The 57,671-nt window shown below is 33.0% G+C and carries 59 protein-coding genes (1 of these 59 only partly in view); 23 read left to right on the forward strand and 36 right to left on the reverse strand.

Going from position 1 to position 57,671, the window contains the following annotated elements:
* From ACFSTE_RS04305 to ACFSTE_RS04340, 8 genes are all read left to right on the forward strand, one after another.
* A protein-coding gene (locus tag ACFSTE_RS04305; RefSeq protein WP_176029560.1) for an RDD family protein crosses the window boundary here: on the forward strand, positions 1–390 show its 3' portion. Its footprint begins 327 nt before the window's first position; the window shows 390 of its 717 coding nt (coding positions 328–717); its start codon lies off the left edge, out of view; the stop codon is at positions 388–390.
* A gap of 314 nt (positions 391–704) precedes the next feature.
* Positions 705–2,894: a tetratricopeptide repeat protein gene (locus ACFSTE_RS04310; protein WP_378255892.1), complete on the forward strand. Its 2,190-nt coding sequence runs from the start codon at positions 705–707 to the stop codon at positions 2,892–2,894.
* A 347-nt stretch (positions 2,895–3,241) separates the two neighbouring features.
* Positions 3,242–3,451, forward strand: coding sequence for a hypothetical protein (locus ACFSTE_RS04315; RefSeq protein WP_176029562.1), 210 nt, complete (start codon positions 3,242–3,244; stop codon positions 3,449–3,451).
* A 207-nt stretch (positions 3,452–3,658) separates the two neighbouring features.
* A complete protein-coding gene (locus ACFSTE_RS04320) occupies positions 3,659–5,653 on the forward strand; it encodes a hypothetical protein (RefSeq protein WP_378255890.1) in 1,995 nt (664 codons plus the stop codon).
* 172 nt (positions 5,654–5,825) lie between these two features.
* The gene (locus ACFSTE_RS04325; RefSeq protein ID WP_378297979.1) at positions 5,826–7,031 is read left to right on the forward strand and encodes a hypothetical protein; all 1,206 of its coding nucleotides are present in this window, start codon (positions 5,826–5,828) and stop codon (positions 7,029–7,031) included.
* Positions 7,032–7,034: 3 nt separating this feature from the next.
* On the forward strand, positions 7,035–8,123 hold the full coding sequence (locus ACFSTE_RS04330; RefSeq protein ID WP_378255886.1) for a trypsin-like peptidase domain-containing protein: 1,089 nt from the start codon (positions 7,035–7,037) through the stop codon (positions 8,121–8,123).
* Positions 8,124–8,133: 10 nt separating this feature from the next.
* On the forward strand, positions 8,134–8,460 hold the full coding sequence (locus ACFSTE_RS04335; protein ID WP_176029566.1) for a hypothetical protein: 327 nt from the start codon (positions 8,134–8,136) through the stop codon (positions 8,458–8,460).
* A 5-nt stretch (positions 8,461–8,465) separates the two neighbouring features.
* Positions 8,466–8,984 carry a hypothetical protein gene (locus ACFSTE_RS04340; protein WP_176029567.1) on the forward strand — a complete coding sequence of 173 codons (519 nt, stop codon included), beginning with the start codon at positions 8,466–8,468 and terminating at the stop codon, positions 8,982–8,984.
* A 49-nt stretch (positions 8,985–9,033) separates the two neighbouring features.
* Here the strand turns inward: ACFSTE_RS04340 and ACFSTE_RS04345 are convergent, their stop codons facing one another.
* Entirely contained in the window at positions 9,034–9,774 is a 741-nt protein-coding gene (locus ACFSTE_RS04345; protein WP_378255884.1) for a peptidylprolyl isomerase, read from the reverse strand.
* Between ACFSTE_RS04345 and ACFSTE_RS04350 the strand changes: the two genes are divergently transcribed.
* From ACFSTE_RS04350 to ACFSTE_RS04375, 6 genes are all read left to right on the forward strand, one after another.
* A complete protein-coding gene (locus ACFSTE_RS04350; RefSeq protein WP_176029569.1) occupies positions 9,768–10,409 on the forward strand; it encodes an NUDIX hydrolase in 642 nt (213 codons plus the stop codon). The two genes, ACFSTE_RS04345 and ACFSTE_RS04350, sit on opposite strands and share 7 nt — an antisense overlap.
* 44 nt (positions 10,410–10,453) lie before the next feature.
* Positions 10,454–11,257: a lysophospholipid acyltransferase family protein gene (locus ACFSTE_RS04355; protein WP_176029570.1), complete on the forward strand. Its 804-nt coding sequence runs from the start codon at positions 10,454–10,456 to the stop codon at positions 11,255–11,257.
* A 195-nt stretch (positions 11,258–11,452) separates the two neighbouring features.
* Positions 11,453–11,917, forward strand: a complete 465-nt coding sequence (locus ACFSTE_RS04360; RefSeq protein ID WP_378255881.1) for a hypothetical protein — start codon at positions 11,453–11,455, stop codon at positions 11,915–11,917.
* A gap of 137 nt (positions 11,918–12,054) precedes the next feature.
* The gene (locus ACFSTE_RS04365; protein WP_176029572.1) at positions 12,055–12,906 is read left to right on the forward strand and encodes an alpha/beta hydrolase family protein; all 852 of its coding nucleotides are present in this window, start codon (positions 12,055–12,057) and stop codon (positions 12,904–12,906) included.
* A gap of 166 nt (positions 12,907–13,072) precedes the next feature.
* Positions 13,073–13,381 (forward strand): hypothetical protein, encoded by a 309-nt coding sequence (locus ACFSTE_RS04370; RefSeq protein WP_378297981.1) that lies wholly within the window; start codon positions 13,073–13,075, stop codon positions 13,379–13,381.
* Between the two features lie 296 nt (positions 13,382–13,677).
* Entirely contained in the window at positions 13,678–14,463 is a 786-nt protein-coding gene (locus ACFSTE_RS04375) for a carbonic anhydrase (protein ID WP_378255877.1), read from the forward strand.
* A gap of 172 nt (positions 14,464–14,635) precedes the next feature.
* On the opposite strand, the gene ACFSTE_RS04380 is transcribed toward ACFSTE_RS04375, so the two are convergent.
* The 6 genes from ACFSTE_RS04380 to ACFSTE_RS04405 all read right to left on the reverse strand — a co-directional run bounded on the left by ACFSTE_RS04380 (position 14,636) and on the right by ACFSTE_RS04405 (position 20,967).
* On the reverse strand, positions 14,636–15,904 hold the full coding sequence (locus ACFSTE_RS04380; protein WP_378255875.1) for an alpha/beta hydrolase-fold protein: 1,269 nt from the start codon (positions 15,902–15,904) through the stop codon (positions 14,636–14,638).
* A gap of 146 nt (positions 15,905–16,050) precedes the next feature.
* Entirely contained in the window at positions 16,051–16,479 is a 429-nt protein-coding gene (locus ACFSTE_RS04385) for a DUF1801 domain-containing protein (protein WP_176029576.1), read from the reverse strand.
* Positions 16,480–16,813: 334 nt separating this feature from the next.
* Positions 16,814–17,647 carry a CPBP family intramembrane glutamic endopeptidase gene (locus tag ACFSTE_RS04390; RefSeq protein WP_176029577.1) on the reverse strand — a complete coding sequence of 278 codons (834 nt, stop codon included), beginning with the start codon at positions 17,645–17,647 and terminating at the stop codon, positions 16,814–16,816.
* Positions 17,648–17,732: 85 nt separating this feature from the next.
* On the reverse strand, positions 17,733–18,845 hold the full coding sequence (locus tag ACFSTE_RS04395; protein ID WP_378255871.1) for a helix-turn-helix domain-containing protein: 1,113 nt from the start codon (positions 18,843–18,845) through the stop codon (positions 17,733–17,735).
* Between the two features lie 25 nt (positions 18,846–18,870).
* Positions 18,871–19,617 (reverse strand): DUF6882 domain-containing protein, encoded by a 747-nt coding sequence (locus tag ACFSTE_RS04400; protein ID WP_378255869.1) that lies wholly within the window; start codon positions 19,615–19,617, stop codon positions 18,871–18,873.
* A 501-nt stretch (positions 19,618–20,118) separates the two neighbouring features.
* Positions 20,119–20,967 (reverse strand): helix-turn-helix domain-containing protein, encoded by an 849-nt coding sequence (locus ACFSTE_RS04405; RefSeq protein ID WP_378255867.1) that lies wholly within the window; start codon positions 20,965–20,967, stop codon positions 20,119–20,121.
* 452 nt (positions 20,968–21,419) lie between these two features.
* Here ACFSTE_RS04405 and ACFSTE_RS04410 point away from each other — a divergent pair, with 452 nt between their 5' ends.
* Positions 21,420–23,120 (forward strand): LytR/AlgR family response regulator transcription factor, encoded by a 1,701-nt coding sequence (locus tag ACFSTE_RS04410; protein ID WP_378255865.1) that lies wholly within the window; start codon positions 21,420–21,422, stop codon positions 23,118–23,120.
* Positions 23,121–23,254: 134 nt separating this feature from the next.
* Complete coding sequence (locus tag ACFSTE_RS04415) at positions 23,255–24,061, forward strand: hypothetical protein (RefSeq protein WP_378255863.1); 807 nt, start codon at positions 23,255–23,257, stop codon at positions 24,059–24,061.
* Positions 24,062–24,141: 80 nt separating this feature from the next.
* Here the strand turns inward: ACFSTE_RS04415 and ACFSTE_RS04420 are convergent, their stop codons facing one another.
* On the reverse strand, positions 24,142–25,026 hold the full coding sequence (locus ACFSTE_RS04420) for a M90 family metallopeptidase (RefSeq protein ID WP_378255861.1): 885 nt from the start codon (positions 25,024–25,026) through the stop codon (positions 24,142–24,144).
* Positions 25,027–25,363: 337 nt separating this feature from the next.
* On the opposite strand from ACFSTE_RS04420, the gene ACFSTE_RS04425 reads away from it, so the two are divergent.
* The 6 genes from ACFSTE_RS04425 to ACFSTE_RS04450 all read left to right on the forward strand — a co-directional run bounded on the left by ACFSTE_RS04425 (position 25,364) and on the right by ACFSTE_RS04450 (position 29,641).
* Positions 25,364–25,579 carry a hypothetical protein gene (locus ACFSTE_RS04425; RefSeq protein WP_378255859.1) on the forward strand — a complete coding sequence of 72 codons (216 nt, stop codon included), beginning with the start codon at positions 25,364–25,366 and terminating at the stop codon, positions 25,577–25,579.
* A 9-nt stretch (positions 25,580–25,588) separates the two neighbouring features.
* The gene (locus ACFSTE_RS04430) at positions 25,589–26,302 is read left to right on the forward strand and encodes a hypothetical protein (RefSeq protein ID WP_378255857.1); all 714 of its coding nucleotides are present in this window, start codon (positions 25,589–25,591) and stop codon (positions 26,300–26,302) included.
* A 90-nt stretch (positions 26,303–26,392) separates the two neighbouring features.
* Positions 26,393–26,908 carry a transposase gene (locus ACFSTE_RS04435; protein WP_378297983.1) on the forward strand — a complete coding sequence of 172 codons (516 nt, stop codon included), beginning with the start codon at positions 26,393–26,395 and terminating at the stop codon, positions 26,906–26,908.
* 14 nt (positions 26,909–26,922) lie between these two features.
* Complete coding sequence (locus ACFSTE_RS04440) at positions 26,923–27,711, forward strand: transposase (RefSeq protein WP_378255854.1); 789 nt, start codon at positions 26,923–26,925, stop codon at positions 27,709–27,711.
* Positions 27,712–27,817: 106 nt separating this feature from the next.
* Positions 27,818–28,300, forward strand: a complete 483-nt coding sequence (locus tag ACFSTE_RS04445) for a hypothetical protein (protein WP_378297985.1) — start codon at positions 27,818–27,820, stop codon at positions 28,298–28,300.
* A gap of 72 nt (positions 28,301–28,372) precedes the next feature.
* The gene (locus tag ACFSTE_RS04450; RefSeq protein ID WP_378255850.1) at positions 28,373–29,641 is read left to right on the forward strand and encodes a toxin-antitoxin system YwqK family antitoxin; all 1,269 of its coding nucleotides are present in this window, start codon (positions 28,373–28,375) and stop codon (positions 29,639–29,641) included.
* 99 nt (positions 29,642–29,740) lie between these two features.
* Here ACFSTE_RS04450 and ACFSTE_RS04455 read toward each other — a convergent pair whose 3' ends face one another.
* The 12 genes from ACFSTE_RS04455 to ACFSTE_RS04510 form a co-directional block, all read right to left on the reverse strand.
* Positions 29,741–30,166, reverse strand: a complete 426-nt coding sequence (locus ACFSTE_RS04455) for a group II intron maturase-specific domain-containing protein (protein ID WP_378255848.1) — start codon at positions 30,164–30,166, stop codon at positions 29,741–29,743.
* Positions 30,167–30,198: 32 nt separating this feature from the next.
* On the reverse strand, positions 30,199–30,921 hold the full coding sequence (locus ACFSTE_RS04460) for a carbon-nitrogen hydrolase family protein (RefSeq protein WP_378255847.1): 723 nt from the start codon (positions 30,919–30,921) through the stop codon (positions 30,199–30,201).
* 67 nt (positions 30,922–30,988) lie between these two features.
* Positions 30,989–32,665, reverse strand: a complete 1,677-nt coding sequence (locus ACFSTE_RS04465) for a serine hydrolase domain-containing protein (protein ID WP_378255845.1) — start codon at positions 32,663–32,665, stop codon at positions 30,989–30,991.
* A gap of 105 nt (positions 32,666–32,770) precedes the next feature.
* The gene (locus tag ACFSTE_RS04470) at positions 32,771–33,307 is read right to left on the reverse strand and encodes a helix-turn-helix domain-containing protein (RefSeq protein WP_378255843.1); all 537 of its coding nucleotides are present in this window, start codon (positions 33,305–33,307) and stop codon (positions 32,771–32,773) included.
* 119 nt (positions 33,308–33,426) lie between these two features.
* The gene (locus ACFSTE_RS04475; RefSeq protein ID WP_378255841.1) at positions 33,427–34,008 is read right to left on the reverse strand and encodes a hypothetical protein; all 582 of its coding nucleotides are present in this window, start codon (positions 34,006–34,008) and stop codon (positions 33,427–33,429) included.
* 219 nt (positions 34,009–34,227) lie between these two features.
* The gene (locus ACFSTE_RS04480) at positions 34,228–34,974 is read right to left on the reverse strand and encodes an ion transporter (RefSeq protein ID WP_176029587.1); all 747 of its coding nucleotides are present in this window, start codon (positions 34,972–34,974) and stop codon (positions 34,228–34,230) included.
* A gap of 24 nt (positions 34,975–34,998) precedes the next feature.
* The gene (locus tag ACFSTE_RS04485; protein ID WP_378255839.1) at positions 34,999–35,880 is read right to left on the reverse strand and encodes a pirin family protein; all 882 of its coding nucleotides are present in this window, start codon (positions 35,878–35,880) and stop codon (positions 34,999–35,001) included.
* Between the two features lie 201 nt (positions 35,881–36,081).
* Entirely contained in the window at positions 36,082–36,519 is a 438-nt protein-coding gene (locus tag ACFSTE_RS04490; protein ID WP_176029589.1) for a cupin domain-containing protein, read from the reverse strand.
* Positions 36,520–36,667: 148 nt separating this feature from the next.
* Positions 36,668–37,156, reverse strand: a complete 489-nt coding sequence (locus tag ACFSTE_RS04495; protein WP_378255837.1) for a DUF7000 family protein — start codon at positions 37,154–37,156, stop codon at positions 36,668–36,670.
* Between the two features lie 98 nt (positions 37,157–37,254).
* The gene (locus ACFSTE_RS04500; protein ID WP_378255835.1) at positions 37,255–38,373 is read right to left on the reverse strand and encodes an aminotransferase class I/II-fold pyridoxal phosphate-dependent enzyme; all 1,119 of its coding nucleotides are present in this window, start codon (positions 38,371–38,373) and stop codon (positions 37,255–37,257) included.
* Position 38,374: 1 nt separating this feature from the next.
* Complete coding sequence (locus tag ACFSTE_RS04505; protein WP_378255833.1) at positions 38,375–39,340, reverse strand: hypothetical protein; 966 nt, start codon at positions 39,338–39,340, stop codon at positions 38,375–38,377.
* Positions 39,341–39,621: 281 nt separating this feature from the next.
* On the reverse strand, positions 39,622–40,401 hold the full coding sequence (locus ACFSTE_RS04510) for a tetratricopeptide repeat protein (RefSeq protein WP_176029593.1): 780 nt from the start codon (positions 40,399–40,401) through the stop codon (positions 39,622–39,624).
* A 217-nt stretch (positions 40,402–40,618) separates the two neighbouring features.
* Here ACFSTE_RS04510 and ACFSTE_RS04515 point away from each other — a divergent pair, with 217 nt between their 5' ends.
* The gene (locus tag ACFSTE_RS04515; RefSeq protein WP_378255831.1) at positions 40,619–41,293 is read left to right on the forward strand and encodes a class I SAM-dependent methyltransferase; all 675 of its coding nucleotides are present in this window, start codon (positions 40,619–40,621) and stop codon (positions 41,291–41,293) included.
* 245 nt (positions 41,294–41,538) lie between these two features.
* Here ACFSTE_RS04515 and ACFSTE_RS04520 read toward each other — a convergent pair whose 3' ends face one another.
* From ACFSTE_RS04520 to ACFSTE_RS04595, 16 genes are all read right to left on the reverse strand, one after another.
* Entirely contained in the window at positions 41,539–42,456 is a 918-nt protein-coding gene (locus tag ACFSTE_RS04520) for an AraC family transcriptional regulator (protein WP_378255829.1), read from the reverse strand.
* Between the two features lie 51 nt (positions 42,457–42,507).
* Positions 42,508–43,281, reverse strand: coding sequence for an arylamine N-acetyltransferase family protein (locus ACFSTE_RS04525; protein ID WP_378255827.1), 774 nt, complete (start codon positions 43,279–43,281; stop codon positions 42,508–42,510).
* A 214-nt stretch (positions 43,282–43,495) separates the two neighbouring features.
* Entirely contained in the window at positions 43,496–43,930 is a 435-nt protein-coding gene (locus ACFSTE_RS04530) for a hypothetical protein (protein ID WP_378255826.1), read from the reverse strand.
* A 110-nt stretch (positions 43,931–44,040) separates the two neighbouring features.
* Positions 44,041–44,682 (reverse strand): Crp/Fnr family transcriptional regulator, encoded by a 642-nt coding sequence (locus ACFSTE_RS04535; RefSeq protein ID WP_378297987.1) that lies wholly within the window; start codon positions 44,680–44,682, stop codon positions 44,041–44,043.
* A 271-nt stretch (positions 44,683–44,953) separates the two neighbouring features.
* Positions 44,954–46,267 carry a hypothetical protein gene (locus tag ACFSTE_RS04540; RefSeq protein ID WP_378255822.1) on the reverse strand — a complete coding sequence of 438 codons (1,314 nt, stop codon included), beginning with the start codon at positions 46,265–46,267 and terminating at the stop codon, positions 44,954–44,956.
* Between the two features lie 323 nt (positions 46,268–46,590).
* Positions 46,591–47,016: a DUF3995 domain-containing protein gene (locus ACFSTE_RS04545; protein ID WP_378255820.1), complete on the reverse strand. Its 426-nt coding sequence runs from the start codon at positions 47,014–47,016 to the stop codon at positions 46,591–46,593.
* Positions 47,013–48,146, reverse strand: coding sequence for an FAD-dependent monooxygenase (locus ACFSTE_RS04550; RefSeq protein WP_378255818.1), 1,134 nt, complete (start codon positions 48,144–48,146; stop codon positions 47,013–47,015). Before ACFSTE_RS04550 ends, ACFSTE_RS04545 begins: the two co-directional genes overlap by 4 nt.
* Positions 48,147–48,397: 251 nt before the next feature.
* Positions 48,398–49,234, reverse strand: coding sequence for a tetratricopeptide repeat protein (locus tag ACFSTE_RS04555; protein ID WP_378297989.1), 837 nt, complete (start codon positions 49,232–49,234; stop codon positions 48,398–48,400).
* 328 nt (positions 49,235–49,562) lie between these two features.
* On the reverse strand, positions 49,563–50,108 hold the full coding sequence (locus ACFSTE_RS04560; RefSeq protein WP_378255814.1) for a GNAT family N-acetyltransferase: 546 nt from the start codon (positions 50,106–50,108) through the stop codon (positions 49,563–49,565).
* Between the two features lie 348 nt (positions 50,109–50,456).
* A complete protein-coding gene (locus ACFSTE_RS04565) occupies positions 50,457–51,506 on the reverse strand; it encodes an alpha/beta fold hydrolase (RefSeq protein ID WP_176029602.1) in 1,050 nt (349 codons plus the stop codon).
* Positions 51,507–51,510: 4 nt separating this feature from the next.
* Positions 51,511–52,122, reverse strand: a complete 612-nt coding sequence (locus tag ACFSTE_RS04570; RefSeq protein WP_176029603.1) for a hypothetical protein — start codon at positions 52,120–52,122, stop codon at positions 51,511–51,513.
* A gap of 490 nt (positions 52,123–52,612) precedes the next feature.
* Entirely contained in the window at positions 52,613–53,740 is a 1,128-nt protein-coding gene (locus tag ACFSTE_RS04575) for a serine hydrolase domain-containing protein (RefSeq protein ID WP_176029604.1), read from the reverse strand.
* 104 nt (positions 53,741–53,844) lie between these two features.
* Positions 53,845–54,675 (reverse strand): helix-turn-helix domain-containing protein, encoded by an 831-nt coding sequence (locus ACFSTE_RS04580; RefSeq protein ID WP_378255811.1) that lies wholly within the window; start codon positions 54,673–54,675, stop codon positions 53,845–53,847.
* A 469-nt stretch (positions 54,676–55,144) separates the two neighbouring features.
* A complete protein-coding gene (locus tag ACFSTE_RS04585; RefSeq protein WP_176029605.1) occupies positions 55,145–55,699 on the reverse strand; it encodes a hypothetical protein in 555 nt (184 codons plus the stop codon).
* Positions 55,700–55,888: 189 nt separating this feature from the next.
* Entirely contained in the window at positions 55,889–56,422 is a 534-nt protein-coding gene (locus ACFSTE_RS04590; RefSeq protein WP_378255806.1) for a helix-turn-helix domain-containing protein, read from the reverse strand.
* A 94-nt stretch (positions 56,423–56,516) separates the two neighbouring features.
* Positions 56,517–57,410: a 3-hydroxyacyl-CoA dehydrogenase gene (locus ACFSTE_RS04595; RefSeq protein WP_378255804.1), complete on the reverse strand. Its 894-nt coding sequence runs from the start codon at positions 57,408–57,410 to the stop codon at positions 56,517–56,519.
* Between the last annotated feature and the right edge of the window lie 261 nt (positions 57,411–57,671).

Here is a 57,671-nt window from a genome sequence, read left to right on the forward strand (position 1 = left end):
TTATTGCGCTTGGTCGATATTTCTATAAGCTCTGGAGGCGTTGCAATTTGCGTCATATTATTACGGGGAAAAGGACAACGATTAGGTGATATGGCGGCTAATACTACTGTAATTGATGAAAAAAAACGAGTATCTTTTAAAGATACCATTTTAGTGGAAGTAGCGGACGACTACCTTCCTGTTTATCCTCAGGTAACTGTTTTTGATGATGCTCAAATCAGAAAAATTAAAGCAGTTTATACAGCAGCAAAACGAGATGGAAAACACAATGTAATTTTGCAATTATCAGAAAAAGTGAGTTCCCTGATGGAGGTTAGTCCAGAAGAAAAACCGTTGCAATTCATAGATAGAGTATTATCAGATTATAACTACTATACACAGCAGCTTTAAAATTAGTAGAGAAAATTAAGTTTATAATTTTAGATGTAAATAATAGTTTTCTACTGCTATTGGTGTTAAGTGTGTTTTTGATATGGTGAATAAGAGCAGAAATTACTAGCTTTTAAGACATACCTGTTATATTGAACTGTAGAGCAAAAACGTTGTTTTCTTTTTGAAATAAATAGAACGGTCTCTAATACTATTGTATCTTTGTTTAGAGAAGTTAAGGACTTTTCCGTTTTGAATTCAGATGTTAATTTTCCTCGTTTTCAGGAAATAAAAAAGGATTCAATCACCTCTGCAAGCAACAGTAAATTCGTTTTATGAATTCTATTAAATATATTTTCATAACATTTGTTTTTTTTCTTTTCTCAGAAGACATACAAGCTCAGAATAACAAGATTGACAGTCTAAAAAATGAATTAGAAAAACATAAAACAAATGATACGATTCGAGTAAATTTATTATATGATTTAGCATCTTCGTATCTTCGAAAAGATGTGAATTCTACCAAATTATACTTGGAGAAAGCTGAAAAATTAAGTAATGCGTTAAACTATACAAAAGGAAAAGCAAAAGTAGCATACTTAAACGGAGTTGTTTTTTCCACCCGATCAAAGTTTGATCAAGCTATTAAAAGCTTTCATGAAGCCATTCTATTATATGAAATTATTAATTTAAAAGAAGGACTATCAAAATGCTATACCGGTTTAGGAATTACTGCATATTATAATCATGAGTATAGAAAATCTATAGGATATCATCAACAATCTATACAAATTAATAAAGAGATTAAAAATGAAAAAAATATTGCTGTAAGTTTAAAATACATTGCTTATGCTCATTCCGATATGAGTAATTATGATGAGGCGCTAAATTGTTTAAATAAAGCATTAGCCATTAATAGGAAATATAATAATGAGGTTGAAATTTCGAGTTGCTTAAATAATATAGGTATTTTATATCATGAAAAAGGAAACAACCCTCTTGCTTTAGAGTTTTACAATAAATCATTATTTATTGCAAAAAAAATAAAAGACACTTCAGCTATCTCAAAGGCTTTAAATAATATAGGGATTATTTATAAAATGAATCAGCAATATGAAAAAGCGATACAAAATTATAAAGAGTCTTTAAAAATAGAGGAAAAAGTAGGAAATAAACGATATATCAGTAATGCTTTAAATAACTTAGGAATAGTTTATAATAGAAAAGGTGATAGTGAAAATGCCCTCATTTTTTTAAACAAGGCTTTAGAAATAAGTAGGGAGATATTATATAAAGATCAGATTTCTACTTGTTTAAATAATATTGGTGATGTCTATTTATTTTTACTAAAAGACAACAAAAAAGCACTTAAAAGTTATACAGAAGCCAAAACGATTAATCTAGAGATTGAAGATAATTTAGGGTTATGTAATTCTTATTTGGGTATAGCCACTGTTTATGCAAATCAAAAAAAATATGATAAAGCATTATCTAATGTTTTAAAAAGTAAAGAGCTCTCTGAACAACACGATCTTTTAGATTTCAAAAAAGATGCTTACGAATTACTTTCAAATATTTATAAGAATACAGGCAATTTTAAAGAAGCATTTTTTAGCCATCAAAAATTCAAAGTGATAAGTGATAGCCTTCTAAATAAAAAGGGGATTGAGCGAATGACGGCATTAGAATATGAGTACAAATACAAAAATGAATTAGAGTCTGCAGAAAAAAGAGAATTAAGATTAACAAAAACTGTAAAAAAAACCTCTCAGGATTTAGCAAAATCACAACGTGATTTATTACTGGGTATAATTGCTTTTTTAGTTATAATATTACTTTTGGGAGCCATCATTTTCTTTTTAAAACTGAGAAATGAAAAATCCAAAACTCAACATATTGTAATCGAACAAAAACTGTTACGTTCACAAATGACTCCTCATTTTATATTTAATTCACTTTCTGTTTTGCAAGGAATGATATTAAATAAAGAAGAAAAAAAGTCAGTTTCATATTTATCCAAATTTTCAAAGTTACTTCGTATTATATTAGAAAATTCAAGAGATAAAACCGTTCTATTATCCCAAGAATTAAAAGCAGTAAGAAATTACCTGGCGCTTCAAACTTTAGAGAGTAAATCGTGTAAGTATACTGTTTTTGTAGAAGATGCCATAGATGAAACCTTATTTAGAATATCGCCCATGCTTATTCAACCCTTTGTTGAAAACGCTATAGAACATGCTTTTATTAATCAAGAAGAAGAGAAAATCATTGAGATACACTTATCATATCTGAATAATGATTTGATTTGTAAGATTTCAGATAATGGCGTTGGGATTGACTCTTTGAAGAAGAAGAAAAATCAAGAAAAGAAATCATTGTCCACTATCATAACCTCAGAGCGATTAGAGATCTTATCAAAAGACTTTAAAACGAGGGGATCGGTTGTCGTTGAAGATCGAAAAAAATATAATGAAAAAGGGACAGTAGTTACCTTAGTAATCCCTTATATTTTACAAAAAAACTAATACCTTCTTTACTATAAAATGTTTGGTATATAAAATAAAGAATATCTCAGATAAAGCATACGTAATGCAGTATTACTCATCGTTACTAAAATTGGATAGGTATAGTGTTTTTAGAGATATTGCGTTGGTAATCAGTTTTTTTTTGTTTTTGTAAAGGGGAACAAAATATGTTTTTTTCTATATAAAAAGAACTGTTTTTAAATGCATTGTTAACATAGTATAACGACTCTTTTGCGAATATTTTTTTAAGTATCACGTTTATTTATTCTAAAGCTTCAGAAATAGATTATCTATTTCTTTCTCTGCTTATACCATATACTTTTATCATCAACAATCAACAAAAGCATATGGAAAACATTAAAACAAAGTTAGGTCAAGGAGGATTATTACTGGCAGCAATGGGTATCATGTCTATTGTACTCTCCATTTTTAATTACAATATCAGAGTGCTCTCTTGGGTAGATCTGTGGGGGAATACCATCGGTTGGGTGATTAGATTTCTTCTCATACTTGTAGGAGTTGTATTGTTTATCCTTTTTGGAAGAAATGAAGAATAAACCAATGGAAGGCTATACTCCTAAATAGACACCTATATACCTGAAAGGAGTACCTCTCACTTCTCAAAAACTCTACTAACACATATAACAATAGATTGTAGTTACAACAACCCTAACATCTTGTAGAAGAAACAGCTTTCTGTTTCTCTATAAGGTAACAGGAGATCTTATCAATCTAAACTACCAAAAAATAAAAGTTAAATAAACATGAAAAGAACATTGAAATTTTCCCCTTTATTACTAATTATATTGTTACTTAATTTTAGTTGTAGCAAAGATGATGATATTCAAATAAATCTTAAAGATTTGAAAGTAACGGTCGATGAAAACCCTGCAAATGGGCAGGTTCTCGGTCAAGTTCAAACAGATAACAACAGCTCCTTGAGTTTTAGTATAACTACGCAAACACCAGCAGGAGCATTGGCTATAGAGAAAAAAACAGGAAAACTAACCGTTGCCGATGCCATCTTGTTCGATTTCGAAACAAACCCTACAATTACGGCAACTGTTTCTGCTGAGGGGGCTCAAAATACAGCAAAAATAACCATTAACTTAAATAATCTAAAAGAGTTAACTACGGAAGATTTTAGTGTTACGATAGATGAAAATCCGATAAATGGAGATACTATTGGTATAGTTCAGGCTACCAGTGATGGAACGGTAAGTTACAGCTTACTATCTCAAACACCAGAAGGAGCATTAAACATTAATACCAGTACAGGAGAATTAACAGTAGCTGATGCTACATTATTTGATTTTGAAGTGAATCCTGTAATCACGGCAATTATTTCGGTTGATAATTCTGGAAATACGCAAAATGTGACAGCCACCATCAATCTTACCGATGTAAATGAAGTAAGTCTTCAGGATTTTACAACTACCATAGATGAAAATCCAGTCAATGGGCAATCATTAGGTGTTGTTCAAGTTACCGGAGGTGAAGCATTAATTTTTAATATAACTTCTCAAACACCCAATGGAGCTTTAAGCATAAATGCGAACACAGGAGAGTTGACAGTCGTTGATGCTACTTTGTTTGATTTTGAAATTAATCCGGTAATTACAGCTACTATCTCGGTTGATAATTCAGGGAGTATGCAACACTTGACAGCCACCATCAATCTTACTAATATAAATGAAGTAAGTATTCAGGATTTTACCGCTACTATAGATGAAAACCCAGCCAATGGGCAGTCGCTTGGTATAGTGCAAGCTACTGGTGATGGAACATTAAGTTTTAGTATTACCTCTCAAACACCAGGAGGAGCATTAAGTATAAATGCTAGTACGGGAGAGTTAACCGTTGCTGATGCTACCTTGTTTGATTATGAAACAAACCCTGCGATTACGGCAACTGTCACTGTTGATAATGCTGGAAATACTGAGAGTGCAGATGTGACAATTAACCTTACTAATGTAAATGAATTAAGTATCCAGCAATTCAATACAACTATTGATGAAAACTCAACCAATGGATCTGTCCTTGGTACCGTTCAGACCAATGGTATAGGAATCTTAAGTTTTAGTATTGCTTCTCAAACACCTGCTGGGGCGTTAAGTATAAATGCCAGTACTGGAGAATTAACAATTGCCGATGCTACCTTGTTCGATTTTGAAACCAACCCTACAATTACAGCAAATATTTCTGTAAGTAATTCAGAAGGTATCGAAACAGCTATAGCTACAGTTAATCTTAATGATGTAAATGAAATTGGTGAGTTTAAATATGGAGGTGTTATTTTTTGGCTAGATCCTTCAGATATTAGTCATGGTTTGGTATGTACTGTTAGTGACTTTCCAATAATTGGGGGATGGGGTTGTCAAGGCACAAATATAGCTGGGGCTATTGGAACAGAGATAGGACAAGGTCAAGCTAATACAACTGCCATTTTAGCTGAGTGCGCTACAGCTGGTATTGCAGCAGATATTGCATCAAACAGTACCTCTGGAGGATATTCCGATTGGTTTTTACCCAGTAAAGATGCGTTACAGGAAATGCATACCCACAGAGCAACAATAAATAATACTGCAGTTTTAAATGGAGGATCAAATTTAGCTTCTGGTGTTTTTTATTGGAGTTCATCACAAAATGATAGTAATACGGCTTGGTTAATTTATTTCGACAACAATGGAGCGGCATTTTTCCTAAATAAAGGAACAGCAGGGAGCAACATAAAAATGCGAGCAGTAAGAGCTTTCTAAAACTTTTGATTCAAAAAAGCAAACCATCTTTACAACAAGGTGGTTTGCTTACTCCTAAGAAGTACTTATTTGGTATCATGTTCTTAAAAAGGCTGAACATTAGAGTCAGATTTGGTACTGAATGAGGTTCTCTATTAAGAAAATATTAGATCCATCAATTAACTATGGTAAAATGAATAAAAACAACACCTATTTTCCGCCAATACAAGCAAAAAAAGTAGCTACCAGACAAGAAGAAAAGTGGGATGAAGCAATAGCTTTGTTTAATAGTAAACAATACAATAAAGTTTTACCCACGATATTGGATTATGTGGGTAGTCATTTACAAAACAAAAAAAATGGCAATACTTATGAAATAGCACATGGGTCTGTAGTCATCACTATTACACAAACAGTAGATGAACTGGTGATAAAATGTCCTTTTCTAAACATAGCGAATGCTAAAAGAGTACCGCTAATGCGCAGATTAGCAGAAATACGTATGTCTCCGCTTAATCTTACCAATGTCGCATTGGAGAATGAGTTGGTTTACTTTTCTTTTTCTTGCCCTATAAATGTATGCGAACCCTATAAAATCTACGGGGTACTTAGAGAAATTTGTTATTATGCAGATAGTTACGACGATGAGTTTATAGAAAAGTTTAATGCAGCACATCTTCAAGAACCAAATATAACACCTTTATCAGATGATATAAAGAAAGCAGCATATGCTAATTATCAAAAAATTATAGAAGAAGGTTTACAGCGTTTTGATCATTATATGGAAAATCGCCATGAAAACAATGCCTGGTATACGTTAAATATCACTTTAAAAAAGATTGAATTTTATGCAGAGCCGCAGGGGTATTTACGTACTGTATTAGAGAATGCTATAGATGATATTTTTGACAGAAATACTCCTTTTCAGAATCGGTTGCTACAGGGAAAAGCAAGTTTAAAAAAGTTGCAAAACTATTCTATAGATAAGTTTTCAGCAGATCTATATCAGGTAGAAACATTTATACCTTATAAGTATAGTGGTAAAAAGGAAAATATTAGAGAAAACTGGGCAGATAGTTATACTGATGTGCAAGAAATGATAGCCAATGCCAGGTTTGAAGATGCTTCGAATGTATTACAATCCTGTTTTTACGGATTGTTCTACTATAATCTGGTTGACGAAAGCATTGGTGAACCCATTATAAATGCTTTAGCTCAAGCTGATGGACAGAATTGGAACCAGGCAGCACCGGTTTTAATGAAAGGAATGGAAGCCATTATGGAGGACTTTCTATTTGATAATGATTTTGGTATGGATTTATCAAAAATAATGGGAGAACAAATGAAACAATCAATGGCAGCAATCCGGCAAATGATGACTAATTTTAAAGTAAGCTAATCTATGAATATCATTAAAAATATAGAAAAATCTGTGTATAGAATCAATACGGCAAATGGATCTGGAACAGGATTTTATAGCCTGAAAGATCATGTTGTTATAACTAATTATCACGTAGTATCTGGCTGTTTATCAGTAAGTGTAGAAGGGCAGGACAGGAATAGATATTTAGCAAAGGTTGTGTATATAAATCAAGGAAAAGACATTGCTTTTTTACAAGTAGAAAACTTACCAAAACCTGTCGAAACCATACGGATCAAGCACAATAACGAAACCATTTCCAGAGATAAAGTGTTGGTGTTGGGATATCCATATGGTATGCCATTTACTGTTACAGAAGGGATTGTGTCTAATCCCAGACAGGTTATTGACGGCAGGAACTTTATACAAACAGATGCTGCGATTAATCCGGGAAATAGTGGTGGTCCCGTAATTAATGAAAAAGGGGAATTAGTAGGTATTGTAACCTCTAAGTTTTCAGATGCGGATAATATGGGATTTGCTATCCCGATGGAAACGCTCCGTGAAGAATTGGAAATTGTTAGTGAGTTATCTGGTAAGTTTACTTTAGGCTGTCCTAGTTGTAATGGCTTAATTGAAGAAAAAACAGAATATTGCCCTAATTGTGGAAACGATATTGATGAAAAACTATTTGAAGAAAATCCGCTTTCAGATTTTAGTTTAAAAGTAGAAGAAGCCATTACCAAATTAGATTTAGATCCCGTTTTGACAAGATCAGGCCGGGAACGTTGGTATTTTCATCAAGGGAGTGCAGAAATACGAATGTTTGTGTATGATAATAATTATTTATTTGCGACCTCTCCATTAAATGATTTACCCCGAAAAAATTTAGCAGAAGTATATGAATATATTTTAACGGCTGATATAGGAAAGCATAGATTATCCATTTCTAACAATCAGATATTTCTTTCCTACCGCATTCATATAAGTGATTTGTATTCAGAGAACAAAGAAGAATTTCTCGAAGATATCGCTCAACTGGCTTTAAAGGCAGATGATTTAGATGATATGTTCGTAACTAATTTCGGTGCAAAAATGACACAGTATAGTAAACAACTACAGAACTTTTAAAACAAAAATCATGTGGTTTATATTCCCATCAGTTATACTATTGATAGGTTCACTAGGGCTTTACCTTACTATAAAAGCTTATAAAAAAGGACAAACTATTAGTTTGAAAAAACTCATAGTCACAGTAATGCTCATTTTTTTAGGTGGAGGTGTTTTTCTACAAAAAATGAGAATAGTTGATAATGAACATTTAGAACAATTATTACTTGCTTTTGATAAGGAAGCAAGAGAAGAAATAGAAAAGGAAAGCAAAAGAAAGAAAAATGAAGCAGAAGAAAAGCGAAAAGAAATGTTTAAGAGAATCGGTAGAGAAACGAAGAAACTAAATAAAAATTAAAACTTATGAAAATTAGCAAAACCATACAATACATAGGAGGGGGTATAGCAGTAGTCCTGTTTTTTCTTTTTCAAAACGGAGGAGATGTATTTCAAGGATCTGGAGAGAAAGGAAAAATTATAACTATTGAAACCTATAAAGAGTTAAGAAAGAAAACATCGAGTGATGGTAAGCGTATTGCACTTATAGGCAGAGCATCTGTTTCAAATGCTAATATTACAAGAAGAATTGGAGCACCTCTCAACCTAATATTCAGCGCTCCAGATGGTACTTTTATAGAGCATCTTCCTTTTCATTTTGGAAAAGAAGATAAAAATTCATGTTATCTACCAAATTCATTTACTCCACAAGATTTAGTTCTATATGATAATGAAGGTGTCTTACATAAATATGATGAAAATGTCATGGTGTCATTCACATTAGAGCGGATAACAAATGCTATCCCAGAGAAAAACCCTAAGACGAATGAATATGTATGGAGGTTTAAGCAATTAAGAATTGATCCGATAGAACATGATGAATAGGTTACATCCAGGAAAATAAAAGTGCTTACATAGCGATTTAAGAAGAATACTATTTAATTACAGTGGCTTTAATAAAAATATTTTCTATTGGCCATTCACTGCCGTCAACTGGAACATTAGAGATTTTATCCACCACAGACATCCCCTTGATAACTTTCCCAAAGATGGTATGCTCTCCATCAAGATGAGGAGCTCCTTTTCTGGCAGCTACGATAAAAAATTCAAATGGGGTAGAACGGTTTGACGGGTTATCAACCCATTGTTTAGACAGGGCTACAGCACCGCGAACATGTTTTAATTGTTTAATAGGCTCCTGAGGTAAGGTATAATCCCCAATTTCAAAGCGTCTTTGAGCCATTTGTTGACGGTCACTGTTCCCACCTTGGATAACAAATCCTTTAGCTACTCGGTAAAAAAAGGTTTCATCAAAATATTTTTCCTTGACCAGATAGATAAAGTTAGCTCTGTGTAGTGGGGTTTCTTTGTAGAGTTTTATATGGATATCTCCAAACTTAGTTGTCACCTTCACCAGTGATTCTGGATGCTTTTTACCGTAATCTTCAAAAAAAGCATGGAGGTTGTCATTAGATAGCCTGAAAGCTTCGATGTCTTCTTTCTTTTCTTCTTTAGGAGTAGAAGAGGCCGTATCAGTTGCAGATTTAGAAGAAGTGGTAGTTTTTTTTATATTTTTAATAGGAGGTATTTTCTGTTTAGATTGTTTATCTTCACAACTAGACAAGAAGAATACAGTTGCACAGCTAATTATATAAAAGATTCTAACGAATGACATTTGATACATTTAATAAGTTAGTCCCAAAAATACAGAAAATGTCAGTGCCGGGAGAAGTTTCTCACAGACTTATGACCCCAGGAGACAGAGAAAGAGCATTAAAAAGTATCCATATAGAAAGTAAGAATCCTAGAAATGCAGCGGTTATGATGTTGCTATACCCCAAAAATAACCATATGCATTTAGTTTTGATTTTACGTCCCACATATGAAGGAGTACATTCCGGGCAGATCGCACTGCCGGGAGGCAAGGCAGAATTGGGTGACAAGGATTATCTAGCGACAGCGCTACGGGAAACTAATGAAGAAGTAGGAGTACATACGGCAGGTGTTCGTATGCTAAAAAAAATGACCAAAGTATATATCCCGCCGTCTAATTTCTGGGTGCATCCTTATATGGGAACAATCGATCATCGCCCAGACTTTATTGCTCAGGAAGAAGAAGTAGAAGAGATTATCGAGGTACCACTGACAGAATTACTCGACGAAAAAAATGTAAACAGTAAAAAATTAACTACTTCTTATGCTACGAATATAGAAGTACCGATCTTTGAATTAAACAGTTATGATGTCTGGGGAGCAACTGCAATGATGTTGAGTGAGCTTAAAATGCTTTTAAAGCGGGCTATAGTATAATGATTTTGTATCTTTGACCGATTTTTATAAGACCCACTAGATTTATGAAATTCTTTAAAAGAAATCGTTTTGGACATATTTTGTTTCTAAAGAAATGGCTGATCCGCATAATGGGAACGATAACGCACAGACGTTATCGGGGGTTTAACGAACTACAAATAGAAGGAAGCGAAGTGATTAAAAACCTTCGTGATAATAATGTATTGTTTGTGTCGAACCATCAAACCTATTTTGCAGATGTAGTAGCGATGTTTCATGTTTTTAATGCAAGTTTAAGCGGACGTGTAGACTCTATTAAAAATGTAGGATATCTTTGGCAACCCAAACTAAACCTGTATTATGTAGCAGCAAAAGAAACGATGAGAGATGGATTGCTAGCCAGGATATTAGCATATGCAGGAGCAATAACTGTAGAACGCACCTGGAGAGAAAAAGGAAAAGACATTAACCGACAGGTAAAAATGAGTGATATTACCAATATATCCCACGCATTAGAGGATGGATGGGTAATTACTTTTCCGCAGGGAACAACCAAACCCTTTAAACCCATCCGAAAAGGAACAGCTCATATCATTAAACGGTATAAACCAATAGTAATTCCGATTGTTATTGACGGATTCAGAAGATCTTTTGATAAAAAAGGAATACGAATAAAGAAAAGAGGTATTCTACAATCAATGGTTATCAAAGAACCACTGGATATCGATTATGATAATGAATCGATAGATGAGATTGTAGAAAAACTGGAATACGCTATAGAACAACATCCTTCGTTTTTAAAAGTAATTCCAAAAGAAGAAATTGCAGCACAAGAAGAATTAAATAAAAAACGACAGTGGGAATACTAAATTTATGTTAGTACAGTGTCTAAGATAAACAACTCCTTGCTTTATAAAGTAAGGAGTTTTTTTTTAGTTTTATTTTTTTTGAAATTAAAATAGGGGGAGATGATATTTCTATCGACATCTAAATAGATAGGGAGATATTCTAGTGGGGAATGTCAATCTATCATATTTATTGTATTAAAAATTAGATAGAATATTATGAAAAATGGAATTTTAATTGCAATTATCAGCTTGTTTATAGCTACACAAAGCCAGGCACAGGAAAATGCACCAAAGTATGAGGTGAAAGTAATAACGAGTATAGAATCTATTGTAGAAAATGGATTAGGTCGTTCCCGCTTAATTTCTTCTAATGAAGAACGGGATTTCCAAGAATTTACTTCTAGCAGAACCAAAGAAGATAATGGTAGAAATACCTCTAAAAGAAAGAACATAAGAGTTAAGGATTTTGAAGAAACCAAACTTCTTAATTTCTACAATCTGGGAGGAATTCGATTTCAGAATATAGCAGCAAATGATGCGGTTATTTCTTCTAAAATTACTGATATGGTAGCAAAAGGATGGGATTTAGCCTTTGTAGTGAGTGCTGTAGAAAGTGATGCGGGAGAGCAAGACGGACGTGGAATTTTTATCACCAGATATATTTTTAAACGATTACTCTAATACCCAGAAATTATACTATTCAAGTATTGTTTTCTCTATTAAAAGCTATGTATTAGGTTGGGGGACTTATGCATAGCTTTTTTCTATGTATATTTATGAAATAGCATTTGGTAACTAGTATTTAATACCAGATTGGTATGATAGAAGAACAATCAATAATAATTATAGCAGAGGATGGTTATGAACTGTCTGCAATCTTAAGGGTTCCTACACGTGATCGAAAAGGAATTGTTCAGATACATAGTGGCACAGGAATTCCTCAACAATTATATGCGAATTTCGCCTCCTACCTTACAGAAAAAGGTTATGCAACTCTTACATTTGACTATAGAGGAATTGCTGAGTCTGCTCCGGCATCTTTAAAAGGATTCAAAGCTACAATCCGAGACTGGGGGATGTTAGATATGACAGCAGTTTTTAATTGGGTATTGACTCATTTTCCTGAGGATAAAAAAATTATTGTAGCGCATAGTATGGGGGGACAGATGATCGGATTGATGAAAAATTGTGATCAAATTGATCAGTTGGTTTTAATTGCATCTTCTACAGGGTATTGGAAAGATATGGATAGTCCGTATAAATGGCTTCCGGCTTTTTTTTGGTATATAATGATTCCGGTTCACACAAAAATATTCGGGTATGTTAATGCCAGAAAAGTAAAACAAGGAGAAAACCTGCCTAGAGGAGTGGCGTTGGAATGGAGAAAATGGTGTACTAATCCAACCTATTTTGAAGATGATTTTAGAGACACTAACCAATCTTTATTTTTTGATAAAATAAAAATCCCATTATTATCTATTCAGGTGGCAGATGATCCTTTAGCTAATCAAACTACAGCGACTAAGTTATTAAAGTATTATAAAAATGCACAGATACAAATACAACGAATAATCCCGGCAGAAATGGGAGTACAGAAAATAGGGCATACGGGCTATTTCTCCAGAAAATTTAAAGACAATTTATGGAAGAAACTCGTAACAGAGTTGTGAAAAACCTGTAATATATTGAATATCAATATTGTTATGAGGTGTTAAATACAGTGTTAAAATATGGAAAAATGTGAATGCTCTTCAGGAGATCCGTTTACCTTTGTATTCTGTAATGAAATTATGCTGCATTAAATCATATTATCTTTGTAAGACTTTTTTTCTGTTTTTGCTGATATCCTTATCAGTACAAGAACTATCAGCAGCTTCTTCAGTTTCTGATCCCCTATTGACAACGGTAGAAAATAAAGAAGGTAAGGAATCAATAGATTATCTTTTATCAAGTAATGTCTATAGTAATGCAGAGAGCAATACAGATACGAAAGAAGATAGTGATACCAATTCTTTTGTAGCTACCCTTTGTAAAGGAACTAATCATATAAGAATAAGAAGGTCTTTCTCAGTTTTTTCAGATATTTTTTATAATACTGATAGCTTATATCTTATTTATTGCTGTTTAAAAATTACACCTCATTAATAAATATTACCTCCTATCTTTTGTCTTATCATGTTTGATAAAGAATATGTGTACATGCTATTATTCTGAGAAATAAGACACATTGTTTACAGACATGACCTCTTTTTATAAAGACAATACATTCATATTTGATAATAATAAATGTAAGGGGATGCTGGATAAGAAGGTGTTAGGGAGGGACTCTCCAAAGTCAATTCATATTTATTCATAAACAGTCCATAGAAGATGATATTGATAGCTAACAGAACGCGTATTCGGTCAACTCTCTATGGTCGTAATAATCACAAATAAAACAGATGAAAAATACCATTATTTTTTTTATAATATTAGGAAGTCTCCTGGGCAAAGGATGCTGCCACATAGATACATCTTCTTCCAAAAAAAGAAGCCATACATCCAAAAATAAGTATTGGAGCTACCATGGAGAAACAAGTCCTGAACATTGGGAAGAAGTAGAGAAAGGAGCTGATTGTGGAGGACGATACCAATCTCCAATAAATATTGTAGCAGCAATCGATGATAGCAGTTTACAACCAATCGAGTTTCATTATGATGATGATACGGATATTGATGCGGTAGTAAACAATGGGCATTCTATTCAATATGATTTTGAAAAAGGAGATTATATACAGATAGGTACAATCAGGTATGAACTATTACAATTTCATTTTCACGAACCTGCAGAGCATACGATTCAGGGAATCAGATATCCTATGGTGATTCACTTTGTCCATAGGAGTGAAGAAGGAGCCTATGCAGTGATTGCTGTTATGGTAAAAGAGGGAGAAAGTAGTCCTGCTTTTGAATTTTTAGAAAACTACCTGCCAGTAAGAGAGGGAGAACGAAAAGAAATAGATACTTCATTTGACATCAATAGTGCTTTGCCACAACAAACCAATTATTATCATTATACAGGATCCTTGACAACTCCTCCTTGTACAGAAGGAGTACAGTGGTACATTATGGAAGAACCAATTACTATATCAGTAGCGCAAGTAGTAGCATTACAAAAGTTAATGCCTTTGCATAATTACAGGAATGAACAGCAGTTAAACGGTCGTACGATTCGACATTCTTTTTAGAGATCCAAACATACAACTCTTCAAGTTGTTCCGAAACGACGAATGGAGTTTATATTTTGTTTTTATTGACAATCTGCTGATTAACTCCTGAACAAGTTCTTTCAAAAAGGCTTGTTCAGGAGTGTTTTTTGTACTTAATACAATGTAATCAGAGAGAATCTCTGATATAACCTTATTTTTTAGAATTCTTTATTTGTACTGTATTAGCCATAAGTTCATTAAGCATCCATTGTCTGGCATCTCCCTTTTTTGCTATTTCTATTGATTTTTTACTCATTTCCAAGGCTTCTTTTTGTTTTCCTTGTGCCAGATATACTTTAGAAATACCTTCATAAGATGCATACGAAGTAGGGTTTTGTTTGATGCGTTTTTGATAGATTTCCAATGCCTTTTTATACTGCTTAGTTTCCAGATAGTTGGTCGCTAATTGTATATAGAAATCCTCAAGTGATCCAGGTAATTTATTAGTAATCTCATTCTCCAGGATTGATAGATCTTGCTCTTTCTTATGATTAAAGTAATAATAAATTACATTGCCTAGAAAATAGGAAGGAATGGAAAAAGAAGTATCAAAATCTGTAGATAATTGATGATAATGATCAATGATTTCCTGAGCACTTTTGAAGGTATAAAACTGTGATCTGGTGATTTCCCAGTTCTTGAATAGTTGTTCTAGTGTTTGTTTAATTGTTAAAAGTCCTACTGAATTGTGATTTTCATTTTCGAAATGCATAAAATGCCAATTCTTTTCTGTAGGAAAATGCTTGTCTAGTATTCCTACCATCTGTCGTACTCCCATCTGTTTTGTATCTGCCAGCGAGACAAAATAGGAAGCATCTAGTTTTTTTGTGCTTTCAAAATGTTTGTCCGCGCGATTGATAATTTCATAGTTGCCAAGCCACAATGCCGGGTCAATAGCAATGTAGGTATTAAACGTTTCAGGGCGTTCCAATAGGTAATTAGTAACGAATAACCCCCCTATTGATTGACCGATAAGAATATCGTATGTTGATGCTCTGTAGTTGTTATGAATATAGGGTTGTAATTCTTTTTCAATAAACTGCATAAAATTGGTTGCATTTCCATTTTTTCCGGAAACTGAAGCAGGAGTACAATTGGCTCTGTAACGAAGCTTTCCTTTATCGGCAATTCCCACTACAATAAACTCAGGAATTTTTCCGCTGACACTGGATAATAATTCTACAAGGTTGGTAACATATCCATAATTATAGTCCCCATCCATAAGATATATAACAGGAAAACTCCCTTGATTGTTAAAATAGTAGCTAGGTGGGAGATATACTTGAAACTCTCTTGCTTCGTTTAATATATCAGATTGGATAGTCTTTCGTTGATGCGTTTTAAGATCAGTATCTTTTTGCTGTGCAAAAACAAAGCAAGTACTTAGAATCGTTATTAGTAAGAGTATTTTATTCCCCATTGAATAATGTATTATTTAATATGATTGATAAAGATACATATTGATGGAGAAGCGAAGAACTTATAAGAAAAGTTTAACGATTCTTAAACAGGTTCTGGGATGAATCTATCCCTAAAGCATAGAAAATTTTCATAGAAAGTAAAATTTTACATACCTAATAAAGGCAGCTGTTTTACTTTGTGATAGGTAAGAGCAGCTCCGATACATTTTTTTAATGCGGTTACAGGAATAGGAGTATGAAGAGCAAAAACAAGTGCTCGATTTCCTTCAAACGAAAATGTATTTTTATACACCAGCTTGAAGGTAGGAACGAGTTTACTGGTACATTGAAAATACATGGCATACTGATCTGGTTTTTTTGCTTTCCAGTTTATCCGAATGGTACTTCCTGTTTTGGTTATATAACTAGGTTCCCCCCACTTTAGGGTTTCTTCCAGTTGTGTAATCATTGTTAATTCATTAGCAGTTTCCAAGATAAGGTTTCGCAGATTCTCAATTTTCGGACGAATGTTATCGGGATAGGCATCAAAAACAGCTGCTACTTGAGGGGAGGTTATTAGTTGTACATTTTTCATTATTTTAAAAAAAGAGATTAGTATCGTTGAATTTCTAGACAATCCAATATTTTATTACTTCAAAGGAAACTAGGAAATTAAAAACGTATTTTTAGATAATGATTCCTTGTGTTTAAGCTTGATAGTCTACACATTAAAAGGAACTACCGAAAGGCATCTGCTCAAAATCAAAAACTGTTTCTGGACAGATGCCTCTGGTTTGTCACGATATAGTGTATTGAATACATTCGTTAGTTATATGCAACCAGGAAGTATTGAATATTGTTTTCTCGTTATAAATTATTAAATTTTTTCCAAAATTAAAAATATACCTGTTTTTAAGGTTAAGTAATTATTAATTTATGGAAGCTGGTATCGGGGTTTTAGCCTTTTTCTGCTGGGTCTTTTTGTATAAGAGATATCCAAACACACCGATAAGAAAGAGATAAAAAATTACATAGATCGTGATACTAAGAGATTCGTTATTCGTTTCGGGAATTAATACAAAAAGACTACCAAAATGATTATTACTTGCGTGGAGAATGGCTCCTATAAAGATGGAATATTTGTTATACCCCAGATAAGCAATAAGTATGGATTGACAGATTGCAGCTAAAGGAAATATAATAAAAGCTTCTGTGTAGGGATGTTCTGGGAAGACAAAGCCATTCAGAGCGATGGGCAAATGCCATAATCCCCATACAAGCCCCAGAGATAACGAACCTTTTAGAGCCCCAAGTGCATCAAATAAATGTTGTTGTAAATAACCTCTCCAGCCAATTTCTTCTCCCAGTACCAGAAAGACGGTAACAGGGTATCCAATGATGACTAATAGAGGATTAACAGTAGACCAATCGGGGGAGCTTTTGGCATCCAGTGCAATTTGTACCCAGGTTATACCCCCAAAATAAAGAATAGGTATTAGAAAAGCCAGAAAGACATTTTTTAATTTTGGTTTGAAAAATTTTAGTTGTTTCCATTTTTCTTTTCCTTTTTTAGTAAAGATAAAGGCGATGGTTGCAGGTAGGATTCCGTAGATAAAATGAATGACAGATGTAGCAATAAGGTTATCTGATTCAATAGCAGCCAATGAAGCAAAGCCACCTCCCCAGGAGATTAATAGTAACCAGAAAATGTACGTTTTTCCTTTTTGAAATGCCTGCTGTTTTTGAACAGTTGTCGTACTCATAAATAAGTTGTTTTTCAGTTTTACGATGTGCAAATAAACTGATAAACAACAGCTGAGTCGTCTCATGGAAAGCAGTGAGACCTTTCTACACTTGTTTTTTGAATTGAATAGGAGTCATTCCGGTTTGTTTTTTGAAAACTCGGTTAAATGTAGCTTTAGAATTAAAGCCTGCTTCATATGCTATAGCCAGAAGAGTTAATTTTTCAGCATCTCCTTCCTTGACTTTTTTACAAAAGTACCGTACTCGGTGTGTATTGACATATTCATAAAAATTAGTTTGCAGGCATTCATTTAATATATGGGATAATTTTTTATTAGATAATTCTAGAGTGACAGCAGTTTCTCGAAGTGACAAATCTTGTTTTTTGAACAATTCCTGATCAGTAAATATTGTTTCTAATTTTTTTCGTGCTAGTATTAACTCTTCGGATTGGCAATCGATATGTACGATAGAGGTAGAAGAAGGGGGAGAAGTATCTTCTTCTGACAGTATAGAAGAAGGAAGAAATACTGTAGTTTGGTGGATGCCGTAGTAGCCTAAATACCATATCAGAGAAACGAGGTATAAAATCTGAAAGTAAATAACGAATTCCAATGAAGAGGTAAAAATACTGATAAGTAGCCCAGAGATAAGATCAATGATAAAAAAAAGAAAAAACCCTTTTACCCAAATAGCTAACCATTTCAAATCATTTTTATAAAGTGATGCGTAGTATTGTTTTACTTCCGATCTGGATTCTCGGAGAAGCTTGTAACTTTTGAAAATATAAAAACCAAAATGGATAAGACCGATGCATGGGATACTATAAGAAATATTGTATTTAATATTTTGTCCCATATTGTTCATAAGATACGCAGGAATACTACATAGGAGTATGGCTAGAAAAAAGGGGATAAGATGACCTAAAATAACTTTTGCGCTAACTAATTTATGATAATAGATTGCTTTGATATAGAAAAATAACAATGTTCCCATAGCAAAAGGAATCACAATTCCTATGGGGAAAATAAAGAAGGAAATAGTATCATTTTCTAGATAAGAACTGCTGAGTGTGAGAAATAAGATCAGGTAACTAATAAGGAAATAACTAAGTACTTTGGGAGGAGCTCCGTTCTTCCATTTTCTACTTAAGAGTAATACTAAAAATAGCGTAACGCTAATACCTGAGTAAATTAAAAACGTAATAATTTCTTCCAAAAAAAGAAGTTTTTGTCATGTTAGATTATAGAGTTCCGTCAATTTTCAGCATTCTTCCCATTTCATCAAATTCAGCATTTATATATTTCCCGTTTTTCTGACCTTCTATTTTTGTGTCACTTATTTTGACAGGAATTTCTTTATCTATCATATAATGGAGAAGCGCATTTTTATGATGTATATCCATGGCACTAATAAGTTGTGGGAATACAGTTATCATTTTTTCCAGTGCATTTGTATCTACAGAAGGAATATCAGGGCTTTGTATTGTAACCACCATTGTTCCCTGTCCGTAATTTGCACAAAAATATGCATTGGCATTTGAGAGCCCACTAGCGATCAGTCCCATAGTATGTTCGAACCCTTCCTCTGCATAAAAATGTCCTTTAGTGAATTCTTCTAATTGGTGTTGTTCTCCAAATCGTTGTAATTGTAATGCATTTGTCAAAAGGTGCTGAGGAATCCCACTTTTTGTATTAGCCCATCCCCACATCCAGGAATAATCATTAAATGATAAAGAACCGATTACCTGAATTGGATAGCTAAGAGAACCAAAGGAAATGGATGCTGTATTCATGTCGATGTTCCAGGCACTTCCTCCGGTAAGATCATTAAAAATAGTTTGTTTTTCATAGGATAGCCCGGCATGCTGTTCCAGTAGCTCGTTAACATTTTTGAAATCTTTCTTTAGCACCTGTCGAAATTCTGTATCCTGATCAGGAATACGATCTTTTGATGCATTTTTTCCAAACAATTTTTTGAAGATGCTCATTATAAGTGTTTAATCATTGGGGTTTACATATTTCGAAGTCGCTCCCGAATTAAAATTATCTTTTTTGAACCCCAGAATAGTTACATAGGAGTAGTTCTTTTACATTGATGTATTTCCAAGGAATACTTAGAATGATTTGTTACTACAATTAGTTACGAAGATAAAAAAGTTATCGACTAATAAGGAAGCTTTTATATACTAAACTTACCTTAGACAGTAAAGAATAATCAGATTATCTGGATATATACTAAAGATTAGATTGAGGTACTGTATTTCAGAAGAATGTTTTCTCAATTTTGTTTACTAAAAATAGAAAGAGTTTATAACAGAAAGAAAAGGGAAAATGATTGATTGTAAGTGTGTTGCTTTGAGTTGTTATTAAGATAACAAATATATTCCCTTCCCTTTCTGTATCTATAATTAGTTTTTATTACCTGATTGCCCAGATATAAATATTTTAAGACTTGCCCTGGAAGTAATATCCATTTCTTATAAAAAATCTCATAAGTTTATATCAGATTTTTCCTTTTTTTTGATGACAAGATAGATTAATAGGATCTCTATAATCTCTGCAAACATAAGGATGATATCTGCAATAAAAAATAAAATAACCGTCATTAAGAGAACTCCAGCTATTATCTCCAAAATTCCTGCGTATTTGGCAATGCTACTAATGTCATTTTGAAGTTTGAGAAGAGAAGCTCCAAAGAAAATTTTGATTCCTCCAAAAATGATTGCAGCAGCAACATAGGTGACTTTATCCAATTCTGAAGGGTGATATACGGTTAGCATTTCATACCCGATTAGACAGATAGTACATCCGGCATAGATATAGCTAATTGTTTTTAACCATTGATGATTAAATAATTCTCCTATAACAATAAAACCACGTATAAAAAGTAATAGAGAAATGAGTAAGATTATTTTTATAAGAATATAGAAGGTCGTTCCAAGCAAGGATTGACTTCCGTCAAAGGTCATATATTCTGCAGTTACCTCAAAGAAGGAACAGATAAAATAGACGATACCGGCAAACCAGGCGATATGTAATTGTTTGGTCTGATGATCAGAAATAGGAGTATGAAGGAGTGTATTCCTTTCTTGCAAGGGAGATGAAATACCAATTGTGTCTTTGGCATTTTTTGTGAAATTTTCAACAAAAGTACTCATATCCTGTTCTAAAGCGGCTAAAATAGCTTTTACGGTATAGGATCGGGGAGTGACCTCTCCATTTTCTATTCGCTGGATCGTTCTGACACTAATATTACATTTTTCGACCAACTCTTCCTGAGTTAATCCTTTTGATTTTCTTAATTCGGATATTTTTTTTCCTAATGCTGGTTGTTCCATTTGTCGCCTTGTTTTTTTACTCAGAGGCTATTATTTTTACTCTTGTCACTGACGGTATAAGTGCGAGGAATTACTGAGATATCAATTTTTTGAGACTCAGTGTGGGATGAATCGCTTACCGATGAATCCATATGATAGTAGAATTCATTTTTAAAAGTACGAATACGAATCAGTATTCAGAAATTTTACCTCTTACAACAAATAATAATTTTGCTGTTCGTTTTTTGTTAATTGTTCCGAGCAAAACTACTTTTTAGTTCGCTATTCTATACCGTCTTTATATGGAATTTTACCCGTCATTCACCCGTCATTTTGTTTTTATATGCTTGTATTTCAGTGTTTTTTTGATTTTAAACATTTTGTAAAAACAGACAAGGAGTAGTTTTTTATCCGTTCTTTTGTAAGAATTTAATTGTAAATTAGTTAAACTAATTTATTAACCAATTCCGCATTTGAATACGAACGTATTATTTAGATTTCCCGCTAGATTATTATATGATTTTTTTGATAAGAGAAAAAACTGTGATTTGTTTTTAAGAGAGCTTTTTAAATGGTACCTATTTTTAGGAACGTTATTCGTTGGAACTACCAATATGTTCGGAAAACAGCAAGCAGACCAAACTTTTATAGAAATTAATAATGCTGCTGATACCATTAATATATTTAGGAGGCTATCATTTTATGTAGAAAAAGGAAATCAAGAGTTTGATCGGAAACGTTTAGAACACGCTGAATTTACTATTCCTGACAGATTATATTATTACTTACCAATGAAGGTAGAAACACTCTGGATGCGCTGCACTATACGAAATAATACCCAGAATGATCTATTATATTATTTTATTCTTAGGCATGCTTATTTATATAAAGGAACTGTTTTTCTTCTGACCAAGGATAAAGTAACAGAATTGCATACACATAGTTATCAAAATATAAAGAAAAACCATAGGTTCTCTAATTTTCCTACCTGGAAAATTCCTATTCCTAAGCACGGAGAAATACAGGTATATATAAAGGTACATGAGACAGGAGGAAGAACAAGAATCTCAAGTTTATTAAAAAGTGAGAAACAGTTTTTTAGCTATTTGATAAAATCATTTAGTATTCACGCGGTATTTATTTTCTTTATTTTATTGATTGTTTTTCTATCAGTATATATAGTTAGATATACAGGAAAGAGATATGTTCTTTTTTATACTTTTTATGTATTGTTTCTCGCTATGGATTATCTGGCAGTTCATGGGATAGGGCAATCGTATATATGGACTGATAGTTATTTTTTATTGAGAAATGTAAGAAGTATGAGTAATGCATCCAGTGCATTGTTTTTATGTCTGTTTTTTGCCTTTTTTTACAATCAGTTTAGTTACCCTCGTTGGATAAAAAAGACTTTTATAGTAGCAGCTATTGTCTTTGGAATATTCTTAAGTTTATATGGAATCAAATTATTTTTTGGAGGGTTGAGGTCTCTTTTTTTATATGTTTGGAAGTCAATTTCTCTACTCTCTATTCTTTTGATTGTAATTCATACATATCTGGCTTTTAGAAAAAAAATACCTTTTTACCTGCCTTTGGTATTTATTATACACACCGTAATTACTTTTGTTAATGCTAATTATATCTTTCCATATAGTAATCATATTGTAATAGATTGGATACTGGTCAATATATATTATTTAAGCCTTAGTTTAGAAATTATTGTTTGGGTTTATTTTATTTTTAAGACATTAAAGAGTGAGAAACTCTTACTACAAAAATTAAAAACGGAAGTTGGAGTATTACAAGAAAAATTAGATACTCTAAAAAGTCAATATAATAAAAATGAAAAATCTCAAATCAACGAGTTAATTCATTTAAAGAGCAAAGCAGTTCTAAATAGCATAGAGATTCTATATATAAAATCGGATGGGCATTATGTCGAATATTATACAGAGCACAAAAAAAATCCAGAGATTGATAGAAACTCACTAACTGAAGTATTAAAACAATTACCTTCTTCTTCCTTCATAAGAGTTCATAAATCTTATATAGTGAATATATATAGAATAAAAATCATCAACTCTACCAAGCTTATGTTAGATAATGGTGTGTGGTTAAACTTATCCAGAACCTATAAACAACAATTGAAAGATATTTTGAATCATGGAGGGTAGTTTTAACTGAATAAATCAGTTTATGTATTATGTCGTTCATGTAAGGGTTTATGTCACTCAGGACAAAAATAAAAAGTATATGGTTTGTTTTCATTGATTTGTGATTGTTATTAATCAATTTAAATCAACACAACATGAAAACAAAAATGGTCTTATTAAGTATTATACTTTTGATTTCTGTGACTTCTTTTTCACAAGAAGACAAAGTATATAAGTTTACATTTGGAATGGAATTAGAAGAATGTGATGCATTAGGAACTCGTAATAGAAAAAAAGAAGTATTAGAAAAGAATACGGAGTTTGTAATAGAGCGAATATTAGCTAATGGAAACTATGTTATACATGTTCTAAAATATAGAAAAGTTAAAAAAGATGAAGGAATTAATGCTAGGTTAGTATATAAAGATGATAAGTCAAGAAAGTTTTTCTTTCTGCCTAAGAATAGTTTTGAACCGAATACTGAAATTAAATATGATACTCCTAGACATAGTTTTACATTTGGAACAATTACAGTTCCAATAAAATTAAGATTTAGTTCTCGAGATAAAGAGGATAGAAGAGAAAATTATTTTGATTTTAGAGGCGATGTGAATATTGGTTTGTCAGCAGGGTATAAATTAAGGATAGGGAAGAAAAAGGATTTTAGTCTTAATTTTTTAGCAGGAGCCAGTATAACAAGTGTAGAAGTTGATGAACAATCAACCAAAGGGTTTGTCTCTACGAATACAAAAGTATCTGCATTTACACCTAGTTTTAATATTGTATTTGAAAAAAAAGATTTTCAGATAGGAGTGTTTTCAGGAGTAGATTTTTTATCGGGTGAGTTAGGAGATAAATGGGTATATAAACATAAGCCGTGGTTAGGAATAGGACTTGGCTATGGCATTTTATCACGTGACAAAAAAGAAAGCGAAAGGACAGAGCAGAAGGAAAGAAGTTAAAATAGTTTTTACATTTCATAGAGTTAGTTAATCTGACTCTATGAAAATCTAAATAAAGTATTTATTATTAATAGTTATAATTAAAAAGAAGTATACATTCCACAACATTTCTTAAACTTCTTTCCACTATTACAGGGGCAATCACTATTGCGACCGGTTTTTACCTTTTTTTTATTCAGATTCCGGGTACTCATATCCTGATTAAATACTTGTTCTAATAAACGGTATAAATCAGGATGTTTTTTTGATAATAATTTAGGTCTTTCAAAAAAATACTCACTTGCTACGGAGAAAAACTCTGCCCGGTTGGTTCCTCCATAAGGGTTGATATCGGACGTACCTTCATAGATTTCGTCGATTTTTTTAGTAATGAGGTCTATCCAGGGAATTGAATATTGTTTTTCCAGTAACAGAGAAGGGATTCCATCAATTATCCCATCTGTCTTATCAATTAAATGAACAAATTCATGAATTGCGGTATTCTTTTTATCTGATTCGTTTTTGAACCCGTGTTTTAATGCTTCCTGAGATAGAATCATTTTCCCTTCCATATAACCGGTACCGACCATTCCCAGAATATTTCTACCACTTCCTTCGGTAGCAAAGTCTCTGGAAAAAGCAGTGGGGTATATCAAAACTTCATCGATATTAGGATATCTCCAGTCATCAAAACCAAAAATAGGAATAATAGCACTGGAGGCTACCAATACTTTATCGGTGGTATCAATTGAGGTACGAACTCCTATAATCTGACAGTTTAATAAAAATTCCTGAACTTTATATTCGAATCGCTGCTGTTCACTGGGAGATAATGAGGAATAAAAAGAAACGTATTCGATTAATATCTTTCTCCATGCATCCGGAAACGCCGTTTCAGGAAGCACCCATTTGATCTTTTTTTTAGGGCGAAAAATAAAATAACTCCCAGCAGCAACAATGATACTAATGAATATAAAATGGGTCATTCGCAGGTATAAAATTATAAATGTTTATATGTATGTATACAAAAGTCCTAAAAGGTTACTTATTCTTAAGAAGATTTATCATGTCAAAATTTTAAGTGAAAGGAAGAAACACTCTTGGGGCAACTCTATGAATATTCTGAAGGAGATCACTTATATTTTCGAAATAAGTTCTAAAACATTTACAACCTTATTAATGAGTAAATGTATTATCTGTTGTTATCGAATATCGGTATGATTGGTACTTATAACGATTTTTAGGAATAAAATTAAACGTTCATTGGTTGTATAATTTTAAAAATGAGTATCTTAATGACTCAATCTATGAATATTTTTTATTATGAGAAAAACACTTTTCACACTATTAGCCATGAGTTTCCTTTTTGTTGCTTGTGTAGACAAGAAAGCAGAGGAAGAAAAAAAGAAGGCTGCAGAGTTAAATCAGCAAATCGAGACCATTAACCAAGAAGCGGATCAGGTAAATCAGGAACTAGAATCCCTGGAGAAAGAAACGCAAGAGATTGATAATGCCATTAATGAACTAGATAACCTATAAACAATACGTATGAAACTGTCAAAATATTTCCTTATAGTACTATTAACAACATTTGTTGGAACTATTTATGCTCAAAAACCGGAAAAAGCAATTAAAGCTAAAAAAGAAAAAGTTCAAAAACAGAAAGAAAAAGTAAAAGAACAACATAAAAAAGGGCAAGAAAAAAAAGAAGAAATAAAAGCTAAGAAAGAAGAGCTTAAGGCGAAAAAAGAAGAGATAAAAGAGGCAAAAAAAGAACTGAGAGAAGGAAGAAAAGCAATTTTAGGAGAGCATAAAGAAAAAATGAAAGGGATGTCTCCAGAAGAAAAAAAGGCTTATATAGCGGCTAATCCTGAGTTGAAAGCAAAACTCTCAGAATACAAAGAAGTGACCAAAGAAAAAAGAGAAAAAATAAAAGAAAAGCGGGTTGCATTTAAGAATGAAAAAGCAAAAGTAGTACAGAGTAGTATTGATGGGAAGAAAGAAAAATTAGCTTTTTTAGAAGCACAAAGTGCTAAAGGGAAAGATAAGATTCAGAAAACCCGGGAGCGTCTGGCTACTCAAAAGGAAGCGGGTGAAATTACAGAAGAAGAATACAACAAAAAAATGGCAAAGGTAGCCCAGGTTGAAGCACGTGTTAAAAAACATGAGGAAAAAGTAACCAAGGTGAAGACGAGTCTTAAAAAGAGTGAAGAAAAGCTGGTAAAACTGGCTGCTCCAAAAGAAGAAAAAAAGGCGGATTAAGAAGAACCGATGTCGATTTGATGTATAAATAATATATAAAAAGGAGGGATTCCCTCCTTTTTTATATGTAACCGTTCGGCAAATCACATCTTGTATGATTTTTATTTAGGCTCTAGTTTTGTGGTATGCAAAAAGAAACTAGCGCATGCTTGTGAGGTTAACTTGGAAGTAATTTGGTTAATTAAAGGGCTAAAACCATCTGCTCGTAAAATTGCTTATTTTAGAAAAAACAATGCCAAAGCATTTAAACAAGCTTTTAGATATTTTGTAGTTTTACTCAAAGATATGAGTTTGATTGATGGAGAAACTATTGCCATTGACTCCTTTAAAATCAGGGCTCAAAACGCCTCTAAAAACAATTTTAATCAAAAGAAGATCGACAGGCATATAAAGTACATTGATGATAAAATTGAAGAATATCAAAAGCTGTTAGATGCCGAGGATAATACTGATAAGCAAGAAGAGGTGCGTTCAAAAATAGAGTATCAAAAATCTAAGAAAGTCAATTATAAACAAATTGAAAAACAACTCCATGAAAGTAACCAAACTCAAATTAGCTTAACCGATGCTGATGCCAAGAGCGTGATTCTTCACAAAACATTATAAACGTAGGCTATTGCGTGCAAGCAGGTTGTGATAGCAAACACAAACTATTTATTAATAATGACACGGGAAGAGTTAATGATACACATGCTCTTTCTCCAATGACTCTAGATGCTAAAGAACTATTAAAAGTAGAAGGAATGAAGGTATTAACCGATAAAGGGTATACCACTGGTAAGTATATTGAAATTTGCATAAAAAACAACATCACTACTTTTTCTTCACCAAAGGCTCATTCTTCTCAAAACAATGGCTTGTTTGATATGCAAATATTTCAATACGATAAACAACAAGATCTCTATAGGTGTCCGGCAAATCAACTCTTAAAAACAAATGGTACTATTTACAATAAAAACAAGCATAAAGTCAAACATTATAAAAACAGACAAGCCTGCAAAAGTTGCGAGTTAAGAGATAAATGTACCAAAAACAAAAACGGTCGATTCATTGAAAGGTCAATCTATCAAGAAGCACTTGAAGAAAATCAAAAAAGAGTAGCATCAAATCCTGAATATTATAAGTTAAGACAACAAATTACCGAACATCAATTTGGTACATTAAAACGGCAATGGGGATTTACATATACAATCATGAAAGGCAAAGAAAATGTACTTTCTGAGGTCAACTTAATGATGATTTGTTATAATCTAAGGAGACTTATGTCCATTTTTTCACTAAATACCTTAAAAAACAAGCTAAAAGAGCTTGATCTCTATTTTTTAAGAAAATGGGAGTCATTTTACGTTAATTTGACCGCTTTTCCATTAAAACCGAAACCTCTGAAAATGCAAACTATATTAAACTGAACCTTCTTAGAGAACCTAAAAATGATAAATATTAACTAGTTTTGAAACAAAATGGAGTTTGTGCGCAGACTCCCGTTGTGTGTAACTAAAAGACTAAGTACATAAAATGAAATTTGATGAGTTTATTTTGAAGTTTGAAAAGGAATTTCCAGAAGTATTAATCGGAAACTTCTACAAATCGGCTGATTCAGAACAAAAAGAATTGGATGATTTTATTCGGGAAAACAATTTCCTCACTCAAGATTCTGATTATATCGACTATTTAAAAAGATTTTCAGCTCTATCCTATTTTAACCCATTAACAGATGGAGACCTAACTCTCTTTGGGTTTGATTCTGGAAAAACGATAACATTTTTAAATAATGAATTTCCAGAAGAACCATTAGTAGATGATAATGGATACATGCTTATTGGACATTTAATAAGGCCCAAAGAAGAAGAACAAATTGATTTTTATTTTAATAGCAAAAGTGTCAAATGTGGAATTTTTGTAAAAAAAACAAATAGCGAAGGAAGCCTCAAGAATTATGAACTATTATGCCCTAGTTTTTCTGAATTCTTAGAATTTCTTTTGGTGCAAAAAATATGAATCAAAGCAACACACAACACCACCTAAACTGCATTAAAACGCAGTTTAGCTAAAATATTAACAATAAAATACATGAAACTCAAATTAACTATTTTAACATTTTTTTTCGCTTTAACAATATCATGTCAAGAAGTTGAAAAAACATTTTTTAACAACGGAAAACTAAAAGAGCTAATAACATATCAAAATAAGAAAAGAAACGGAGGATATAAGTCATATCATGAAAATGGTCAATTATATGAAACAGGAAAATATCATAAAGGGAATAAAGAGGGAAAATGGATGTCATATTACTCTAATGGTAATGTGGATGAAATTGGAGAATATTTAAATGACAGAAGACAAAATGAATGGACATCATACTACTTTAATGGTCAATTGTATAAAACTAGAAAATATGATAAAGGAAATGAAGAGGGAAAATGGACATCATATCATGAAAATGGTCAATTATATGAAACAGGAAAATATCATAAAGGGAATAAAGAGGGGAAATGGATGTCATATCACTCTAATGGCAAAATTCAATATAAGGTTAATTATAAAAATGGTCATAGAGAAGGAGAATGGAAATTTCATCATGAAAACGGACAATTAAATGAGGTTGGAGCTTACCTAAATGGTAAACAAAATGGTGAGTGGGAAGTCTATTATGAAGATGGTAAAATAAAAGAAATTGGAAATTATAAAAATGGTCATAGAGAAGGAGAATGGAAATTTTATCATGAAAGCGGACAATTAAATGAGGTTGGAAAATACTTAAATGGTAAAAAAGAAGATAAATGGAAGTCATACTATTATGAGAGTGGAAATTTAAATTCAATTGGAATGTATAAAAATAATAAATACAATGGAGCTTGGGAGTGGTATTATGAATCTGGACAGTTAAAGAGAATTGGAAATTTTAAAGATGGAAAGAAAGAAGCTAAGTGGAAAGTCTATCACAGAGATGGAAGCGTATCAGAAAGTTTTTATTTCAATCAAGATAAATTACATGGAAAAGTAGAGAAATATCATGAAAATGGTCAATTAAGATCTATAGAGACGTTTAAAGACGGTAAAAAAAATGGAATCTTAAAAGTCTATTATTATAATGGCTCATTAGAACTTGTTGGTGAATATAAAAATGGTAAAGCTGAGCAACAATGGAAAGCTTATTATAAGAATGGTAGTATAAAAACTATTAACAATTATTTAAATGGCAAACTTGAAGGTATCTTCAAAGATTTTTACGATAATAAACAGTTAAAAGAAGTTGGAAATTATAAAAATGACGAAAAGAAAGGAGATTGGAAAAGATATAATAAACAAGGTAAATTAGTTAAAATAACTTCTTATTAAAAGTAATGAACTATTGTTAATCGAGTAGCCCGACGCGGTAATTAATTACCGCGTTGAGGCTCTCACACCACCGTACGTACGGGTCTCGTATACGGCGGTTCACCAAATCGAAGTTTGCTGCTTATTTAAGTAAGCTATCATAGGAACATATCCTTTTCTTTTAAGTCTGGATATGGTAATGGTAGTACCCAGTATAGGACTTTGAGCTACTGCCCAACCTCCCATTCGGGTTCGACTCCAAGCATAGGCTTGTCCATACTTGATTCCTAATCGAATCAGGTTCTTGCGTTTCCGCTCTGGCTTTTTCCAATCATGCCGAATACAATATCGTAGCCGGTTGCGTAGCCACTCATCTACCTTTTTAAGTTTGGTGTAGCTATTGGTCAACCGATAATTGTTGACCCATCCTCTGCACACCTGGGTAATTTTATCCAGACGTTCTTTCAAAGACATGGGTTTGGTTTTCTTGGTTAACCTTTTCAGATCACGCTTAAATGTATTCCAACTACTTTTACTTACAACCAACTGGTACTTTTATATAGTCTTAAGAGGTAATTTTATTTTTTGATGAGTTCCAGAGTATTCGTATCAAATATCAAAAGTCCTTCCGTATCACTGCTTAGCTCTTCTTTTCTATTTCCATAAGTGTCCCAGACAGCACTTTGCCCTACGCTATCAAAAGTATCACAACGTCCAATAGCATTAACCATTAATACAGGCATCGAATATTGAGTAGCAATTGTCGGATAATGAATATATGCTTTCTCTAGTCCAGATTGCGATTTGGCAACACTAGCCATATAGATATCTGCATGTAGTGAAGTTACATTGATGGCGTGACTTGTTTGCAAAGACTCAAAGCAGATTGCAGGAGCTACTCTTACACCTTTTATAGTCAGTATAAGTTGTTTTTCTCCCGGAATAAAGAAAGGGAGTTCATCACTGTGCAATAATTGTTTTTTATAAGTCTGTTTAGGAGTATGTGGTTGTATGCAGATCATCCCTATATAAATGCCTGTTTCAGAACGAATAGGGAACCCAACACCTATGACAATAGCATTCATATCACTTAATTCTTGAAAAACTGTTAGCCTGGAATCATTCTGATCTCCGGCAAGTTCTTGTGCTAGATCTGGTTCATAACCGGTAAGAGATAGTTCTGGAAAGAAAATACAATCTGCTTTTTCTGAGATAGCGATACGAATCCATTTTTTATGATTCTCTATGTTATAAGCGATATCTCCTTTTTTAGCTTTGGTTTGTGCAATACAAATTCTCATTAGTATATTTTGGCTAGTACGAGTATAAATGTAAATCATTTTTTGAATAGAAAAATAACCGATTCTTCTATTTTATTTTTTTGAACCAAACATTTCTGGTTCGTCCATTTGATATTTTTATACCTTCAATTATTCCTTTTTTGTTTCGTTTTACTTCTAAGCAATTTATAGGCCAGTCGGCAGAAAAAATATCATTATATAAAAGCATTAATTTTATTTTTCCATGTTGAATATGTTCGATATATAAGGTGTTGTTTTCTAGTGAGATAGAATAGGTAGTTTTTAGTTCTTCACTATAATATGATCCGATATATTGAGCGAGGGAATTGGTTTTTAGTTTTTTTGAATGATAAGTAAAAACTGTAGCAGGTTCATTAGGAATGATTACAATCATTTTTTGATCATGTTTGTTTGTCATTTCGAACTGAACCTGGACATTTTCAGTATTTTCCATTAGGAAAGTATGTGTATTCAGGGGGAGCAAAGAATGTTCATTATTTGCTGATCTGTGGTATCTCAATGTATCGTTTTTTATATAAATAGTTCGACCGTATTTTTCTGTGGGGTTCCAGTAAATTCCTTCGAATTTTGATAGTTGTTTTTTAGAAAGAGAGGTAAACTCGGGAGAGGTTACTGCTTTTTTATTCTCGATTACAGGGTGTTTTTTAGTATCTAACAGTAATTGGGAGATTATATCTGTTTTTGATAGAATGTCACTACCGCTATAGTTAGAAAGAATAACGATATGAATGTCTTCTTCAGGATAAGAACGAATGATAGCCCTGTAACCACCAACAAGACCTCCATGCTGAATCACTTTTCTGTTCAGATGATTTTCTACTCGAATTCCAAAACCATAGTTAGTAGAGGTTCCATTGTTTAGAACTCCTGTTACTAGGAGTTTAGTAAAGGAATTTTTCCACCGGGAAGAAGAAGATGTAAAATTTTTCAGCCATGTAATAAGATCATTGGTAGTTGAGTATATATTCCCAGATCCGTAATATGCCCAATAGTCTAATGCTTGTTTGAAATCTTTATTTCCATAATAGGAGGTAGCAGTATTAGTACATAGTGCATCATGCGAATCTTTGATATAAGTATTCTGCATTCCAAGTGGGGTAAAAATATTTTTTTTCATCCATGTACTAAAAGTAGAATGGCTGATATTTTCAATGATTTTTGCTAATAATATATAACCGGTATTACAATATGAAAACTCTTCTCCAGGTAGATAATTAAGAGTTTTTTGTTTTTTTATAATCCGATATATATCATGAGTACTCATAACATCATTTTTTCTCCATCCGGCTAATGCAAGTAATCCGTGCAGGTCTCTAATACCGCTCGTATGATATAGCAGATGTTTGATTGTAATGGTTGTGCCCATATCTGGAAAATCAGGAAGGTGCTTTCTGATGTCATCATTGATGTTAAGTTTTTTTTGCTTTTCGAGAAGGATAATTCCGAGGGCAGTAAATTGTTTAGCGATAGATCCTATATTAAAAATAGTATTGATTTTATTAGGTACAGAATATTCGATAGAGGCCATTCCATATTCTTTAGAAAAAAGCAGGGTGTCTTTTCTAAAAATAGTCACAACACCTCCGGGGTGATGAGGTTCGTTCCAGCGGGAAAAAAGGGTGTCGATTTTTTTTATCTTATGTTGAGTGTTTTGACCATAACAGAAAGAGAGAGTAGCAGTAATGATGATTAGAAACATCATTATAGGGGTGTTTTTTTTCATGATTTTTCCTTTTTGTTTATGAAACAAAGGTCAGTAAGAGGAGAAAAAAAAGTATAAAAAAAAGCCGCCAATAAAGCGTCATAAAGCCGCCACGTATTATGAATGCTATAGAATTCTAATCTTAAGAGAGAAATATAGTTTTTTGTTTTTATTGATTTCAATACTATTTCTAAGAATGATAAAAAGATTGGCTAGTATTAGTAAAAACAAGATGGTTATAAAAAAATCTCGAATTAGATTTCCTGCATTTATGAAAGTTCCTAAAGCAAGAATAACCAGGAATAAGATTGTCCATAGTACCTGAATGTTTATAATTTGCTTAGTTTGGAGGTTATATTGTTTTTTTAAAATGGCAATGGTAAGTGGAGTGAGAAAATTAATAATTGGAATAAAGGATACCAATAGAGAGGAAAGGTTAATTATATTTAGAAGTGTATAATCGATTTGCTCTGTAACCTCTTTTTCTTCTAATAGGTCATTTTCATTAATAGCCAGGGTTTTGGCTAAGGTTTTTAAAGTGTATCCTTTTGGAGGAACCCCTGATTCGATGCGCTGAATGGTTCGTATCGAAATACCAGAGATGTTTGATAGTTCTTTTTGAGTTAAGTTAAGTTTTTCTCTATGTTCTTGTAAACGTGCCATGTGATAATGTTGTTATCTTCCCTTATTTAATCAGAGTAATACTACTAATTTTTTAATTAGAGGTCAAGATTATTTTTCTTTCGGATTCTCCCTAAAGAAACCTTTTATCAATCGTAATCTCAAGGCTTCTGTTTACTTTCTTGCTGTATCTTAGACAGTACATTCATAATTTCATTGATGTCATTTTTAGGTTTTACCTGTAATGGATACAGCGTATTTTTGGTGATTATTAATTGTATTTCCTGGTTTTTATACATAGGAGGGAGTTGTTTTTCTCCGATGAAGTCTATTTTATTAATAGATTGATACGGAGGACTAAAGTATAATGCTATTTCTTGTGGGCCGCCTCCTTGTTTATAGATAATATTTCTTACGGTAACATCCAGGATTACTTTTTTCTGTTCTGATAGGTCTTTGACCAGTTTTGGGTATTTATATGAGAAATATAAATATGCGGCAAGACCTCCGGCAATAATGAGTAGCATAGCAAGAGTAGGGAATACTCCCATAGAATCAAAAATACTGAGATCAGGATTTGAGATCTCTACTCGTCTTTTTTTGGGAAGTAACCCCATAGGAATAAAACAAACAATTAATAAAAAAACAAAAACTCCGACTCCCCACATTACGATAAGGTTTGCAATTTTATCTTTATAGGCTCGTAACTTGATTTTTTCCTGAATAGTTAATGGTTCTGTCATTTGTTTATTACTTTATGATAAGGTGTCTAATGTGTTATGTTGATATCGTTCATTTAGAGCTACATCTTTATTTATATACGTTTTTATTGTATAGTTTCCAAAGCTGAAAATCATATGATACATATTAGGGATGGTTATATGTATGTGTTACAAGGGTATGAAATGTTACATATACAATGAGAAGAGGCTTCCTTATTCATTAGTTATTTTTCAATATCATTATTCGGGTAGTGTAGCTTTCGTTGTTTCTTGTATGTTTTTCTTTTTTTCAATACTTCTGGCTTCTGTTAGTGCTGAAGAGATCATTCCTGATGGAATAGCTATGATTCCTAATCCAATCATCAAAATAATGAATGTAAATATCCTACCTCCGATGGTAATGGGAACAACATCTCCATAACCAACGGTAGTTAGGGTAACTACCGACCACCATAGGCTGGAAAAAATGGAAGAAAATACTTCGGGTTGTGCTGCATTTTCAAAATAATAAATTCCTACGGCAGAAAGATAGATCAGTATCAGAGAAACAACACTAAATATGATAAGTTCTTCCCGGATCATATGGAATGCAATCGAAAACCTTCGAATAGCACGGTTGTACCGAATCAGTTTTATCAATCGAAATAATCTGAGAAAACGGAATACTCGTGCAGATCTGAGATCAAGACCAAACGATAGGTAGAAGGGTAAGATGGCTACCAGGTCAATGATTCCATAGAAACTAAAGATAAATTTAAGTTTTTTTCGTGCAATATATATTCGGATGAGATATTCTATAGAGAAAATAACAATGCAGAAAATCTCGAAATCTTCTAGGAAATCAACTAACTGAGGAGATAGATTTGGGAGGGTTTCAATCGTAAACCCCAGAATAGAAAGTAAAATTAATACTTGGATGGTGTAATCAAAATAAAGTCCTGCTTTGGTTTCTCTTGATTCAACGATGCGATCAATTTTCTCTTTCATTGTTTGTTTAGGTGTATTGTGTTCTTACTTTTTATAGGAGGGAAGAGGGATATATGTATTATCAAAGGGGACTTGTGGGAACTTTTTATTTTTCCAGTCTTCAGTTGCTTGCTGCAAACGCTCTTTACTATGAGAGACGAAATTCCAGGAAAGGAATCGTTCTTCTGCCAATGGTAACCCTCCAAATAACAGGATTTGTGTATCTGCTGCGAGGCAGATTTCGCATTGATCATCAGTTTTACTAATAAGCATTTGTCCGGCAGTAATGCGATGCTCCTGATCTGTAATGGATCCCTTGACAATCACAAAAGCGACTTCGCCTTCTAATTGCCCTCTTAGATTCAGTGTTGTCGGTTGAGAAGCGGAAATATCTACCATAAATAAAGGAGAATATCCCTGTAGTGGTGCAGATTTTCCAAAAGCATTTCCCGCTATAAGTTTTAGTTTAAGAGAACCAGATGTCCAGTTTGGGATATCTCTACTGGGATAGAAGTCAAATTGAGGAGGCATCTCTTCTTTATCTTTCGGTAGTGCTACCCATATTTGATATCCATGCATAAGAAATTCTTGCTTGTTTCTTTTAGCGGCAGGAGTTCTTTCTGTATGCGTTACTCCGCTTCCAGATGTCATGAAGCCTACATCTCCGGGGGATATGATTTGTGTATTACCAATACTATCTCTATGCTCGATTTCTCCCTCAAAAAGATATGTAAGTGTACTCAAACCAATATGAGGATGTTGATCCACATCTATGTATTTTCCATTTCCCATTTTAGCAGGTCCCATATGATCTATAAAAGTAAAAGGACCTACCTGTCGCTTTTTTCTAAAAGGTAATAACCTTCCAACCATAAAATTGCCCAAGTCGGTTTGTCGTTCGTCTACTATAAGCTTATTTGTTGCCATAGGTATTAAAATTTAAAAACAAAGGACAGCGGTTCCCTCTTTTGTTAAGAGGGGTATACTCTGAATTTCATATCCCCTTATGATTTGTTTATATTTTTAATGTATGTTATTTTCATATACCAATACAAATATAAAATCTCTGATAATAAGATTGCTTTGATCTCTAAAAAAATCAAAAAGAGGTTTTTTACAGGTGTTTTTTTAATGACTATGACCATCTTTATCTTTAAGAATTGTTATAGGACTACCCTGAACTCCTGCATAGAATACGACGATTTCTGCAGGTTTATTTCCTTCGTTTTTTCCAAAGTGCCAAGAATTAACTAGTTCGACAATGGGATCTCCTTCTTTGAGATAGAGTGTGTCATTTGCTTCACTGATGACGGTTAATGCTCCTTTGAGTAAAACTCCAGCATTAATTTCCGGATGTCGATGCAATGGTAGTTTCGTTTTAGGGGGAATGGTAATTTTTAGAATGGTTACCTCTGGAGTTCCTTCCGGGTATTGAGGAAGTGGACTCCCATTCCAGCTTTTGGTTGTTTTAATAAGAGAAATTACCTGAGTAGTTGTCGTTTTATCTTTATAACATCCAGAGATGAGTACGGAGATTAAACTACCGATAAGGTATATTTTTTTCATTGATAGGTTTTTTAGCGAAATGTGTGAATTTTGTTTTATAAAAATAATGAAACCTGCTCTGCTTTATAATGAAGTTTTATAGATTTTAAGGAGCTAAGCTCGACATTAAGATCCTTTTTCTGATATTATATTTAGGTATTTTTAATCTTTATCTGTTAGGGAATGTATTGGTAATAGCGGTAATAAATTGTAATGTTTCTTTTTCAATGGTCTTTGTCAAAATATCCAATTGCTCGAAATCAGGATTTTTAATAATCGGATGTTTGATGATTGAATTCTGAGCAGTAGAAGAAAGTGGATATTGATCCCATTGTTGTTCTTTACATAGGAGCCAATATTCTTTTTGTACCTGTTTGTTTTGCCCGACCAACCAATTTTCGAATTGCATCTTTTCATGGTTAAATATAAGACCTATTTTTAGTTGCTGGGCTTTTAGCACTTTTGGGGTTATTGGAAAATAAGAAATATCCATATACCCTTGATAAAAACTACCAATAACAAACTCATTCGCATATTGACGTATAAAATAAGCTCGTAATCCCATCAGGTATTTCATCAATTTTTGATAGGTTTTAGGGATGCTTCCCAATTTCATTTGTTTGTTGTATTCTGCGATGTGTTGTTGTAGTTTTTTCATTTTTAAGCCTTTATGATAGGTGTAAGGTCGTTTGTTCTGGGTGGTCCCCCAGGATTTAAACGACCTTCTAATTACCTAATGAAACTAAGAACTATTTATTAAATATCAAACCGTTCTTTCAGGGCTTGGGTAAGTATTTTATATCCTTTGAGAAGGTCTTTCTTTTCTGCTCCAATACCTATTCTAAAATGATGATCCATTCCATAGACATCTCCTGCCAGAATAAAAACTCCTTTTTCGATACGTAACCAATCGGATAATTCTGTAGAATTAATAGGAAACTTATATTTGATAAACACCATACCTCCCGCTTTTGGAGGGGTAAACTCTACGAGGTCTCCGTATTGATTTGCCCAATCTATTGTTGCTTGCAGGTTTTCATTGAGCATGGTAATATTTCGTGATAATATTGTTTTTCGCATGTTGGGCTGTAAAACGATTTCCCCTATTTTATGGCTTAAAATTCCTGCTGTAATAGAGGTGTAATCATGATATGCACATGTATCAGCAATACATTTTTCCGGACCGATAAGCCATCCTAAGCGTAATCCTGGCAGCGCATAGGCTTTGGAAAGTCCCCCATTAACCATTACTTTATCATACATACCATAAAAACTCGGTTTTTCGATGCCGTCTAGATCAGCTCCTTTATAAACTTCATCACAATATATCCAAGCATCATATTTTCTGGCAATTTCAACGATTGCTCTCATCTCTTCATCTGACAATACATACCCTGTAGGGTTATTAGGATTGCATAAAGCAATCATTTTGGTTTTTACTGTCATTAATGAGGCTAACTCTTCTAAATCTGGTTTCCATTCATCTTCTTCTTTTAGGTGAAACTTTTTTGGAACGCACCCCATTTCTTCGACAATTCCCCAGATCTGCATATAGTTAGGAACCATCATTACGACTTCATCTCCTGGAGATAGTAAGGTATGACAGGCAATAAAATTAGCCTCAGCAGATCCATTCGTAACCAGAACATTTTCTTCATTACAATGTTTATACAGGTTTGCTATGGTCTGGCGTAGCGGAATAGAACCGTTAGTTTGTCCGTACCCTAATACAGTACTTGTCAGCATCTTTAGTTGCTCTTCAGAAAGTAACTCTTCTAATGTATAAGGATGAAAGCCACTTTCTGTAAGGTTTATAGGAACGGTATTTTCATATAGCGACTGAATGCGTTCCAGGTCAAAAATTCGAATGTTCATATTATTGAGATTTATACGTATTAATTATAGCTGAGGTAATCATTATATCTTGTACAGCGACTCCTGTTAGGTCTGCAACTGTAATCTGTTGATCATTTTGTCTTCCCAAGGTGTTGTTGTTTAATAAAGTCCCCAGCTCTATAAGTTTCTTTTCGTCTAAGCAATTATCTAATCGAGCGTTATAAATTTCTCCTCTGGTTTTAGACTGATTTATGCTGTCGGAAACAATCAGGTCAGCATGTTTTATTATGTCCGTTTCGAGTTCTATTTTTTTTGGAGTATCTGAACCAATGGCAGTAATATGGGTTCCTTTTTTTACTTGCCTCCATGTTAATAGAGGTTCTTCAGAAGGCGTCGTAGTTATGATCACATTGCAGGTATCTGCTAGTATATCCAGGGAAGAGGTAACTGTAATGGTGTACTCAGGGTTTAGAAACCCTTCTTTTAATGCAATTGCTTTTTCCTGATTCCGTCCCCATATCATTATATTTTTGCAATTAGTCACTTGGCGTAAGTACTCTAATTGAAGTTTTGCCTGAATACCAGTTCCTATAATTCCAATACATGTTATCTTTTTAGGAGCGAGATGTTTTATCGTAATCATACTAGCAATCACAGTACGAATATCAGTAAGATATCCTTCATCTAATAAGACGGCAACAATCTCTCCGGTTTGCTGACTAAAAGCAAGCATGACTCCTTGACTGGATTTTATTCCTAATTTGGGATTGTCATAAAACCCGGAGGCTATCTTGATTACAAAATACGGTTGCTGAAAAATGTATCCATATTTAATATGTGTTTCTCCTTTGGGGTTGTCAAATAGTAATTCTCCTACAGGTGGGATGATCGCTTTATCGGATGATAAGGAAATAAAGCCTTCTTCTATAACAGAAATAAGGTCAATTTTCTTTAGAAGATCAATGATTTTCGGAGCGGATAAAATAATAGGTACAGTCGTATTCATTCTAATAAAAATTACATTTTTATTAGAGTAGCACAGTGAACTGTACAAGAATGAAACTTATTTCCCTATATCTTCTCTAATGTTAGAAATAAGTACGATACAAAATTTATGTATCTTAAATTCTCCTAAGGCAAAACTAAGAAATTTCTTTATTAGATTAAAAAAATTTTTTCAGATCTCTTTGTCTAATCCCCTTTTTATTAGGTGTATATTGTTGATATATAGTGCTTAGTTGAGTAATAGGAGACAGTTTTACCTTCCATGGATTTGATTAGAGCTATTCAATTTTCTAATGTATCTATTGTGGCTTTGATTTCTTTTATTTCTTCAGGAATCCAGTCAAAAGTGGGATTTAATTCATAGGCTTTTTGTTTTAATGTCAGGGCCTCTTTATAATTTCCTAATTGTAGCATTACATCTGCTTTCGAGTCATATGGATTCCCGTTTTCAGGTTCACACCTGATAAAATTGTCAAAAGCACTTTTAGCTTTCTCCAGTTCTTTATTATTAAGGTATGCATATCCCAGAATATTGTAGCCAGAACCGTAGTTGCTATCTAATACCACTGATTTTTTTCCTGCTTCGATTGCCAGTGCTGGATTTTTTCTAAACAGTAAAAAGCAGATTGTATGGAACAGGTATTTATCATTAGGACAAGCTTCTGCTAGTTCAAATAATTTTTTTTCATACATATCATCCGGGTTGTTTATTCTGAATTCTGTAGCATCAATTAATAGTTGCTCCTCTTTAGAAGCTAAATGTCTAAATTTTTTAGCGAGTTCATGATGATGTTTTTTTAATGTATCATCAGGAGCGTATATGGAGATAAAATTGTGCATTCTAACAAAACTACTGTCATATTCCAATGCTTTTTTATAGCTTTCTGTTGGGTTTCCGTCAATTCCATTTTGCACTAAAAATTGTGCTTTTTCAAAATGCTTTTTCGCTTCTTTAGAAGAAGTCGTAATAGGGATGATGCCAGAATGAATACCTTTTTTGTCCATTTGATTGTTTTTACAAGATAGCAGTAATGCCATAAGTAGTAAGGTGAATACTCTCATTTTAGATATGGTATTATTATCAATTACTATAGTATCTTCGCTTAAGATTACTGCACTAAAGTAATAAATAAATGACTTTTTTTGAGTTTTCCAATCATGTCAGGTTGATAAGAAGGAAATTTTCGTATAATTCGTAGGTTTGTTTAATATAGTGAGAGAACCTCTATTGCGGATTGAAAAGTGATTCTTAGAGGAAGGAGACTAAAAATTAACCGTTATGAATAAAAATCTCAGTACAAAAAAAATAAAGAAACCCTGGCCAACTAAGGATGCTATGCAGCAGATTTATGAAATGAACCTTTGGGGAGGGAAGTGTACTGAATTTTATTCTGGCATCGGGTCTCATGACCCGATAATTATTACTCCATATATTGAGGCGATTACTTCGTTTTTGAAGGGTTTTGATACTCCCATAACCCTATGTGATCTGGGATGTGGTGATTTTAATGTAGGAAAAATGTTGGTCCCGTTTACAAAGCAATATATCGCAGTGGATATTGTACCGGATCTTATAGAACGAAATAAAAGAGAATTTGCAGATGAGAATGTGACATTTTATTGTATGGACATTGCAGTAGATGAGTTACCTGCTGGTGATTGTGCCATATTGCGCCAGGTATTACAGCACTTATCTAATACAGAAATACAACAGATCCTAGAGAAGCTATATGCCTATAAGTATGTTATTATTACGGAACATCTTCCCGAAGAGAATATAGAACCCAACAAAGATATTATTTCCGGACAAGGGATACGATTAAAGAAACAAAGTGGAGTAGATGTATTAGCTCCTCCTTTTACTATGAAGGTAAAAGAAAAGAAAGAATTGGTTTCGGTTGCTTCCCCCACCCATAAAGGAGTTATTGTAACACATTGTTATCAATTGTTTTAAGTGGAGATATGATGGCTAATAACTTTAATTAGCAACAGAGCCAAAAAAGATAGATCAAAAGATACAGCCACTCTCTTATAGTGAGTGGCAGGTATTATATAGATGCACTTTAGATACACACGTTCATAGAAATAGCATTGATGTTACTCATCAGGTGATATTTGAATACTCCGACACTTGTGTCGAACGATTATGTAGTAGGGTTCTTATAATTGTTTTATAAGCTTCTGAACTAGTTAATTTTCTTACATAATGGGAATACAAAAATCGACAATGCATTTATTTTCAGGATGTTTTGTGAAGTCATTATGGTATATTTCAAAAGGATTTCTATCGGATTTTTTATAGCCATTTTCATTCATCCATAAAAATAACCCGGTCCACGATTTTTCGAATTCTTCAGGGGTGATTTCAAAATGTCCGACAATGCATTTTCCAGCCTCAACAGTTGTTTTTCCAATCTCTCCTGATGTCTCTGCAGGTGTTGTAAGTAAGATAGATGCATGCATTCGTACTTTATGAGAAGCAGTGACTTTAAAACTATCAAAATATACTGTAAGCATTTTTGTTTGTTCATTAATCAGCCCTTTTGGAGTAGCCCATCGTATTAATTTTTGATATGCAAGAGAGAGATTTTGAGCGCCGATACTAGAAATATAAGCGACTTCCATATCTGGTATTGTTTTAATTGTAATTACTGCTTTCATTGTAATCCAGTTTTTAAGGTTTTCAATGATGCAAATGTATTTTTTGGAAGAAGGATATTCTTGTCCATTCTTGCTTTCTAGTTGACGAATCTTGCTATGTTTATTTGGGTTTTGTTTTTTAAACTCCATTGGACTCATACCAAAATATTTTTTAAAAGCTCTGGAAAATGAAGTATTATCACTGAATCCGTATTGATGTGCGATTACTGTAGTTTTGACATTTTTATGTAATAAATCTAATGCGGCTTTTTCAATTCTTCGTCTGCTTATATATTGGTGCAAGGTTTCATTAGTAAGCATTTTGAAAATTCGATGGAAGTGAAATGGAGAGAACGATGCTATTTCTGAAACAATTGTTAATGAAAGTGTTGTGTCTAAATTTTGATCAATAAATTCAAAAACCCGGTTGATTCGGTTTATATAATCCGCCTGCTGTATTTCTTTATCTGTTGCCATCACTCTGAATGATACAAAAAAATTATGTGAAATCACATTGTTTCGTGATTGTTACTCTCTAATTAATGCAGCTTCATCAATTCCAAACCAATCCTTTAGGTATTTACCAAATGTTTCAGGAAGAAATGTCATTGTCTGTATAACCGTATCTTTTTCAGTTATTTTTAACATGTTTCCACTCAGAGTGACCCGTCCTGATTCGTGTGGTCTAGTAATTAGTTTTTTTTGAGTAAAATTAGAGTTAGTATCAGTTTGATGATAGATGCACATTTCAGAAAAATCATGTAATTCTCTTTTCTGAAGCGTAAAAATGTATTGTACTGTTTTTTTCTTTTGAGTTACTTTAGAAACTTTATAATATGGAGGGTGAGCTTTTTCGATGATGAAATCGCCTCTGGGGTCTGTTTGTATTTTATCCAAGGTTAGCTCCAAAGGGTAAAAGACAAATTCCCCAAAACCTACATCTACCAGATATTTTTTTTGATTCAGGGAAACTAATATGATCAGATGGTCAAATTCTTTTCCAAATGTTTGTTTTTTATGGTTATATACGCGACCAGATATTATATGAGCATTAAAACCTATTTTATTTAGTAGGGTATGAAATAGTCCATTTAGTTCGTAGCAGAAACCTCCTCTTTTTTGAGAGATGACTTTGTGATATATTTTATCAATATCCAGATTAATCTGGTTGTTATAATGGATATCGAGGTTTTCAAAGGGAATGTGTATAATATGTGCTTTTTGAAGAGCTCTTAATACCTCCAGACTGGGAGCAAGTGCTCCGTTATAATTAATTCTATCTAGATAATCTGTTATTTTCATATAAAGTATAGGAGAATTTGTAAGATATTTGATGCTATAAATATATGTTTATCTCTTTAATTATATGCTAATGATTTGAGATGTTATATTGATACTGACATTATTATATTCTATGCTTAATAAAAAGTGATTTTATGTTTGTTTTTGATACTGTATTGCTGCTTATCTCAATTTAGTTTTAGGGATGCAAAGGTTTGTGATATAGGATAATTTTTTAAGAGCCTCCAAATTTGAATAGGTCTTTGCAGAATTCCCGATAGGTATATTTCCATGGGATTATGACCAAGTTCAATACTATTCCGGCGATACAGATCCAAAAAAACTCTTGAATTCCTGCACTTGTAGTTCCTGATGCGTGGGCAGGTAGGTAAGTACCTATAATCCAGGCAGACTTATACAACAATTGTAATAAGAGTATAGGGATCATTTTTAGCGGGAAACGTATACCTAAAAAATTAAGTAAGGAAAATCCTGCCCAAAAGCTAATGGCGACACCACTTAATACGCCCATCTGTTCTTTTGGAAATAGAATTGTTGACCAATTATCATAGGCAAGACTAATAAAATTGAGGAAGAAAAGCCCTCTCATAAGGTGAAGTCTCCAATTGCGAGGTTTTGTTTTTTTTAAAGGGGATACTGTTGAATCCATTGCTATGCGAGTTTATAAGTTTTTGCATACCACTTTTTGAAGTACGTATGTGGTTAACAAATATGTGGTACTATTTTCTGGAAACACTTCACATTTGTTAGAAAATCACTTTAGGGAGATATTTCCTGGCGGATTCTACTAAGACTTCCAGCATTGATTCCCAGATAAGAAGCGATATAATTAATAGGTACGTTTCTTAGGATAGCAGGATGATTTTTTAGCATTTTTAGGTATCGTTCTTTTGCTGTTAAGGTATTGGAATCAATAACTCGTTGTCTACTGGATTCCAAATTATATTGTAATATTTTTTCTACATATTTCTGTGAATTTTGCCCTTGACGTGTAATGATCTCATTGTCTTTTCGGTTAATTCGCAGTAGTTTACAATCTGTGATGCAATGTAGGTTTTCATTAGAAATGGTTTGCTGAATAAAACTGTAATAGGAAGTAAAAAATCTGGGACCATCATTGATATCCGTTGTTATTTCTTTTCCTTTTTCATCATGATGAAAATTGCGCATATACCCGGAGACTATAAAATTATGATGTGTATGAGTTGTTCCCTCCACTTCCAGGAGTGTTCCTTTTTTGACAGTATACGGTTTGAAATATTTTTTGCAAAGTTTTTGATCATGCTCAGAGATAGGCATTAAAAGATTGATAAAATCAAATAACCCGTGAAACATTTTTGAAATTTCGTCAGGGCTCTGTAGTAACTGGCAATTAGGGGTCGAATTATTTCTTAGGTTCATTGTATTATTTTTTTGCAGGCTATGGAGTAGTAGGGGATTACTTGTTGCCTTGTAATTTAATAAATAAAGATAAGGAATAGGAATAATTGAGTAAGTTTCCTGGAAGCCCTGTGGTTTATGTAACAAGAGCTAATGTGTAGATATTAGCTCTTGTTGACTTAGATGTCTTATTCGATAATGGATATATGTCCTCTGAGTAATTCAAAATCAACATTTGTTTTCTAAGTAAGATTTTGTTTGCTTATGTGAGGTGACTTGTTTTAAAGGGATATTATTTTCTAGCTTCAATAAGTTGTTTCACTAATGATTTTAATTCATTGATCTGATGAGTTTGTTTGTTTATTTGTTTTTCCTGTTGAATTGTATAGAGGGTTAATTCTTCAATTTTTTGAAGAAGTTGTATTTGGAATTTTCCAATGTTTACTCCATTTCGTTTCATCTCTTTTGCTGAAGCAATTTCGGGAAGATGTTTATTATCTTTAATGTATTTAGCAATAAAGTTTAAAGAGGGCAATTCATAATTTTCTTCAAATACAAAATCAGCAGTTGGAGTATTGGTAACTTTTACTTCTTTTGATTCTAATTTACCAAATATGGCGACATTTCCATTATCAGCAAAAATTACATGTGGAATCCCAGATTGACCATGTCTGAAGTAAAGATCTTTATTTGTGTGAGTAAATGAATGATAAATTGACCATCCTGAATAATTATCTGGATTATTATCTTTTAGGGCAGAACCTCCCGCGATCTCAAGTTTTGCAGTGCCAGCGTGTTGATTAGTATGTAGTCTAAGTTGAGAAGTTCCATTATACTTATAAACTTCCAGATTAGTTTTTGGATCAGTTGTTCCGATTCCGACTTTGCCCCCTGTTATTGTAGTTTTTGATTCGGCAAATAATTCTATAGCACCTTTGGTAGTAATAAAAGTATTTCCTCGGATATAGTTATTTCCATTTGCATGTGGAAGGTGAGTGTACCCATCTCCCATGCCAGTGTTACCATTGGTTGCTCCTTTGAATCTTGAGTTTGTTTTTACATCAAATGTTCCACCAATAATAGTGGTGCGATTTTCTGCTTGCAATTGTATTTCATCAGTGCTACTAATGAAAGTATTTCCCCGGATATAGTTATTACCATTTGCGTGTGGAAAGTGAGTATAGCCATCCCCTATACCCGTACTACCATTAGCAGCACCTTTGAACCTAACAGTACCATTAACATCTAATTTGGATCCTGGGTTTGTAATCCCGATACCTACTTCACCTTTTTCATTAACTATAATAGCATTTGTGTTATTATGATAGTTATATAAGCTAAATTTTTTATTGGTAGGATAATTAGAAAGAAATGCCCAGGTGTTTTCTCCGGCATCTTGAAATCGTATTACAGAAGATCTACCATCAGTAGAAGCATTAAGATGGATTTTGGCACTTTTATCAGAAGCAGATTTTATTTCTAGTTCGGCTGCAGGGGTTGTCGTCCCTATACCGATATTACCTGTCGACTCAATTCTATTTTGTTGTTGTGCATTTGATACTAATGTAATTCCTACAGCCACTATTGTAAAAATTTTTTTTTTCATTTTTCTTTTTCTTATTTCGTTTCACTATTTACTAAATTATATCAAGATAATTGTTAGCTTAATCTATATAGGTACCCAAATAAGAGATAATGTTACCCTATTTTTTTACAATATTAATATTGAAGATTTATATTTTATCCCGCTTTTCTTATAGAGAGCAATATAGTGTAGAGTATAATATTACTGATGTTAAAATTAAAAATATTAGGAAAGGAGGCGTTTTTTATTCAATTTATATCGATAAATCTGATTTGATAAGAAAGATTTAATACATTGATTTTATAGAGAGATATATACCTTTATTGAAGTAAAAGCATATCATGCTATGATAGCAGTAATACTATGTAAGCTGTGCCTCCAATCCATAAACATAGCGGTGCAAATATTAGAGAATCTACCTGGGCAAATTCTGTGTTTTTTATTTTCTTAAAAAAACCGACATATCTAAATTCTCCAATTGCACGAAGAATGAAAATAAAAGGGATTGCGTAATATGTATAAGTAAGCCAATGAGGAATTTCAATTTGGATGAATCCAGTTTTAAGAAGGTATAGAATTCCAAATAAAAGCAGTGTTATCGCGACAACTAAGGTCCCAAATTTAGGAACTGAAAGCGGAGGCACTTGTGGATCTTTTGTGGGAATCACTTTATGTACCCCCCAAACTCCACCAAAAAGCCAATAAAAGTGAAAGAAGCTCAGTATAGTAAAAATAACACATAAAAGAAGGGATAGAATAGTACTTATCATAGACTGGGAAGTTGAAAAAGTTGTTCAGATTGTTTTTGGCTAAAAGATGATGGTGTTATTCGCAATAATTGATTTCGAATACCTCTAACAATGGGGTGGGAGGCATGTGCGATTTTTCCGAGTATCCAACTTGCTTTTACAACCTGATGTGCTTTGGGAAGCCTCACTCGCTGAAACTCTTTAAAAGCTGTGTGTACTTCATAAGTGTCCAGGTAATTAGATAAGATATAGGCATCTTCTATTGCCTGACAAGCTCCTTGTCCCATATTTGGTGTCATGGCATGAGCTGCATCACCAATAAGGCAGGTATTTTCCTGATACCAGGTATGTATAGGGGGTAAATCAGCTATTTCTGCAGTGTGTAATTGCTCTTTATCCGTAGCGAAAATAATATCTTTAATTACAGGTGAATATGCCTCAAAATATGTCTCAATATGTTGTTTAGCGAACTCGTTTTTATCGTGTTTAAATGATTTTAATGCATACCAGTAGACCTTATTTTTTGCTATTTGTACAAATCCGAACCGACTGTTTTTTCCCCAAGCTTCATTTAATTCATGTCTGTATTTATGGGGTAGAGTATAGGTAGTTATTCCTCTCCAACAGATCTGCTTAGCATTCCTCAGCTTGTAATCAGGGAATAAATTTTGTCGTACTACAGATTGTAACCCATCTGCTCCAATGAGAACAGAAGATTGGGTTTTTATCCCATTAGCAAAAGTCAATACATTACCGAGATTATTGGATTCAATCTTAGTTAGGTGATGATTTAGGTATATTGTGTTTTTAGGTAAATTGTTTAGTAAAATTTGCTGCAAAGCAGCGCGGTGAATTGCAATATTTTTTACCTGATATTTTTTTTCAAAAAAAGATAAATCTACTTTGGATAAAGGAGATAGGTTTGCTTTTGTAATACTCATAGAGGAAATAGAATTTCCTTGTTCTTCAATTTCCTTTCGCAGCCCTAATTTTTCATAAACCTGCATGGCATTATTGGCTAAGATAATCCCAGCCCCTACCGGTTTTATTTTTTTTGTTTGTTCAAAGATTCTCGTACTAATTCCCTTTTGGTTAAGAGCAATAGCCGTTGTTAATCCTCCGATTCCAGCACCTATAATATCGATAACCATAATGATAATATTTATATTTAGTACAAATGTACTAAATATAAGTCAAAATTAGTGCATGTGTACTAAAATAGAAGCAGTTCTATAGAAATAAAGGAGAACTTCAATGAATTGTATCGAGCTTACAGGAGATTAATTCCTAGTTGTTAATACTCCTCGTTAAAGGCTTTAGGTGCTACGTTGATTTTTTACTCTTGATTATTAGTTATAAACACTATCTGTGGTACGCTTTTTTTTAAAGGAGGACGAGGTTATTAATCATCAATATTAATTGTTTTTAATCCCAGATCTTCGAATAAAAAATCAACTTCATAGCCATTTTCCAGTGCCAGTAGGTAAAACTTTTTTGCCAGAGTATCATCTTTGTCAACTTCTTCTCCCGTCACATACATAGCAGCTAATTGCCCAGCTGCCTTTCCATGACCTAAATTTGCAGCTTTGGTGTAAAAGCTTATCGTTTTTTGAATATCTACAGGGATACTTTGGTAGCCTGTTGCATAATACGCTCCCAGATTGTACATAGCCCTGGGGTTATTATGCTCCGAAGCTTTCCTACACCATTCTATGGCTTTTTCTAAATTGACTTCGACTCCTATCCCTTGCGAATAATAAATGAATAACTCGAACATCGCTTCTGCATTTCCTTTTTCAGCAGATTTTTGATGCATTAAATAAGAAACTTTTTCATTATCTTCATATACATATCCCATATATAGCATATACCCTTTTAGGAGATAGATTTCTCCGGTAGGATCCTTATCTTTTAATTGCTCAATCAATTTAATAATTTTACCAGGGGGAATGCTGTCGAGTTTGGCAAAGTAGGCTATTTTGATATATTTTATCCAGGCATCTATACCGTAACCGGATGTTGCTGCCAATTCGAAAAAGTACACTGCTTTCTCAGCATCTTGTTCTACTCCAATCCCTTTATAATATATCATTCCAAGCTCATACCAACTTTTAGCATCTTTTGCTTTGGTATATAGGGTAACCATGGTTTCGATTTCTTTGGGATTAAGTATTCCTACTTCCAGATCTCCTCTGAGAATTTTTTGTTGTATTTTCTGAGCTTTTTCAAAATGGGTCATATCACTTATAGATTGGGATTGACAGTTATTATTAATTAAAAGTATAGTACTTATGCATAAAAGTTTGCCTAAGAGGATTACGTTATTATATACTGGCATAATTACTTTTGGTACTTTTGTTTCTTTAATAGGTTTATTATTCATTTAGAAGTATATGTCTCTAAATACTGAGAAATGTTACTAAATGAACGGGATTTAAAAGTTATGAAAGCCGTATCGGTATTAGAACTTATTTCCTATTTATTAGGATTTGTGTATTTGTTTCGTGATAATCTATTCAATAATTAGGTTTTTAATGTCTGGTGAATAAATGGTTTTACAAGCGATTTTATGGTAAGTTTAGAGCATTCCATTCCGATGTATATATCCGGAAAATATTTACGTTGTTTTTATTGTATTCTGTAACTTTATCGATGCTCATCCCATTTTTGATTGCTACTTTTTCTGAAGGTTTATTAGTCAAACTAATAATAGAAATTAAAGAGTCCGAAAAATTATTTCTAAAAGAAAAATCTCTGCATTTTTTTGCTGCTTCTGTAGCAAATCCTTTACTCCAAAATTCAGGTAAAAGCGAATATCCAATTTCCAGTTCTGTAATATCATCTACCGTTTGTACTAGAAGACCACAATGACCGATTAGTTTCCCTGTTTGTTTTTCAATTAAAGCATTCATTCCTCCCAGATTATTTTCATACCGATGAAATTGTTTTGTATACCAATTTTTACAGGCTACTTCCGGGCTTTTTAATTCAGAAATCCAATACTGAGAGGTAATGGGGTTTTTATGAAATTCCAACCAATCTGTATAATCCGATCGCTTTATTTTTCTGAATAATATCCGTTCAGTTTCTTGATTTTCTAGGAGGTACTTCATTGGCTTATAGCTTGTATTGAGATTGCTGATAAAAAGTATGTTTTTAATTTCGGGATGCAAGATACTTATTATATAAAAAAAACAGCGGTTAAGTACATTGCTCAACTGCTGTTTTTTATTTCATATGTAGGGGTAAAAAAGGCGAATTAATTCGCTGTTTTTAAAGGGGTATCCAGTTATATTTTATAAAAGACTAAATTCGGAGTTGAGCCTTTATTTTCTTATTTGTTATAAAAAGAGATAGAGTCTCTTTTATTGAAGCTACCAGAAGATATAATATCCCGAGGCTTGCCTTGAAATATAAAATTTGTTTCCAACGCATGCCTCGTGGATCTATCCTGAATCGGTTTACTTATGCCGATTGATAAAATTAATGACTTTTTCGGCAAAAAGATCTGGTTCACTATCCATGGGGCTATGACCCGATTTTTCAAAAATAAAGAGTTCTTTTTGGTCAGAACCTAGTAAATCATAAGCTTCCTGTGCGTATACAGCGGGTACAATGAGGTCATGTTTACCCCATAGTACTAGTGATGGGATTGTAATCTCATCTAGTCTATTGGTAAATGATACTTTGGAGAAAAGACCTTTTTTTACTAGAATGGATTGTATTTTACTACCGTTCCAAAGCGTAGTAAATAAGTTATATTGTACTCCTTCAATACCATCGTTTTGTAGTTTATTAATTATTTTATCATCAACTAGTTTTTGTTCGCCATTATGTGTCTCTCTATTTAGTTTATAAAAATCGTCATCGCTATAATTAGCCCCCACGTTTTGAACCAAATTTTTAACATCTTTCCAATACGATACACTATTTCCTAATGCGATTTGTGTATCAGCCATCTGAGTTAATGCTATTTTATAAGTATTGTAACTTCCTTTTGGGTCATGGCTACCATCAACGTCAATCCACCCCATAAAGTCACTTTGATCTTTTAGTAAAGTAGCAGGTCCCAAAGTACCTCCCCAACTATGACCCATTAAAAAGAAGCGGGCATCATTTCCATACTTTGCTTTTAGAACTTTTACCAACGCTAGTACATCTTCTGCCATTAGATCAACACTAACGTCGTTTTCAGAATAGCTACCTTGCGAATTTCCGGAACCTCGTTGATCAAAATAGACAACGGCATTGTTTTTTTCTATTTTACTTTTTACAGTATTTTTTCTTTCTCCCCATCCAGTTCCTCCAGGACCTCCATGTAGTATGATTAAGAATACTTTTTCTGAAGCATTACCATGAATGTAAGCAGGCATATCTGCTTGTTTATGTCGTACATATATAGTTTCACTTAGATCGTTGATGTTATCATCTCCTTTAGAGCAGGCATAACTGCTCATAAGCAGACCTATGAGGACTATTGTTTTTAAGGTATAAATAATTATTTTTTTCATCTGTTTATTTTTTTCTTTTAAAATTGAATCGATGTCCATAGTGTAATGACACAATAGCTAAGCTACCTGCATTGTAATTTGTTCGCAGGCTGCATTGCAAATTCAGATACCATCCCGAACGTTTTTTGTCTTTGCGAAGCTTTCCTATCCCTATTGCAATAGAAGGAGTATAGTAGCCTCTCCCGGGTAAAGAAACTTTGGATACGTGATCTCCTTTTACCTCGTAGGTTTCGGGTAAGAAAGAACGATAGTACCCTAATGGATTTATTACTAAATTAAGTTGTCTCCCCTTGGTATTTGTTCTTCTCCAGATAAGACCGTAGTAAGTAGATAATCCATTATCTGTTTGAGTAGCGAAGTTTGTGGAATAACCAAGGTTTCCATGAAATAAAAGTTGCTTGGTAATCCTTTTTTGTCCTTTGTTTCGTTCTTTGATTTTTACTTTTTCTTTCCATTGGTATTCAGCACCTACCGAAAGACCGTTATCCCAAAGGATATTTCCGTAATAACCTATTTTAAATTCGGTTCTGTCTAAAAAAGAAGAACTATCGGATTGACTTTGTGCCTGTAGACTTACAGCGGTCAATAGCAGAAAAATAAAATAATGTATTTTCATAAGTATATCATGTTGTTTAGAGGGGGATATGAAATGTACCTATTGTTTTTGTGTATGATTGAGGTACTATTTCATTTTTTTGTTAATTATTTTTTTGAGTTAGTTTATGGGTTGTCATAAAATGTTTTATAAGCTAGAGCTCCTTTGGTACGGATTTTACTCGATAATCGAGCTATAAATACTTCGGTGCCTCCCTCGAATTAACATCCATTTCCTATATAATTCTCTGTGTATTTTGATTGAGGGATTTTGTTTACTAAATAAAAATTAAAGGCTAGGGTATTTCTATATAAACCTTTCATAGTGCTTTCTTTTGAATGTCTCATGTGTCTGGACTAAGGTATTTTACTATGTCGTTTAGTGTAGTAAGGAAACATATTGATAAGGGGTTTTTACGTATTGTAGTATATTGTTTGATTTGAAGCAAACGTATAGGTTTTTCCCATTTTTAAGGTTTCAATACCTTTAATTTGAACAAATCCGCACTTATTTATCGAAGAAGAGATATCTGTTCTAACAAGTCAGCACCCAATTCGTTTATTTTATAAGCATAGATACTTTCAGTAAGACCTGAAACATTGGATAGTACAATGATCGCTCTTTTGTTATGTTTGTCCATTCCTATATAAGAAGCATACCCACTAGATCCTCCGGTGTGATTTAATATTCTAAAACCGTCACTTTCCAGAATGTGCCATCCTAAACCTATAGACTCTCCTTCAGTTTTAAAGGTTGTTTTTTGTGGCAGGTTATAGATCATATCATCCTTAAAGTTTTTATGTACAAATTTCTCCATATCAAGTATAGAAGACTTAATAGCTCCTGTTCCTGTCCATATTTCTGTATAATCCCAGTTTTGAACCGGATTGCCATTTTCATTGTGTCCAGGAGCCAGCTTTTCTGTGTTTACATTAGCCATGATAGTGGTAGAGTTTGTCATTTCAAGAGGCTTAAAAATATATTCCTGTACGAGTTCTTCATAGGAAGTCATCATTTTTTTAGATAGGATATAACTGAGCATTCCCATTCCTAAATTCGAATATTGATATTGTGTACCGCTTTCAGCATTCAAAACGATATGATTTTGCAAGTAGCTTTTTAAATGATTGATATCATAATGAGCAAATGGATTATTGATGTCAAAATCTTGAACTTCATCAATATTGGTAGGGTGTCTGGATAATCCAGATGTATGATTCGCTAATTGTAATAAGGTAATATCTCCTCCGGCTAATAACGAAAAATCAAATTGATCCTGTATGGTTTCTGTTAGAGAGGCTTGTCCCATAGCAACTAACTTAGATAGACAAATTCCTGTAAATATTTTGGTGATAGATCCGATTTCAAAAATTCTATCGGCATTATCTGTTCTTCTTAGTACATTGTTTTTTTTATGGATACCAATATATTCAGTATTTTCCTGGTCAATAACAGCAATAGCAATTTGAACATTTTTAGGGATGTCAGAAACATGTTCTTCTATGATTTTTACAAACTCCTGATTTTCTATTTCATCTTTAAGAGATTGAGGTGAATTAGTTGGGGTATCGTCTTTACTGCAACTTGATAAGATTAAAAAGCATATTGAGGCAATCGTAGTTATTTTTGGGATATTCATATCTTGTGATTTTAAAGAAGTACATTTATAATTATTTAAATACAAACCTATAATATGCAGGGGTTTATAGGGTTTCAATATCTTAAAATTGAATAAATCCGAACTTATTTGTACTGTTTTCGATATGAATTGGGGGTAATACCAGTTACTTTTTTAAAGGCGTTATGAAAAGTTGACTTTGAAGAAAAGCCACATTCTAATCCTATAGCTAAAAGACTATAATTATTGAATTCATCGGTGAGGATAATATCTTTTACAGCTTCAACACGATAGTGATTAATATAGGTGGTAAAATTATTTCCTGTAATTGTATTTATTAGTTGGGATACATATCCACTGCTAATGCCTAGCATTGAAGCTACTTTTTCCCGATCCAAGGTACTATCCCTGTATATGTGATGATTTTTACAAAGATCTTCGAGTTTTAGAAAATAGCTATTTTCTTTAGTGAAGGTTTCTTCTTTTTTTTCATTAGATACTTTGGAAGGAATTATTTCTGTAACAGCTATTGGAGTGTCTATTTTTAGTAGTGCTTTAATCTCTTTTTGGTCTTGTGCCAGTTTAAATTTAAAAATGCCTGTATATACGATCCAATGGATCAAAAATGTAGCTAGCAATGCGAGAACTCTCATAATCGGACTGATGTCAAAATCAAAAAGAAGTGCTAAAATGATAGTCAATACAAAAGACCCCAACAGTGTAAATGTAATACTCCATAAATGTAATAGCCACTTTTTTTCTTCGGGAGTATCTGATAAAGAAATCAAAGGAAGCGCACATAATAATATTCCGGGTATAAATATGAGTATGACTAAAATTTCTATAAGTTTAAGTATTTCAATTATTTGCCGGAGAATAGAAGGGAGTTTATATAGGTGAGCAATTGTGTCCAGATCACTACATATATTGATGAGTGCAATACACAAAAAAGGCATAAATAACCAATGTGTTTTTTTTATAGGATGATTGACTTGATGTGCAATAAATAAATAGATGCATAGAGGAAATGTCAGTTCCAGTCCTACATTATCAAGAAATCGTATTTACGGAATTGTATCATAGATATAAGTTAACTCAAAAACTAAATTTAATAACAAAACAGAAAGGGCAAAAATAGCATAGGCAAGATAGCTGTTCGCACTACTTTTAAACAAAGGAGACTTAAAAATAATCATCCCTAAAACGATTCCTTGGAATACGGCTATATTAAGAAGGGTTATGAAGATAAATAGCAAGGGTTCAAAAGTTTATTCAATGAATTATACTGTACGGTATACTATGTTCTTATCAAATAAAATGTTACGTTATTTTTTCTTTTTTATATAAAATTAGTTTGTTATCAGGTAATTATGTTGTGGATACTCCGATACTTGTGTTGAAATATTTTGTAGCAGTTTTCTTACATCATGAGATTTTAAAAGAGTCTTTTTTTAACAAAATCATACTGAATCCTATTAAAGTTAATAAATATCCGGAGACAAGTCTAAAAGGTAATGGGATAATATGCCATAATATAAGTGTGGCGATTACAATAATAAGAACGGCTATTTTCTCTTTTTTTAGATAGAGTAAGCTTAGGATCAGTAATCCGAGATTAAAGACCTTAGAACTAGGACCAATTGTTATAAATGGTTTCCATATAGATGGAACGTTGGTAATGTGATTGGTGAATTCGGCTCGGGCTTCATCATTAGGGAAACTCCACCAAATAAAATCCAGTACACACATTCCAATAATACAGGTAATTCCAATAAGCGTTAGAGGAATTCCAATGTAGCTAACCTTTTTTTTAGGAAAAGATACCACTTGTGGAATTAGAAAAACGGCTCCGATAAGTAAAAACCAATGGGCAAAATCAATAGGTTCCTGATTATATACAAAATCATTTCCTTGTGCCAGTATGATTTGACCAACCAGAAAAAGAACGAGTCCGAGAATAAAAAATATTTTATAAGCCATGTTGGTGCAGTTTTTTAAGGTGTAAGATGTAGTAAACTAGTTAGTTGTGTTCCTGTTGGTTTGATGTTGTATATTATATAGGATTCCTTTTGGCGTAATATGTTACAGTTTTTTTCAACTTTTCTATATACTAAAGGAGCACCTTGATAAGCAAACGGTACAATGTACCAACAATAATTGCAACATGGCTTATATAAGACTGAAATTTAAACTGATGTATAATTTTTTATTTCTGTCTAATGAGATGGTATTTCTAATGATAATAAATATGTTGGTAAGTACCGAAATAAGCATAGATATCAGTATCAACTGTCGGGTGAGACCAAACCATTTACTTATAAAAGGGCTTAGCCCGATACAGACAATAGCAATGATGGTATAAAGAATCTGAATGGAAATAATCTGTTTAGTTACTTTATTCTCTTGTTTTAGGTATTTTATAAGAATCCAGGGAAGAAGTATATTTATGGGAGGAAATATTACTCCAAGTAAGGAGGAAAGATTAATTCTTTTAACTGTTTCGTAATTTATGACTTCAGCTTCATGTTCTAGTAAATTACTTTCTGAAATTTCTAATGTCTGAGCTAATATTCGCAAGGTATGTCCTTTGGGAACAGTTCCTTTCTCGATCCGTTGGATAGTTCTGACAGATACATTTGCTTTTTCAGCCAATTCCTCTTGTGTAAGATTTCGTTTTTTTCTGTATTTCAAAAGGGGATTCAAATCATAAGGTTTTATATCGTTTGGTATACGATGGTTTATATGGATATCATAGTTTATGGAAGCTTACCCATTACAGGTGTTGAACGGTATGCTTTTATTCCATAAAGTCAGCTTGTTCATAAGCAGGGTCAGGGTAGGTATAAAATCCTTTTCCGTTGTGAGTTCCTAATTTTTCCTGATCTATAAAGTTCTCTTTAAGCACTTTTGCTACTTTTTGAGCATGTTTATCTCCTGTTCGTGCAGCGATCTTATTGATGTTATATATAGTATTAATACCGATTACATCACAGATACCGAAGGGACCCATTGAAGTATCAGTAGCTTTCATCCATGTCTTATCAATGGTTGCAGGATCAGCTATCTCATCGACATATAGTGCTAAGGCGCTTTTAAGAAAAGGAACCAATAAAGAATTAAGAATATATCCCGATTGCTCTTTGTAGATAGGAAGGGTAATCATGCCTATTGCTTTGGCAAATGAAATAACTGTATCAAAAATATTTTGATCCGTAGTTTCATGTCCCATGATTTCTGCAGTATTGCGTTTCCAGATCATATTAGCGAAGTGAAGGGCGAGAAAGCGTTCAGGACGTCCTGTAGATTCTGCAAGAGCACTGGGAAGTAAGGTTGATGAATTTGTACAAAAAATACTTTTTGCTGGAGCTACCTCTCCTAATTGAGTATAAAATTCTTTCTTAAGACCAATATCTTCAGGGATTGCTTCTATAATGAGGTCTGCATTTTTAGTTGCTTCTTTAAGATTGGTTGTGCCTTTTATTCGGGTAATAGATTGTTCTATTTCTTGCTGAGTAGCATTTAGATCCGTCTTATATGATTTTCCCAATACCTTGAACCTGGTAGTTGCTCTTTTTATTATTTTTTCATTAATGTCATACAGTGTAACATTAAATTTATAAAAAGCAATTTGAAAAGCAATTTGTCCTCCCAGAACACCCGCTCCACAAACAGTTATATTCTTAATTTGCATTTAGGTCGTTTTAGTATTAATATCAGTAAGAACCGATGTTAGATTGGTAAGATTCTAAAATATAAAATTTTTCATTGTTATCATCATAACAATTGTATTTTAGAAATAAGTTTAGCTAATACCTCTATTTCATTTAACAGATTATGACAATTACTAAAGGAAAGTAACCTGCTGTTTTTATATAAGACCTTGTATGAGTGGTTAATAGGTGGTGAATGTAACCTTGAGATAAGCCCCGAAGCATGTAACCTTGATTATCGA

This window comes from Aquimarina hainanensis, from assembly GCF_042684685.1.
In the GTDB taxonomy this organism is placed as follows: Bacteria; Bacteroidota; Bacteroidia; order Flavobacteriales; family Flavobacteriaceae; genus Aquimarina; species Aquimarina hainanensis.

What these genes read in the sequence shown, in the direction of transcription:
- ACFSTE_RS04505 (WP_378255833.1), bottom strand. Translation starts at nt 39,340, where the DNA reads ATGAATACGACTGTACCTATTATTTTATCCGCTCCGAAAATCATTGAT.
- ACFSTE_RS04320 (WP_378255890.1), top strand. Translation starts at nt 3,659, where the DNA reads ATGAAAAGAACATTGAAATTTTCCCCTTTATTACTAATTATATTGTTA.
- ACFSTE_RS04565 (WP_176029602.1), bottom strand. Translation starts at nt 51,506, where the DNA reads ATGAAAAAAATAATTATTTATACCTTAAAAACAATAGTCCTCATAGGT.
- ACFSTE_RS04540 (WP_378255822.1), bottom strand. Translation starts at nt 46,267, where the DNA reads ATGAAAAAAAAAATTTTTACAATAGTGGCTGTAGGAATTACATTAGTA.
- ACFSTE_RS04445 (WP_378297985.1), top strand. Translation starts at nt 27,818, where the DNA reads ATGAAATTTGATGAGTTTATTTTGAAGTTTGAAAAGGAATTTCCAGAA.
- ACFSTE_RS04545 (WP_378255820.1), bottom strand. Translation starts at nt 47,016, where the DNA reads ATGATAAGTACTATTCTATCCCTTCTTTTATGTGTTATTTTTACTATA.
- ACFSTE_RS04585 (WP_176029605.1), bottom strand. Translation starts at nt 55,699, where the DNA reads ATGGCTTATAAAATATTTTTTATTCTCGGACTCGTTCTTTTTCTGGTT.
- ACFSTE_RS04310 (WP_378255892.1), top strand. Translation starts at nt 705, where the DNA reads ATGAATTCTATTAAATATATTTTCATAACATTTGTTTTTTTTCTTTTC.
- ACFSTE_RS04325 (WP_378297979.1), top strand. Translation starts at nt 5,826, where the DNA reads ATGAATAAAAACAACACCTATTTTCCGCCAATACAAGCAAAAAAAGTA.
- ACFSTE_RS04380 (WP_378255875.1), bottom strand. Translation starts at nt 15,904, where the DNA reads ATGGGGAATAAAATACTCTTACTAATAACGATTCTAAGTACTTGCTTT.
- ACFSTE_RS04500 (WP_378255835.1), bottom strand. Translation starts at nt 38,373, where the DNA reads ATGAACATTCGAATTTTTGACCTGGAACGCATTCAGTCGCTATATGAA.
- ACFSTE_RS04355 (WP_176029570.1), top strand. Translation starts at nt 10,454, where the DNA reads ATGAAATTCTTTAAAAGAAATCGTTTTGGACATATTTTGTTTCTAAAG.
- ACFSTE_RS04575 (WP_176029604.1), bottom strand. Translation starts at nt 53,740, where the DNA reads ATGAATATCCCAAAAATAACTACGATTGCCTCAATATGCTTTTTAATC.
- ACFSTE_RS04485 (WP_378255839.1), bottom strand. Translation starts at nt 35,880, where the DNA reads ATGGCAACAAATAAGCTTATAGTAGACGAACGACAAACCGACTTGGGC.
- ACFSTE_RS04595 (WP_378255804.1), bottom strand. Translation starts at nt 57,410, where the DNA reads ATGCAAATTAAGAATATAACTGTTTGTGGAGCGGGTGTTCTGGGAGGA.
- ACFSTE_RS04415 (WP_378255863.1), top strand. Translation starts at nt 23,255, where the DNA reads ATGAAAACAAAAATGGTCTTATTAAGTATTATACTTTTGATTTCTGTG.
- ACFSTE_RS04555 (WP_378297989.1), bottom strand. Translation starts at nt 49,234, where the DNA reads ATGACCCATTTTGAAAAAGCTCAGAAAATACAACAAAAAATTCTCAGA.
- ACFSTE_RS04375 (WP_378255877.1), top strand. Translation starts at nt 13,678, where the DNA reads ATGAAAAATACCATTATTTTTTTTATAATATTAGGAAGTCTCCTGGGC.
- ACFSTE_RS04340 (WP_176029567.1), top strand. Translation starts at nt 8,466, where the DNA reads ATGAAAATTAGCAAAACCATACAATACATAGGAGGGGGTATAGCAGTA.
- ACFSTE_RS04515 (WP_378255831.1), top strand. Translation starts at nt 40,619, where the DNA reads ATGAATAAAAATCTCAGTACAAAAAAAATAAAGAAACCCTGGCCAACT.
- ACFSTE_RS04315 (WP_176029562.1), top strand. Translation starts at nt 3,242, where the DNA reads ATGGAAAACATTAAAACAAAGTTAGGTCAAGGAGGATTATTACTGGCA.
- ACFSTE_RS04330 (WP_378255886.1), top strand. Translation starts at nt 7,035, where the DNA reads ATGAATATCATTAAAAATATAGAAAAATCTGTGTATAGAATCAATACG.
- ACFSTE_RS04480 (WP_176029587.1), bottom strand. Translation starts at nt 34,974, where the DNA reads ATGAAAGAGAAAATTGATCGCATCGTTGAATCAAGAGAAACCAAAGCA.
- ACFSTE_RS04520 (WP_378255829.1), bottom strand. Translation starts at nt 42,456, where the DNA reads ATGGCAACAGATAAAGAAATACAGCAGGCGGATTATATAAACCGAATC.
- ACFSTE_RS04510 (WP_176029593.1), bottom strand. Translation starts at nt 40,401, where the DNA reads ATGAGAGTATTCACCTTACTACTTATGGCATTACTGCTATCTTGTAAA.
- ACFSTE_RS04405 (WP_378255867.1), bottom strand. Translation starts at nt 20,967, where the DNA reads ATGGAACAACCAGCATTAGGAAAAAAAATATCCGAATTAAGAAAATCA.
- ACFSTE_RS04420 (WP_378255861.1), bottom strand. Translation starts at nt 25,026, where the DNA reads ATGACCCATTTTATATTCATTAGTATCATTGTTGCTGCTGGGAGTTAT.
- ACFSTE_RS04495 (WP_378255837.1), bottom strand. Translation starts at nt 37,156, where the DNA reads ATGAAAAAACTACAACAACACATCGCAGAATACAACAAACAAATGAAA.
- ACFSTE_RS04550 (WP_378255818.1), bottom strand. Translation starts at nt 48,146, where the DNA reads ATGGTTATCGATATTATAGGTGCTGGAATCGGAGGATTAACAACGGCT.
- ACFSTE_RS04475 (WP_378255841.1), bottom strand. Translation starts at nt 34,008, where the DNA reads ATGACAGAACCATTAACTATTCAGGAAAAAATCAAGTTACGAGCCTAT.
- ACFSTE_RS04425 (WP_378255859.1), top strand. Translation starts at nt 25,364, where the DNA reads ATGAGAAAAACACTTTTCACACTATTAGCCATGAGTTTCCTTTTTGTT.
- ACFSTE_RS04460 (WP_378255847.1), bottom strand. Translation starts at nt 30,921, where the DNA reads ATGAGAATTTGTATTGCACAAACCAAAGCTAAAAAAGGAGATATCGCT.
- ACFSTE_RS04385 (WP_176029576.1), bottom strand. Translation starts at nt 16,479, where the DNA reads ATGAAAAATGTACAACTAATAACCTCCCCTCAAGTAGCAGCTGTTTTT.
- ACFSTE_RS04525 (WP_378255827.1), bottom strand. Translation starts at nt 43,281, where the DNA reads ATGAAAATAACAGATTATCTAGATAGAATTAATTATAACGGAGCACTT.
- ACFSTE_RS04430 (WP_378255857.1), top strand. Translation starts at nt 25,589, where the DNA reads ATGAAACTGTCAAAATATTTCCTTATAGTACTATTAACAACATTTGTT.
- ACFSTE_RS04560 (WP_378255814.1), bottom strand. Translation starts at nt 50,108, where the DNA reads ATGAAGTACCTCCTAGAAAATCAAGAAACTGAACGGATATTATTCAGA.
- ACFSTE_RS04400 (WP_378255869.1), bottom strand. Translation starts at nt 19,617, where the DNA reads ATGAGCATCTTCAAAAAATTGTTTGGAAAAAATGCATCAAAAGATCGT.
- ACFSTE_RS04465 (WP_378255845.1), bottom strand. Translation starts at nt 32,665, where the DNA reads ATGAAAAAAAACACCCCTATAATGATGTTTCTAATCATCATTACTGCT.
- ACFSTE_RS04345 (WP_378255884.1), bottom strand. Translation starts at nt 9,774, where the DNA reads ATGTCATTCGTTAGAATCTTTTATATAATTAGCTGTGCAACTGTATTC.
- ACFSTE_RS04360 (WP_378255881.1), top strand. Translation starts at nt 11,453, where the DNA reads ATGAAAAATGGAATTTTAATTGCAATTATCAGCTTGTTTATAGCTACA.
- ACFSTE_RS04535 (WP_378297987.1), bottom strand. Translation starts at nt 44,682, where the DNA reads ATGAACCTAAGAAATAATTCGACCCCTAATTGCCAGTTACTACAGAGC.
- ACFSTE_RS04490 (WP_176029589.1), bottom strand. Translation starts at nt 36,519, where the DNA reads ATGAAAAAAATATACCTTATCGGTAGTTTAATCTCCGTACTCATCTCT.
- ACFSTE_RS04580 (WP_378255811.1), bottom strand. Translation starts at nt 54,675, where the DNA reads ATGCCTTTTTTGTGTATTGCACTCATCAATATATGTAGTGATCTGGAC.
- ACFSTE_RS04350 (WP_176029569.1), top strand. Translation starts at nt 9,768, where the DNA reads ATGACATTTGATACATTTAATAAGTTAGTCCCAAAAATACAGAAAATG.
- ACFSTE_RS04365 (WP_176029572.1), top strand. Translation starts at nt 12,055, where the DNA reads ATGATAGAAGAACAATCAATAATAATTATAGCAGAGGATGGTTATGAA.
- ACFSTE_RS04570 (WP_176029603.1), bottom strand. Translation starts at nt 52,122, where the DNA reads ATGAAAATACATTATTTTATTTTTCTGCTATTGACCGCTGTAAGTCTA.
- ACFSTE_RS04530 (WP_378255826.1), bottom strand. Translation starts at nt 43,930, where the DNA reads ATGGATTCAACAGTATCCCCTTTAAAAAAAACAAAACCTCGCAATTGG.
- ACFSTE_RS04450 (WP_378255850.1), top strand. Translation starts at nt 28,373, where the DNA reads ATGAAACTCAAATTAACTATTTTAACATTTTTTTTCGCTTTAACAATA.
- ACFSTE_RS04470 (WP_378255843.1), bottom strand. Translation starts at nt 33,307, where the DNA reads ATGGCACGTTTACAAGAACATAGAGAAAAACTTAACTTAACTCAAAAA.
- ACFSTE_RS04390 (WP_176029577.1), bottom strand. Translation starts at nt 17,647, where the DNA reads ATGAGTACGACAACTGTTCAAAAACAGCAGGCATTTCAAAAAGGAAAA.
- ACFSTE_RS04335 (WP_176029566.1), top strand. Translation starts at nt 8,134, where the DNA reads ATGTGGTTTATATTCCCATCAGTTATACTATTGATAGGTTCACTAGGG.